The 56,664-nt window shown below is 62.6% G+C and carries 52 protein-coding genes and 2 pseudogenes (2 of these 54 cut by a window edge); 23 read left to right on the top strand and 31 right to left on the bottom strand.

Translation table 11 applies throughout. The features are described from left to right. Window positions 1-247 carry the end of an SDR family oxidoreductase gene (locus tag NMG70_RS18525; protein ID WP_254025889.1) on the top strand. It extends 533 nt beyond the left edge of the window, so only the last 247 of its 780 coding nucleotides appear in the window; the start codon falls outside the window, past its left edge; its stop codon occupies window positions 245-247. A gap of 119 nt (window positions 248-366) precedes the next feature. On the opposite strand, the gene NMG70_RS18520 is transcribed toward NMG70_RS18525, so the two are convergent. Beyond that, window positions 367-1,143 carry an MBL fold metallo-hydrolase gene (locus NMG70_RS18520; RefSeq protein WP_254025888.1) on the bottom strand — a complete coding sequence of 259 codons (777 nt, stop codon included), beginning with the start codon at window positions 1,141-1,143 and terminating at the stop codon, window positions 367-369. 333 nt (window positions 1,144-1,476) lie between these two features. On the opposite strand from NMG70_RS18520, the gene NMG70_RS18515 reads away from it, so the two are divergent. Then, window positions 1,477-2,493, top strand: a complete 1,017-nt coding sequence (locus NMG70_RS18515; RefSeq protein WP_254025887.1) for a LysR family transcriptional regulator — start codon at window positions 1,477-1,479, stop codon at window positions 2,491-2,493. A 124-nt stretch (window positions 2,494-2,617) separates the two neighbouring features. On the opposite strand, the gene NMG70_RS18510 is transcribed toward NMG70_RS18515, so the two are convergent. Continuing rightward, complete coding sequence (locus tag NMG70_RS18510) at window positions 2,618-3,691, bottom strand: alpha/beta fold hydrolase (protein ID WP_254025886.1); 1,074 nt, start codon at window positions 3,689-3,691, stop codon at window positions 2,618-2,620. A gap of 96 nt (window positions 3,692-3,787) precedes the next feature. On the opposite strand from NMG70_RS18510, the gene NMG70_RS18505 reads away from it, so the two are divergent. From NMG70_RS18505 to NMG70_RS18495, 3 genes are all read left to right on the top strand, one after another. Further along, window positions 3,788-4,672 carry a LysR family transcriptional regulator gene (locus tag NMG70_RS18505; protein ID WP_436798420.1) on the top strand — a complete coding sequence of 295 codons (885 nt, stop codon included), beginning with the start codon at window positions 3,788-3,790 and terminating at the stop codon, window positions 4,670-4,672. Between the two features lie 212 nt (window positions 4,673-4,884). Further along, window positions 4,885-7,227: an NADP-dependent malic enzyme gene (locus tag NMG70_RS18500; RefSeq protein ID WP_254025884.1), complete on the top strand. Its 2,343-nt coding sequence runs from the start codon at window positions 4,885-4,887 to the stop codon at window positions 7,225-7,227. 65 nt (window positions 7,228-7,292) lie between these two features. After that, a complete protein-coding gene (locus tag NMG70_RS18495; protein ID WP_254025883.1) occupies window positions 7,293-8,672 on the top strand; it encodes a DUF2865 domain-containing protein in 1,380 nt (459 codons plus the stop codon). Here NMG70_RS18495 and gltX read toward each other — a convergent pair. The 4 genes and pseudogenes from gltX to NMG70_RS18475 all read right to left on the bottom strand — a co-directional run bounded on the left by gltX (window position 8,590) and on the right by NMG70_RS18475 (window position 13,189). Continuing rightward, window positions 8,590-9,963 carry a glutamate--tRNA ligase gene (gene gltX, locus NMG70_RS18490; RefSeq protein WP_254025882.1) on the bottom strand — a complete coding sequence of 458 codons (1,374 nt, stop codon included), beginning with the start codon at window positions 9,961-9,963 and terminating at the stop codon, window positions 8,590-8,592. The two genes, NMG70_RS18495 and gltX, sit on opposite strands and share 83 nt — an antisense overlap. Before the next feature lie 240 nt (window positions 9,964-10,203). Beyond that, window positions 10,204-10,605, bottom strand: a pseudogene (locus NMG70_RS18485) (ATP-binding cassette domain-containing protein); the annotation flags it as partial. A gap of 46 nt (window positions 10,606-10,651) precedes the next feature. Then, a complete protein-coding gene (locus NMG70_RS18480) occupies window positions 10,652-12,367 on the bottom strand; it encodes an NAD+ synthase (protein ID WP_254025881.1) in 1,716 nt (571 codons plus the stop codon). Between the two features lie 108 nt (window positions 12,368-12,475). Further along, window positions 12,476-13,189 (bottom strand): DNA-3-methyladenine glycosylase I, encoded by a 714-nt coding sequence (locus tag NMG70_RS18475; RefSeq protein ID WP_254025880.1) that lies wholly within the window; start codon window positions 13,187-13,189, stop codon window positions 12,476-12,478. Between the two features lie 84 nt (window positions 13,190-13,273). Between NMG70_RS18475 and NMG70_RS18470 the strand changes: the two genes are divergently transcribed. Together NMG70_RS18470 and NMG70_RS18465 are read left to right on the top strand one after the other, a co-directional pair. After that, window positions 13,274-13,837 (top strand): DUF1003 domain-containing protein, encoded by a 564-nt coding sequence (locus NMG70_RS18470; protein ID WP_254025879.1) that lies wholly within the window; start codon window positions 13,274-13,276, stop codon window positions 13,835-13,837. Next, the gene (locus tag NMG70_RS18465; RefSeq protein WP_254025878.1) at window positions 13,834-14,430 is read left to right on the top strand and encodes a DedA family protein; all 597 of its coding nucleotides are present in this window, start codon (window positions 13,834-13,836) and stop codon (window positions 14,428-14,430) included. The genes NMG70_RS18470 and NMG70_RS18465 overlap by 4 nt, the downstream gene beginning before the upstream one ends. A gap of 3 nt (window positions 14,431-14,433) precedes the next feature. Here NMG70_RS18465 and NMG70_RS18460 read toward each other — a convergent pair whose 3' ends face one another. The 3 genes from NMG70_RS18460 to NMG70_RS18450 all read right to left on the bottom strand — a co-directional run bounded on the left by NMG70_RS18460 (window position 14,434) and on the right by NMG70_RS18450 (window position 15,986). Continuing rightward, entirely contained in the window at window positions 14,434-15,012 is a 579-nt protein-coding gene (locus NMG70_RS18460; RefSeq protein WP_254025877.1) for a hemerythrin domain-containing protein, read from the bottom strand. 98 nt (window positions 15,013-15,110) lie between these two features. Further along, window positions 15,111-15,470: a diacylglycerol kinase gene (locus tag NMG70_RS18455; protein WP_254025876.1), complete on the bottom strand. Its 360-nt coding sequence runs from the start codon at window positions 15,468-15,470 to the stop codon at window positions 15,111-15,113. A 96-nt stretch (window positions 15,471-15,566) separates the two neighbouring features. Next, window positions 15,567-15,986: a GFA family protein gene (locus tag NMG70_RS18450; RefSeq protein WP_254026230.1), complete on the bottom strand. Its 420-nt coding sequence runs from the start codon at window positions 15,984-15,986 to the stop codon at window positions 15,567-15,569. Between the two features lie 229 nt (window positions 15,987-16,215). Here NMG70_RS18450 and NMG70_RS18445 point away from each other — a divergent pair, with 229 nt between their 5' ends. From NMG70_RS18445 to NMG70_RS18435, 3 genes are all read left to right on the top strand, one after another. Further along, window positions 16,216-16,599 carry an antitoxin Xre/MbcA/ParS toxin-binding domain-containing protein gene (locus NMG70_RS18445; RefSeq protein WP_436798427.1) on the top strand — a complete coding sequence of 128 codons (384 nt, stop codon included), beginning with the start codon at window positions 16,216-16,218 and terminating at the stop codon, window positions 16,597-16,599. Then, entirely contained in the window at window positions 16,559-17,347 is a 789-nt protein-coding gene (locus NMG70_RS18440) for an RES family NAD+ phosphorylase (protein ID WP_254025874.1), read from the top strand. The genes NMG70_RS18445 and NMG70_RS18440 overlap by 41 nt, the downstream gene beginning before the upstream one ends. Before the next feature lie 268 nt (window positions 17,348-17,615). Next, on the top strand, window positions 17,616-18,263 hold the full coding sequence (locus tag NMG70_RS18435; protein WP_254025873.1) for a class I SAM-dependent methyltransferase: 648 nt from the start codon (window positions 17,616-17,618) through the stop codon (window positions 18,261-18,263). A 532-nt stretch (window positions 18,264-18,795) separates the two neighbouring features. On the opposite strand, the gene NMG70_RS18430 is transcribed toward NMG70_RS18435, so the two are convergent. From NMG70_RS18430 to NMG70_RS18380, 12 genes and pseudogenes are all read right to left on the bottom strand, one after another. Next, window positions 18,796-19,083 (bottom strand): hypothetical protein, encoded by a 288-nt coding sequence (locus NMG70_RS18430; protein ID WP_254025872.1) that lies wholly within the window; start codon window positions 19,081-19,083, stop codon window positions 18,796-18,798. 372 nt (window positions 19,084-19,455) lie between these two features. Further along, a complete protein-coding gene (locus NMG70_RS18425) occupies window positions 19,456-19,833 on the bottom strand; it encodes a hypothetical protein (RefSeq protein WP_254025871.1) in 378 nt (125 codons plus the stop codon). 18 nt (window positions 19,834-19,851) lie between these two features. Further along, the gene (locus NMG70_RS18420; protein ID WP_254025870.1) at window positions 19,852-20,940 is read right to left on the bottom strand and encodes a hypothetical protein; all 1,089 of its coding nucleotides are present in this window, start codon (window positions 20,938-20,940) and stop codon (window positions 19,852-19,854) included. 395 nt (window positions 20,941-21,335) lie between these two features. Continuing rightward, window positions 21,336-21,977, bottom strand: a complete 642-nt coding sequence (locus NMG70_RS18415; protein WP_254025869.1) for an Isoquinoline 1-oxidoreductase subunit — start codon at window positions 21,975-21,977, stop codon at window positions 21,336-21,338. 2 nt (window positions 21,978-21,979) lie between these two features. After that, window positions 21,980-22,696 carry a molybdopterin cofactor-binding domain-containing protein gene (locus NMG70_RS32995; protein ID WP_367185551.1) on the bottom strand — a complete coding sequence of 239 codons (717 nt, stop codon included), beginning with the start codon at window positions 22,694-22,696 and terminating at the stop codon, window positions 21,980-21,982. A gap of 11 nt (window positions 22,697-22,707) precedes the next feature. Then, window positions 22,708-24,132, bottom strand: a complete 1,425-nt coding sequence (locus NMG70_RS18410) for a xanthine dehydrogenase family protein molybdopterin-binding subunit (RefSeq protein ID WP_367185550.1) — start codon at window positions 24,130-24,132, stop codon at window positions 22,708-22,710. Between the two features lie 4 nt (window positions 24,133-24,136). Then, the gene (locus NMG70_RS18405; RefSeq protein ID WP_254025868.1) at window positions 24,137-24,592 is read right to left on the bottom strand and encodes a (2Fe-2S)-binding protein; all 456 of its coding nucleotides are present in this window, start codon (window positions 24,590-24,592) and stop codon (window positions 24,137-24,139) included. Window positions 24,593-25,368: 776 nt separating this feature from the next. Next, window positions 25,369-25,617: a dihydrofolate reductase family protein gene (locus tag NMG70_RS18400; RefSeq protein WP_254025867.1), complete on the bottom strand. Its 249-nt coding sequence runs from the start codon at window positions 25,615-25,617 to the stop codon at window positions 25,369-25,371. 34 nt (window positions 25,618-25,651) lie between these two features. Then, window positions 25,652-25,897, bottom strand: a pseudogene (locus NMG70_RS18395) (dihydrofolate reductase family protein); the annotation flags it as partial. A 177-nt stretch (window positions 25,898-26,074) separates the two neighbouring features. After that, on the bottom strand, window positions 26,075-27,448 hold the full coding sequence (locus NMG70_RS18390) for a class II 3-deoxy-7-phosphoheptulonate synthase (protein WP_254025866.1): 1,374 nt from the start codon (window positions 27,446-27,448) through the stop codon (window positions 26,075-26,077). Window positions 27,449-27,889: 441 nt separating this feature from the next. Next, entirely contained in the window at window positions 27,890-31,387 is a 3,498-nt protein-coding gene (mfd, locus tag NMG70_RS18385) for a transcription-repair coupling factor (RefSeq protein ID WP_254025865.1), read from the bottom strand. Between the two features lie 13 nt (window positions 31,388-31,400). After that, window positions 31,401-31,688: an FAD assembly factor SdhE gene (locus NMG70_RS18380; protein WP_254025864.1), complete on the bottom strand. Its 288-nt coding sequence runs from the start codon at window positions 31,686-31,688 to the stop codon at window positions 31,401-31,403. A gap of 310 nt (window positions 31,689-31,998) precedes the next feature. Between NMG70_RS18380 and recG the strand changes: the two genes are divergently transcribed. After that, on the top strand, window positions 31,999-34,107 hold the full coding sequence (recG, locus tag NMG70_RS18375) for an ATP-dependent DNA helicase RecG (RefSeq protein WP_254025863.1): 2,109 nt from the start codon (window positions 31,999-32,001) through the stop codon (window positions 34,105-34,107). On the opposite strand, the gene NMG70_RS18370 is transcribed toward recG, so the two are convergent. The 6 genes from NMG70_RS18370 to NMG70_RS18345 form a co-directional block, all read right to left on the bottom strand. Continuing rightward, window positions 34,059-34,817: a DUF502 domain-containing protein gene (locus NMG70_RS18370; RefSeq protein WP_254025862.1), complete on the bottom strand. Its 759-nt coding sequence runs from the start codon at window positions 34,815-34,817 to the stop codon at window positions 34,059-34,061. The genes recG and NMG70_RS18370 overlap by 49 nt on opposite strands. Window positions 34,818-34,897: 80 nt before the next feature. After that, window positions 34,898-35,197, bottom strand: coding sequence for a HigA family addiction module antitoxin (locus tag NMG70_RS18365; RefSeq protein ID WP_254025861.1), 300 nt, complete (start codon window positions 35,195-35,197; stop codon window positions 34,898-34,900). Between the two features lie 38 nt (window positions 35,198-35,235). Beyond that, window positions 35,236-35,517, bottom strand: coding sequence for a type II toxin-antitoxin system RelE/ParE family toxin (locus NMG70_RS18360; protein WP_254025860.1), 282 nt, complete (start codon window positions 35,515-35,517; stop codon window positions 35,236-35,238). Between the two features lie 120 nt (window positions 35,518-35,637). Further along, window positions 35,638-37,461, bottom strand: coding sequence for a glutamine--fructose-6-phosphate transaminase (isomerizing) (gene glmS / locus NMG70_RS18355; RefSeq protein WP_254025859.1), 1,824 nt, complete (start codon window positions 37,459-37,461; stop codon window positions 35,638-35,640). A 157-nt stretch (window positions 37,462-37,618) separates the two neighbouring features. Continuing rightward, entirely contained in the window at window positions 37,619-38,977 is a 1,359-nt protein-coding gene (glmU, locus tag NMG70_RS18350; RefSeq protein WP_254025858.1) for a bifunctional UDP-N-acetylglucosamine diphosphorylase/glucosamine-1-phosphate N-acetyltransferase GlmU, read from the bottom strand. 348 nt (window positions 38,978-39,325) lie between these two features. Continuing rightward, a complete protein-coding gene (locus tag NMG70_RS18345; protein WP_254026229.1) occupies window positions 39,326-40,072 on the bottom strand; it encodes a cytochrome c biogenesis CcdA family protein in 747 nt (248 codons plus the stop codon). A gap of 174 nt (window positions 40,073-40,246) precedes the next feature. Here NMG70_RS18345 and NMG70_RS18340 point away from each other — a divergent pair, with 174 nt between their 5' ends. From NMG70_RS18340 to rpmG, 8 genes are all read left to right on the top strand, one after another. Further along, window positions 40,247-40,624: a COG4315 family predicted lipoprotein gene (locus tag NMG70_RS18340; RefSeq protein ID WP_254020229.1), complete on the top strand. Its 378-nt coding sequence runs from the start codon at window positions 40,247-40,249 to the stop codon at window positions 40,622-40,624. A gap of 453 nt (window positions 40,625-41,077) precedes the next feature. Further along, window positions 41,078-43,732: a type I DNA topoisomerase gene (gene topA, locus NMG70_RS18335; RefSeq protein WP_254025857.1), complete on the top strand. Its 2,655-nt coding sequence runs from the start codon at window positions 41,078-41,080 to the stop codon at window positions 43,730-43,732. Window positions 43,733-43,739: 7 nt separating this feature from the next. Beyond that, the gene (rnr, locus tag NMG70_RS18330; protein WP_436798419.1) at window positions 43,740-46,046 is read left to right on the top strand and encodes a ribonuclease R; all 2,307 of its coding nucleotides are present in this window, start codon (window positions 43,740-43,742) and stop codon (window positions 46,044-46,046) included. Continuing rightward, window positions 46,046-46,498: a DUF983 domain-containing protein gene (locus tag NMG70_RS18325; protein WP_254025856.1), complete on the top strand. Its 453-nt coding sequence runs from the start codon at window positions 46,046-46,048 to the stop codon at window positions 46,496-46,498. The genes rnr and NMG70_RS18325 overlap by 1 nt, the downstream gene beginning before the upstream one ends. A gap of 73 nt (window positions 46,499-46,571) precedes the next feature. After that, the gene (locus tag NMG70_RS18320; protein WP_254025855.1) at window positions 46,572-47,306 is read left to right on the top strand and encodes an NUDIX hydrolase; all 735 of its coding nucleotides are present in this window, start codon (window positions 46,572-46,574) and stop codon (window positions 47,304-47,306) included. A gap of 21 nt (window positions 47,307-47,327) precedes the next feature. Next, on the top strand, window positions 47,328-48,503 hold the full coding sequence (locus NMG70_RS18315) for an MFS transporter (RefSeq protein WP_254025854.1): 1,176 nt from the start codon (window positions 47,328-47,330) through the stop codon (window positions 48,501-48,503). Between the two features lie 105 nt (window positions 48,504-48,608). Next, window positions 48,609-49,064, top strand: coding sequence for a YqfO family protein (locus NMG70_RS18310; protein ID WP_254025853.1), 456 nt, complete (start codon window positions 48,609-48,611; stop codon window positions 49,062-49,064). A 254-nt stretch (window positions 49,065-49,318) separates the two neighbouring features. Beyond that, on the top strand, window positions 49,319-49,486 hold the full coding sequence (rpmG, locus tag NMG70_RS18305) for a 50S ribosomal protein L33 (RefSeq protein WP_006201775.1): 168 nt from the start codon (window positions 49,319-49,321) through the stop codon (window positions 49,484-49,486). Between the two features lie 389 nt (window positions 49,487-49,875). Here the strand turns inward: rpmG and NMG70_RS18300 are convergent, their stop codons facing one another. Continuing rightward, complete coding sequence (locus tag NMG70_RS18300) at window positions 49,876-51,249, bottom strand: PleD family two-component system response regulator (protein WP_254025852.1); 1,374 nt, start codon at window positions 51,247-51,249, stop codon at window positions 49,876-49,878. 33 nt (window positions 51,250-51,282) lie between these two features. After that, the gene (locus NMG70_RS18295; protein WP_281035461.1) at window positions 51,283-51,639 is read right to left on the bottom strand and encodes a response regulator; all 357 of its coding nucleotides are present in this window, start codon (window positions 51,637-51,639) and stop codon (window positions 51,283-51,285) included. A 248-nt stretch (window positions 51,640-51,887) separates the two neighbouring features. On the opposite strand from NMG70_RS18295, the gene NMG70_RS18290 reads away from it, so the two are divergent. Beyond that, entirely contained in the window at window positions 51,888-52,187 is a 300-nt protein-coding gene (locus NMG70_RS18290) for a DUF3572 domain-containing protein (RefSeq protein ID WP_128168995.1), read from the top strand. 24 nt (window positions 52,188-52,211) lie between these two features. Here the strand turns inward: NMG70_RS18290 and NMG70_RS18285 are convergent, their stop codons facing one another. Further along, on the bottom strand, window positions 52,212-53,705 hold the full coding sequence (locus NMG70_RS18285; protein ID WP_254025851.1) for a hypothetical protein: 1,494 nt from the start codon (window positions 53,703-53,705) through the stop codon (window positions 52,212-52,214). 149 nt (window positions 53,706-53,854) lie between these two features. Then, entirely contained in the window at window positions 53,855-54,934 is a 1,080-nt protein-coding gene (locus NMG70_RS18280; RefSeq protein ID WP_254025850.1) for a S8 family serine peptidase, read from the bottom strand. Between the two features lie 165 nt (window positions 54,935-55,099). On the opposite strand from NMG70_RS18280, the gene NMG70_RS18275 reads away from it, so the two are divergent. The 3 genes in view from NMG70_RS18275 to NMG70_RS18265 are tightly spaced (at most 55 nt apart) and all read left to right on the top strand, a layout consistent with a single transcriptional unit that may run on beyond the window. Continuing rightward, window positions 55,100-55,360: a hypothetical protein gene (locus tag NMG70_RS18275; RefSeq protein ID WP_254025849.1), complete on the top strand. Its 261-nt coding sequence runs from the start codon at window positions 55,100-55,102 to the stop codon at window positions 55,358-55,360. Window positions 55,361-55,415: 55 nt separating this feature from the next. Continuing rightward, window positions 55,416-55,958: an RNA polymerase sigma factor gene (locus NMG70_RS18270; RefSeq protein WP_254025848.1), complete on the top strand. Its 543-nt coding sequence runs from the start codon at window positions 55,416-55,418 to the stop codon at window positions 55,956-55,958. After that, on the top strand, window positions 55,955-56,664 hold the 5' portion of the coding sequence (locus tag NMG70_RS18265; protein ID WP_254025847.1) for an anti-sigma factor family protein. It continues 82 nt past the right edge of the window; the window shows 710 of its 792 coding nt (coding positions 1-710); the start codon lies at window positions 55,955-55,957; the stop codon falls past the right edge of the window. Before NMG70_RS18270 ends, NMG70_RS18265 begins: the two co-directional genes overlap by 4 nt.

The raw sequence follows: 56,664 nt of genomic DNA, 5'->3' as shown, positions 1-56,664 counted from the left end.
CAACAACATGCTGCCGGGCAAGCTCGACACCGACCGGCTGCGTCCCCCGCATGAAGCTGGCACCCCCGAAGCTCCGGCTGCCGCCGCCGCACGCAAGACCCAGGCAGCAGCCAACGTTCCGGCCAAGCGGCTCGGCACGCCGGAGGAATTCGGCCAGATCTGCGCTTTCCTGTGCTCGGTTCATGCCGGCTACCTGACCGGGCAGAACATACCGGTCGACGGCGGCGCCTATGTCAGCGCGTTCTAGTCCCTAACGCTTGGTACCCGCTGGGAACGCCGGGAGACGATCCATCTCGGCCGTTCTTGGTCAGGAAGCGACGGCCCTGAAAGCAGGGCTATGATGGCCCCTTCCCGCGCTGGCCGCCGCTACAGTGAATAGGGCCATTCGTCCGGCACGAAGCGATAGGCGTCGCCATCGCGCGCCACATGGCCGATGCCGGGGAACGGCAAATGCATGCCGGCGATCAGCATCCGGTCAGCAGCGACCCGGTCGAGCGTCCGCTTGCGAGTTTCGGCAGCCAGCTTGGAATCGACATCGAAGGCGATGCTCCAGTCCGGGCGCGCGAACTGGTAGGTCGCCATGTGCACGACATCGCCCCAGATGAACAGCGCGTCGCCGTCCGATTCCGCGATGAAGCCGGCATGGCCCGGCGTGTGGCCGGGCAATGGCACGGTGCGGATCGAGCCGACCGCCTCGCGCTCGCCGTCCACTTGCCGCAGGCGGTCCGCATAAGCGGCGGCAGCCCGGCGTGCCCCGATAAAGAACGGCTTTGCCTCGTCCGGCGCTTGGTTCATGTTCGCGTCGTCATGCCAGAAGGCGTAATCGGCGGCGGTGACGATGAACTCGGCATTGGGAAACAGCGCCTGGCCGGCGGGAGTCAGCACGCCGTTGATATGGTCGGGATGCATGTGGGTAATCAGCAATGTGTCGATCTGGTCCGGAGAGACGCCGGCCGCCTCGATAGCGGCCGGAAGTCGGCCGAGTGACGGGCCCATGCTGTTCGACGTACCGGCGTCGACGAGCACCAGACGGTCGCCCAGATTGATGAGATAGGCATTGACCGGTGCGCGGCGCGGTCCGGGCTTCTGGAAGCTGGCCTCAGCCAGCCGCTCCGCATCGGCCTCAGCGAGCCCGATGACCACTCGGAACCAATGTCGATATAGCCGTCCAGCAGCGCCGTGACCTCGATCGAACCCACCTTGCGGCGCAGCGCGCCAAGGGTCGGGGCGTGAGCCAGCGGCGCACGGGCCAAGGCCGGAACGGAGGTGCCGGCTAGAAGGGCGCCGCCGGCTAGACCGGCACTGGCGAGAAAATGACGGCGGGAAAGCGTCATGGCATCATCTCCGGTTGGGGGATCGTGGAGGCTCCGGGTCAGAGCAAGACGGGTCTACTTCATAGGTTCAGCTTTTTGCACTTGCCTGTATCTTATATAGGCTATTACCCTTGCTTATTAATCACGACGGGGAGTTGCTATCATGGATCGCCTGACCGAGCTGACCAGCTTCATACGCGCCTCCGAGACCGGCAGCTTCTCGGCGGCAGCGCGTGAACTGGGCTTGAGCCAGCCGGCCGTCAGCCAGCAGATCCGTGCACTGGAAAAGCGCCTCGGCGTTCGGCTTTTTGACCGTACGACCCGCCATGTTTCGCCGACGGAAGCCGGCCGGCGTTATCTGGAGCGCGCCCGCGACATCATTGAGCGCATCGAGGAGGCGGACCGCAGCGTCGGCTGCCTCGAATCGAAGATGTGCGGACGTCTTGCCGTCGGCGCGCCGGCCAGCTTCGGTGCCGGTGTGCTCGGCAATTATCTAATCGAGTTCAAGCGCACCTACCCGGACCTGATACTCGACGTGGCGCTGACCGACAGCTTCGTCGACGTGATCGCAGAAAGGCTCGACGTCGTGATCCGCATGGGGACCATCAACGACGATCGGCTGATCGTGCGCAAGCTCGGGATGATGGAGCGACGCCTTGCGGCAACGCCGGACTATCTCGACCGGATGGGACGGCCGCGGCGGCCCGAGGATCTTGCCAAGCATGACTACCTGCTTTACGCCCACATCACGACGCGCGATATCGTGCCGCTCACCGGCCCAGGCGGCGAAAAGGCCGAGGTGCGGATCCGGCCGACCATGTGCTCCAACAATTCGCTCCTTAACCAGCAGGCACTGCTGTCTGGCATCGGCATCGGTCTCGGGCACAAAGTGATACTCGACCCGCTCGTCGCCCAAGAGCGGCTCGAATATGTACTGCCGGACTGGCACTACGCACCGCACCACGTGCATGCGGTCTATCCGTCGAACCGCTTCATACCATTGAAGGTCAGGCGGTTCGTTGACGGCTTCACCGAGCACCTCGCCGCGATGGGGGCGCTCATCGATGACAAAAAAAGCATGTACATCCAACGAAACGGCGCCGGCCTAGTGAAGTCTGACGTTTGTACGCCAGGGAAATGGCGGAGACGGGAGAGTCGAGATGTGGCGCGGCGGAGATAGGCGTAGCCCCGCAACCGCGCGGTGAGTGGCTGTCGGGTGGACGGTAGCCGCAAAGCCGGGAGGCGGTCGACCTGACACCGTTGCGGCTGCTGCTCCCGCAGGACACATGAACTACCCTTCATGGTCATTCCTCCTGCCGATCGAGAAACCGCTTCACGGAGTCAAGGAACACACCGCGCCCTGCGGCCTCGCGGTCGAGATGCACGAAGTGCGTAGCGTCCGGGATGTCCAGGCGTTCCGCTTTTGGTGCTTCGTCCACGATTGTCTTCGCATCCTCCGGTCGGCTCCAGAAATCCCGTCCGGAGCGGATGACGAGCACCGGCATGGTGAGCGCCGCCGCCGACCATTGCCGGCGATCGAAGGCGAGTTCGAAACTGTCGGCCATGGCGCCGCTCGGTGACCGGAAACTCGGCGGCTGGCGCGTCGACGCCGTCTCGTCGGAGGCGAGTGCCGCATCACCATAGGCCGCGGCCACCGCGGGATCGCGCCACTGAGCCTTGTCCGCGACCGGGATGCTATCGTCCCAGGCGGTGAACAGGCTCGGACGTGTATTCAGCCGATAACCGCCGAACGCATGGACATTGAACGTCTCGGGCCGGTCAGGATTTTCAAGCGGCGAGCCGGTGCCAAGGGTGGGGTGCTGGTCTGAGCCTCCATATAGAGTGTTGTAGAGGATGAGCCGATCAACCGTCTGCGGAAACCGGCTGGCATAGGCGCCGGCCCAATGCCCGCCGGTGGCCCAGCCGACGAGGTTGACCCTTGAGACGTCGCTCCATTTCGCGATGGCGTCGACCGCTGCGGAAATATCCGCCACGACGTCTTCGGTGCGCATCAGGGGAGCGGACTTGTCCGGCGGCCTGTCCATGGCCGCAGGGCGGCTCGATGCGCCGTAGCCGCGAAGATCCAGGACATAGACAAGGTGCCCGTCCGCCGCGAGGTCGGCGGCAAGCGATCCGCCCGCAATAGGCAGATCGAAGGACGCAACGCCGGGCACGCGTGCGCCATGGATAAGGAGGACGGAGGACTTGGCTTCGGACGCTGCGCCAGGACGGCGCACCTGCCGGACGAAGAGGCGCTCGCCCGTCGGTAGTTCGACGAACCTGTCGGCCCGGACAAGATCCGGCTCTCCTGCCGGAACTGGAGCCGCGGCCATCATGGCTGCTGCAAGCACAAGGGGAAAGGCGGTGAAATGGGACATGATGATATCTCCGATCGCAATCGCGTTTCGCACAGACTGTCAGCTATTCGATATCTTTTCGATGACGTATTTGAGCGCGTTTGATATCGTCAAGATATGGAACTTCGGCACTTGCGACATTTCCTCGCCGTTGCGGAGGAATTGCATATGGGGCGTGCCGCTCTGCGGCTGGCCATGGCGCAGCCTCCGCTCAGTCAATCGATCGCTCGACTGGAGAAAGAACTCGGCGTCAAGCTGTTCGAGCGGGCCAACCGCCGCCTGACCTTGACGCGCGCCGGCGCGGGGTTCGTGGAGGAGGCGCGGGCATCGGTACTGCACGCCGATGCGGCGCTTCACGTCGCCCGCGCAGCGCATGACGGCGAAGCTGGCGAGATCAGGATCGGCTTCGTGTCGGCGGCTCTCTACGAACATCTCCCGCATCTCCTGTCCCGGCTTCGCGAGAAATATCCGGACATCCATCCAAAGCTCATCGAGATGTCCACCAATGAGCAGATTGCGGCGCTGTCGAGGAGTGAGATCGACATCGGTTTCGTGCATACACCGCTCGGGACTGACCAACGTCTCGACGTCCATGACTATCCTGCTGAAGATCTTATTGCAGTTCTGCCTGAAGACCGGCGGACGCATGGGGTGACGCTGACGGACATCGCCCGCCACGGGCTCATCATGTTTCCGGCTGCACAAGGCCCGTCGCTCCATGCCCGCATCATGGACACGTTCACCAGGGCTGGTCTCGAGGTGCGGATCGTCCAGGAGGCAACGCGGGCACTGACCATGCTCTCGCTCGTAGCCGCCGGCTTGGGCGCGGCGCTGCTGCCACGATCGACGCAGCACCTTGTGTTTCAGGGCGTCCGCTATGCAGCGATCGCCGACGTATCGCTGCCCGCCTGGCCACTTGCCGTGATCGCCAAACGGCGGCCACGGCCGGCGATTGTCGATAGCGTCTGGAAACTGCTTGAGGCTCGTCCAGACGTGAGTTGACCGCCCGCGACTGGACACGCCCGGCCGCGCGACGCGCTCGATGACATCCGCACCGGCCGCGACAAGGCAGGTGAGGATTTCAGCGCAACGATCTGACATGGTATGGTTTTCCACGATCCTTCCCCCTATTTGGCGGTTGCGTCATTTGGCATCGTGAAAAACCAACGCTGCATGCTAAAAGGGCTTCAAGGCAGGATCGCAGGGAGGCCCGTATGCAAGGCGAAAACAAAAAAGCAGCCCGGTCGGACCTCGATGAAGCCGCCCTCTATTTCCACAAGCATCCACGGCCTGGAAAGCTTGAAATCCAAGCGACAAAGCCGCTCGGCAACCAGCGCGACCTGGCGCTTGCCTATTCGCCCGGCGTCGCGGCGCCCTGTCTGGAAATCCGCGACAATCCGGCCGCCGCCGCCGACTACACGGCGCGCGCCAATCTGGTTGGGGTCGTCTCCAACGGTACGGCGGTGCTCGGCTTGGGCAATATCGGCCCGCTGGCCTCCAAGCCGGTGATGGAAGGCAAGGCCGTGCTGTTCAAGAAATTCGCCGGCATCGACGTCTTCGACATCGAGATCGACGCGCCTGACATCGAGCGGATGGTCGAGACGATCTCGGCGCTGGAGCCGACCTTCGGCGGTATCAACCTCGAGGACATCAAGGCGCCCGAATGTTTTGAGGTCGAGGAACGGCTGAAGGCCCGCATGGCGATACCGGTCTTCCACGACGACCAGCACGGCACCGCGATCATCGTCGCCGCCGCCGTGCTCAACGGGCTGGAATTCTCCGGCAAGACGATCTCCGACATCAAGATCGTCACCTCCGGCGCCGGGGCAGCTGCCCTCGCCTGCCTCAACTTGCTGGTTTTGCTTGGCGCGCGCATCGAAAACATCTGGGTCACAGACCGTTTCGGCGTCGCCTACAAGGGCCGCGTCGACGAGATGGACCGCTGGAAGGACCCCTATGTGAAGGACACCGAGGCGCGCACGCTGGCCGATGTGCTGCCGGGCGCCGACGTGTTCCTGGGGCTTTCGGCCGCCGGCGTGCTGAAGCCGGAATTGCTCCAGCACATGGCGCCAAAACCGCTGATCCTGGCGCTGGCCAACCCCAACCCCGAGATCATGCCGGAAGCGGCGCGGGCGGCGCGACCCGACGCGATGATCTGCACCGGCCGCTCCGATTTTCCCAACCAGGTCAACAACGTACTTTGTTTTCCTTACATTTTCCGTGGTGCGCTAGACTGCGGCGCCAGCGCCATCAACGAAGAGATGAAAATGGCTGCGGTGCGGGCGATCGCAGCCCTGGCCCGCGAGGAACCGTCGGATGTCGCCGCCCGCGCCTATTCCGGCGAAACGCCGATCTTCGGGCCCGACTTCCTGATCCCGTCGCCCTTCGACCCGCGGCTGATCCTGCGCATCGCGCCGGCGGTGGCCAAGGCCGCCTGCGACACCGGCGTCGCGACACGGCCGATCACCGACTTTGCCGCTTATATCGACACGCTCAACCGCTTCGTCTTCCGCTCCGGCCTGGTCATGAAGCCGGTGTTCACGATGGCCAAGACGTCGAGCGCCAAGCGCGTCATCTATGCCGACGGCGAGGACGAGCGCGTGCTGCGCGCCGCCCAAGTGGTGCTGGAGGAAGGCATCGCCGAGCCGATCCTGATCGGCCGCCCGCATGTCATCGAAGTCCGGCTGAAGCGCTATGGGCTGCGCATCAAGCCGGGCGTCGATTTCGGCCTGATCAATCCCGAGGACGATCCGCGTTATCGCCATTATGTCGACCTTTTGATCGAACTCGCCGGCCGGCGTGGCGTCACGACGGAGGCCGCGCGCACCATGGTGCGCACCGACAACACGGTAATCGCCGCACTTGCCCTCAAGCGTGGCGACGCCGACGCCATGGTTTGCGGCCTGGAAGGACGTTTCGAGCGGCATTTGCGCAATGTCACCCTGATCATCGGCCCGCGCGCCGGCATCAAGGATCACGACCTGTCGACGCTTTCGATGCTGATCTCGCAGCGCGGCATCATTTTCCTCACCGACACCCATGTCACCGTCGATCCGACCGCCGAGGAAATCGCCGAGATGACGGTGCTGGCAGCCGAAGAAATCCAGCGCTTCGGCATCGAGCCCAAGGCCGCCCTGCTGTCGCATTCGGATTTCGGCTCACGCGACTCGCCAAGCGCGCTCAAGATGCGGCAGGCAGCGGCGATCCTGGCGCGCATCGCGCCAGACCTGCAATGCGACGGCGAGATGCATGCCGACTCGGCTCTGTCGGAGCCGCTGCGCCAGCGGGTCTATCCGCATTCGCGGCTAAAAGGCGAAGCCAATCTGCTGGTCTTTCCCAATCTCGATTCGGCGAACATCACGCTCACCGCGCTGCGCGCGATGATGGACGCGCTCCATGTCGGCCCGATCCTGCTCGGCACCGACAGACCGGCGCATATATTGACGCCGTCGGTGACATCGCGCGGCGTCGTCAACATGACGGCGCTCGCCGTGGTCGAAGCGGCCCACAAGGCGCAGGCGGTTGTAACTCTGGGCGAAACCGGCCTTTCGCGATAAGCTAAATGAACAGTTAGCCGCAGACGCGGTAACCTTCGCAACGGACGAGGCGAGCGGAGTTCCGGATGGGCGGGAGGTGGAAGCTGACGCATGCCGCCGCATCAACTGTCGAGGTTGGCGCTGCCCCTCATCGCCCTGCCGGGCACTTCTCCCCGTATAGTGACGGGGAGAAGGGGGCAGGCCGCAGCCTCGGCGCCCTGCCTGCGACGCTGGTGATTGGCGAAACCGTCGATGACAGCGCCCCTCTCCCCGTCCCTATAGGGGGAGAGGATGCCGGCAGGCAGGTGAGGGGCAGCGCCAACGCCCGGGGCTTGAAGCCGCTGAAGCTGACGCGTGCCGCAGCACTGCTCGGTGCCCTGGCATTGTCAGGCTTTGCCATCACCCAGCCGCAGGCCGCCTCCGGTGTTTGCCGGCAACTGGAAGCCGATCTCGCGGCCGCTTCGCGCGGCGGCGGCACCAAGCCGGCCCTGCTCAGGAAATATGATGCTGCAATCGTGCGGCAGCGCCAGCAGATTTCAAAGGCCGTCAGCCAATCCAGCCGCGCCGGCTGCGGCTTTTCGCTGTCGCGCCGCAACGCCAACGCATGCGCCACACTCGACGCCACCATCGATCGCATGGCAGTCAATCTCGACGGCTTGCAAGCCAAGCGCGCTGAACTCGCCGGGGGCGGCTCGCGCCGCAATCGCGCACGCATATTGGCTTCGCTCGACGCCAATGGCTGCCGCGATGATGCGGCGCCGCCAAAGCCGGCACCGGGCCGCGACGCCAGCCTTGGAACCGGCGACCGAAACTTGCTCGACCAGCTTTTGGGCAGCGACGCAATTGGACCCGGCGCGCCCGACCGACCTGAAGAGCCCAATCAAGCTGTGGGCCCGCGCGACATCCGTACCATGCTCGACAATGCCGACGACATGGGCCAGCCGCACGGCGAATTCCGCACAATGTGCGTGCGCACCTGCGACGGCTATTTCTTCCCGATGTCGAATGCTGCCTCGCTGGGCGATTTCGAACGCGACCAGAAGAACTGCGATTCGAGTTGCCCCGGCACCGAGATGCAGGTGTTTTATACGCGCGGCTTTGGCGAGGACTCGGGCGGCATGACGTCTTCGGTAACCGGCCGGCCCTACAGCGAACTGCCGACCGCCTATCTCTACAAGCAGCCCGCGCGCCCGCCGGCCTGCGGCTGCAACGCTGCACAGAATTTCGAAATCATTGCCGGCAACCCGCCAGGCCCGAAACAGGCTGACCCCGCCGACCCCGAGAGTTTGGCCAATGTCGAAGGCCGGCTCGATCGCGAAGCCATCGAGCGCCTCGGCGTAAAACCCTCGCCGACGACCTTGCCGCCGCCGGAACAGCGCAAGGTCAGGGTCGTCGGGCCAACGTTCCTTCCCGACCCAGCAGCGGCAACAGATCTGCAAGCTCCGGCCCCGAGGGCTGGCCCGTAAGCGCCAGCCTGAGCGGCGTGAACAGCGCCTTGCCCTTGCGGCCGGTCGCTTCCCTGATCCTGCCGGTCCACTCCTTCCAGACCGACCCGTCCCAGGGGTCTTCCGGCAAAAGATCGAACGCCTGGTGAAGGAAATCGCGGTCGACGTCGGAAAAGTCCGGCTGCTCCTGCGGGCCGTGGCGAAGCGTGCGCCACCAGATTGCGGCGTCGGCCAGCCTGTCGAGATTGCCGCGCACCGCCAGCCAGAAGGGCTCAGCCTGTTCGCCGGAAATGCCGAGCACGATCAGCCGGTCGCGCGCCTCGGAAAACGGCATATGGTGCAGCAGCGTGCGATTGAGCACGAAGAGCTCGTCCGGATCGAATTTGGCGGCGGATTTCGATGTCGCCGCCGGATCGAAGCGCTCGGCAAGCTCAGTCATCGTCTGCACCGCGACGACGTTTTCCGAGGTGCCGACAAGCACCGCCAGCGAGGCGACGGCCATCGGTTCGATGCCGTTCTCGCGCAAGCTCTCGATGGACAGCGCGCCGCTCCGCTTCGACAGGCCCTCGCCCGATGCGGTGGTCAACAGATTGTGGTGACCGAACACCGGCGGCTCGGCACCCAGCGCCTGGAACAAGGCTAGCTGCACGCCGGTGTTGGTGACGTGGTCGTCGCCGCGGATGACATGGCTGATCCCCATTTCGATGTCGTCGACCACCGAAGGCAGCGTGTAAAGATAAGTGCCGTCCTCGCGCATGAGAACCGGGTCGGAAAGCGAGGCAAGATCGACGGTTTCCTCGCCGCGCACCAGATCGTTCCAGTGGATTTCGGTGCGCTCCAGCTGCAACGGGTCGCTGGTGAAATTGGGCAGGAGAAAGCGCCAGTGCGGCCGGCGGCCATCTGACTGGTATTCGGCGATCTGCTCAGCCGTCAGCGTCAATGCCTCCCGGCCGTAGACCGGCGGCAGGCCGCGCGTGCGGCGCACCTTGCGCCTGAGATCGAGTTCTTCCGGTGTTTCGTAGCAAGCATAGAGAAGGCCCGCCGCCTTCAATTTCTCCACCGCCGCATCGTAGATCTCGAAGCGCCGCGACTGGTATTCCGTGGCGTCGGGAAAGATGCCCAGCCAATGCAGGTCGTAGAGGATGGCGTCGGAGAATTCCTGCGTCGAGCGCGCGACGTCGGTGTCGTCGAAGCGCTGGATGAAGCGGCCTTTGTTGTTCATGGCGAACAGCCAGTTGAACAGCGCAGTGCGCGCATTGCCGATATGAATGCGGCCGGTGGGTGATGGGGCGAAACGGACGGTAACTGTCATGAACGGGGCGTAACGGATGGTTTTGCTGTTGACAAGAGACGCCCCCGCGCTTGGCCGCAGACATAGAACATGACGACGGCGATGAAAAGGCGGCAGCGCCGCGCGTCCTAGCGCATCGGCCCGAAAATCGGAACCGATTTTCGGAAAGCACGATGCGCAGATTCAAAAGCGTTAGAGCGTACTTTGTGCGTCCAAGTGGACGCACGTTGCTCTAATAGATGCGCGCGGCTCTATAAGTCGTCAGATCGCCAGCCCCTTGGTCAATCCGAGCGCCTGGCGCTCGAACAGCCGGCGGTAGATGCCGCCTTGCAGCCGGATCAGCTGATCATGCGAGTCCTCCTCGACGATGCGGCCGCGATCGAACACCAAAAGCCTGTCCAGCGCCCGTACCGTCGAAAGCCGGTGCGCGATGACCAGGGTCGTGCGGCCGACCATCAACCGCTCCATCGCCAGCTGGATCAGCACCTCCGATTCTGAATCCAGGCTCGATGTTGCCTCGTCCAGAATGAGGATCCGCGCATCGGCAAGGAAAGCCCGCGCGATCGCCACCCGCTGGCGCTCGCCGCCCGATAGTTTCACGCCGCGCTCGCCGACCAGCGTGGCATAGCCTTTCGGCAGATCGACGATGAAGTCGTGCGCGCTCGGGTTGTGCACTTCCTCGCGGCAGCCATTTCCGGGAAACGGCGATCTATCCGCCATCCCTGAACCGGTTGGTGATGGGATAACGGCGGTCGCGGCCGAAATTCTTTTTGGTGATCTTCACGCCCGGCGCCGCCTGCCGACGCTTGTATTCGGCGATGTAGAGCAGATGCTCGACGCGCGTCACCGTCGCCCGGTCGTGGCCGCGGGCAACGATCTCGTCGACACCCATCTCGTTCTCGACCAGACACTCCAATATGTCGTCCAGCACCGGGTAGGGCGGCAGCGAATCCTGATCCGTCTGGTTCTCGCGCAGTTCCGCCGACGGCGCCTTGTCGATGATGTTGTTCGGGATCACCTCGCCGGAAGGGCCCAGCGCACCCGGCGGCACATGGGTGTTGCGCCAGCGCGCCAGCGCATAAACCTGCATCTTATAGAGGTCCTTGATCGGGTTGAAGCCGCCATTCATATCGCCGTAGAGCGTGGCGTAGCCGACCGACATCTCGCTCTTGTTGCCGGTGGTGACCACCATCGAGCCGAACTTGTTGGAGATTGCCATCAAAATGGTGCCGCGCGCGCGGCTCTGCAGGTTTTCTTCAGTGATGCCTTCCTTGGTGCCCTCGAAAAGCTGCGTCAGCGTATGCAGGAATCCCTCGACCGGCTCGAAGATCGGCACGATGTCGTAGCGGCAGCCGAGCGCGCGGGCGCAGTCCTCGGCATCTGCAAGCGAGTCCTTCGAGGTGTAGCGGTAGGGCATCATCACGGCGCGCAGCCGCTCCTCGCCGAGTGCATCGACGGCAAGCGCTGCGCAGATCGCCGAATCGATGCCGCCGGAGAGGCCGAGCACAACGTTCCTGAAGCCATTCTTGTTGACGTAGTCGCGCAGGCCCAGCATGCAGGCGCGGTAATCGGCCTCCTCCTTTTCCGGGATTTTCGACATTGGTCCTTCGGAGCAGACCCAGCCCTCGGAATTATTTCCATTTTGCGCGCCTGCGGCGGCGCGGTTGCGCTTCCAGGTGGTGACGTTGACCGCTTCCTCGAACTGGCTCATCTGGAAGGCCAGCGTCTTGTCCGAACCTATGGCGAACGACGCGCCGTCGAAGATCAGTTCGTCCTGGCCGCCAAGCTGATTGGCGTAGATGATCGGCAGTCCACATTCGATGACCTGGCGAATGACAACCTGCTGGCGGATATCGACCTTGCCGCGATAATAGGGCGAGCCGTTCGGCACCAGCAGGATTTCAGCGCCGCTTTCGGCCAGCGTCTCGCAGACGCCGACATCGCCCCAGATGTCTTCGCAGATCGGAATTCCCAGGCGTACGCCGCGGAAATTGACCGGCCCCTGGATTTCAGGGCCGGCCTGGAAGACGCGCTTCTCGTCGAATTCGCCGTAGTTCGGCAAATCGAGCTTGTAGCGCTCGGCAAGGATCTTGCCGCCATCGGCAAAGATGATCGAATTGTGCGTGCCGCTCTTGCGCTTCAGCGGCGTGCCGATGATGACGCCCGGCCCGCCATCGGCAGTGTCGCCAGCGAAGTCCTGCGCCGCCCGCTCGCAGGCCTTCAAGAACGCCGGCTTCAGCACCAGATCTTCGGGGGGATAACCGGCGAGGAAAAGCTCGGTGAACAGCACGAGGTCGGCGCCTTGTCGGGCGGCATCCGCCCTCGCCTCGCGCGCCTTGACGAGATTGCCGGCGACATCGCCAACCGTTGGATTGAGCTGGGCGACGGCGATGCGCAATATGTCGGAAGCGGTCTTGTCGGTCATGCCTGCTGACTTAGCGCGACAGAATTCGCCGGGCAATGGCGTTTGCTTGGACCATCCCAGAACGAATGACCTATGTCATTCGTGTCTGACCGATCGGACCATCGCGTCCTATTCGCCCATATATTCGCGCAGTGCCTCCGGCGAGTGGTTTTCGCCGATCGACATCGCCAGGATGCGTGAAATATTCCGGCGCGGCAGCCCGGTATCCGCCGCCCAGGCATTGATCTGGTTCTGGATCTTGTCGAGATCCCGCTTCGATGTCGGGTGTTCGGCGATGTCCAGGCCAGCGTCGCGAAGTGCGGCCGCCATGTCGCCTGAGACGATGAAGGCGTCCCACTCCAGCCACCTCAAAAAATACTGGCCGGTATTGCCGCCAAGCCGGCTGCCATGCTTGGCGAGATAGGCCATCAGCCCAACCTGGTCGTCTTCTGGCCAGTCGGCGAGGAACCTGCCAAAGCCGCCATGCTCCTTCGACACAAGCTCGACGAAGGCCGCGTTTTCGCGAACCGACTTGATCTTCTGCGGATTGCGCACGATGCGCTCGTCGGCCGTCAAATCGTGCCAGAAATCGTCAGGCTGGAACAACAGCCGTTTCGGCTCAAAGCCGAGAAACGCTTGTTCGAAACCCGGCCATTTCTGCTCGATGACCCGCCAGACGAAGCCTGCGGCAAAAACACGCTCGGCCATGGTCGACAGGATGCGGTCATCGGTAATGTCAGCCACTGCGGCGTTGTCGGGCATCGGCCCCAGCAGCGACGCCAGCACCGCTTCCCCGCCCTTGCGTTTGGCCGCGCGGGCGCGGATTTTCTGAAAATTCATCATTGTTTCCTCACCCTGTCGCGGCAATCTACCACTTCCCGTGCGAACCGGCAGCCTCTACGTCTATCGCTGACGACGGAGGCGACAATGAACAAGACGATCGAAGATTTGGCAAAGCGCTGGCTGAGGCGAAGGCCAGATGGCCTAAGCCAGGTCGAGAACCAGGTGCTGCAAAGCACGCTCGAACGCACCACGATCGCGAAGGACACCAACAAGGCCGTCGCATTTCACCAGACGTTTGGCGACCGCCTCGCCGACACCATCGCCCGGATCGGCGGCTCGTGGTCCTTCATCCTTGGCTTCCTCGCCTTCCTGATCCTGTGGACGTCAGGCAATGCCTGGCTGTTGTCGCGCGATGCCTTCGATCCCTATCCCTTCATCTTCCTCAACCTTATCCTCTCGATGGTCGCTGCGCTGCAGGCGCCGGTGATCATGATGGCGCAGAACCGCCAGGCCGAGCGCGACCGCATCGACGCCGCCCACGACTACGAGGTCAATCTCAAGGCCGAGATCGAGATCATGGCGCTGCATGAGAAGCTGGACGAACTGCGCCACAGCCAGGTCGTTGGCATGCGCGACGAGATCGCGCAGTTGGCCGAGCAGGTGAAGCGGATCGACGAGATTCTGTCGAAGCAGCGGACGCCTTCATGACGGATGCCATTCATAATCTCATCGAGCAATATGGGCTGATTGCCGTCTTTCTGGGCTGTGTCGCCGAGGGCGAAAGTGCCGCCCTCCTCGGCGGGTTTTTCGCGCATCAGCATGTTTTCGTGCTGTGGCAGGCGTTTCTGGCGGCAGCCATCGGCGCCTTTCTCGGCGACAGCTTTTTCTTTATCCTCGGACGAAGCTTCGCCGACCATCCGTTCGTGGTCAAACTGAAGGGCCGGCCGGGTTTCAGCCACGCCTATCGTCTTGTCTCCACCCATCCCGACATTTTCGTGCTGTCGAACCGTTTCATTTACGGCCTGCGCCTGGTCGGCGGCATCGCGGCCGGATTGTCCGGCATTGCCGTGACGCGCTTTGTCATTCTCAACGCCATTTCATCGATGATCTGGGCCGGACTGTTCACCACCATCGGCTATGTGTTCGGGCTGGGCGCGGAGCGCATCGTCGGCGAGGCGTTGGTCCGTCACGAGCGATTGCTGATCGCCCTGGCGATTGGCCTGGGCGTAGCCGTCCTTGCCTGGTTCGTCGCCAACCATGTCGCTAAGAAAGAACGTGCCAAGGACGCTAAGGAGACGTGAGGATCAGCCGACACCGAGCGCGCGGCCACGATCGAGTATCAGCGGGATGATCAGGTCTTCCTCGTCGGCAAGGTGCCGGGTCAGCATGGCGATCAGCCGGCTGTTCTCGTCGGCATAGGCATCGGCGGCAAAGCGCTGCTTGTCCTCGCTCTCCTGAAGCGTGCGGATGAAAGCGTATGCGGCCTCGGCATTGCGCTCCAGCCCTTCATGGATCGTATGATGATCGGCATCGAGAATCTCGAAGCCGCGCCTCAGCCGGGTCTCGGCCTTGGCGAAGACCGGAAAATAATGGATATCCTCGACATTGTGGTGGCCGTCGAGATGCCCAAGAAAATGGTTGAGCCGCGGCGCGAACCAGCGCGCGAATTCCGTCACCGTCAGCCTGCCCTCGCGATAGTCGCCAATGCCGTTGGTCAGCATGCCGCCGAGCTCGCGAAACATGTCGTGCCGCTGCAGCCACATAGTGGCGATGCCGTGGATGTTGGCGTGGCCCTGCCAGACCTCGCGCGGGTATTTATCGGCCAGCCAGCGCAAATCGGCCGGCAGGCCCGCGCGTTCGAGCAGCAGGGAATCGACGGTCATGTCGGTCTCCTCAGACCATGATCCCGGAAAGTGGATACCGGTTTTCGGAACAGATCATAGGATCAGATCGTGGTGACCGGCATGTAGGGATTCGATGGCTAGATCGGTAGCCCCAGGATTCGCTCGATGATGGCGATGCCCCAGACGCCGGCAACGATCACCACTGAAATCAGCACCGCCAGGGAACCGCAGTCCTTGGCGAGCTGGATATCGACGTTGAATTCCCGGCTGAATGCATCGCATGCGGCCTCGATGCCGGTGTTCAGCACTTCGACCAGGATCAGCAGCAGCACCGCGCCGATCAGCAGCGCATAGCCGCGCCACGACACCGAAACAAACCAGCCGAGCGGCAGCGCCAGCACGAGCAGCATCAGTTCCTGCTGGAAGGCTTTTTCGCTGGAAGCCAATTTGCGAAATGCCCGCACTGAATTGTAGAAAGCATCGATCAGCCGCTGCATGCCAAACCTTTTCCGAATCACCGGCAGGGGATAGCGCAATGGCCGGATCAAGGGAATAAGGCGATCGCTGCAAAAAATCAGTCGCCGGCGAGCTTGTCACTCATCCGGCGACCTTGATGACGGCGTCGACTTCTCGAACTGCGGCAGCCCATCGTCGATCGTGTAGTAGTCGCCCTTGTCGCCGACGAAGATGTGGCATTGGCCCTGAAGTCCGGTGGGCTTGTCGAACAGTCCGGCGAGAATCGAGACATATTCATCATCCTGCGGCTTCCAGAACAGCAGCGAGCCGCATGTCTTACAGAAACCGCGCCTGGCAAACGAAGATGCTTCGTACCAGGTGATGCTTTCCGCGCCCGCTATTGTGATGTCTGCGTTGGGAACATTGGTTGCAGCGTAGAAATGCCCGCTCTGCTTCCGGCACTGCGAGCAGTGGCAGTAGACGACGCCGCGCAAGACCCCTCGTGTCTTGAACCGCACAGTCCCGCACAGGCATGATCCGCTATGCGTGTCGTCCATCTCGCCTCCAAACGCAGTCGTCATCCTCGGCGTCCTTTGCCAGGATTCCAGTTTTGCAGCGGCTGCGCCCAAGCAAATGCGACATTCGACGGGCGTGTTCCGCATAGCACGTTTGGACAACGCGCGATGGGAGCCGCGCGAGCAGCCTCTCGGCAGTGCACAAATTGTTTAAGGCCAGCGTCTTTCCATATGAATTTTTATGGTCTACATTTTCATCAGAAAGGAGAAGATGCCGGCGATGCAACCCCATCCCGCCGCCAACGCGGCCGAAAATGCAGTCCTGACCAAGGCCACGCTGCGCGCCGCCGACCTGCTGGACATTACCGCCAGGATTCTGGCCTCCATCATCGGGGTTTCGGAAGCCACGGTTTCTCGCATGCGCAGGCAAGAGTTCCTGCTGGAGCGTGGAACCAAGCCGTTCGAGCTTGCCGTGCTGTTCGTCCGCCTGTTTCGCTCGCTCGACGCCATTGTCGGCGGCGACGAGACCGTCGCCCGGGCATGGCTGAAGAACGCCAACACGGCCTTCGATGGCACCCCGCTCGAAAAAATCGTGACGATAGCAGGACTAGTCGATGTCATCGCCTATTTGGACTCCCGACGCGCTCTCGTCTGAGGCCGCCAAACTTAATGGCAAATATCGGCTCGACGGCAAATACTGGCGCATGGTCGAGGCGCAGCACCGCGTCTCGACATTGAAAGTCGTTGACACGCTCGACGAGCAGGCCCTCCTCGAAGACCTGATCGAGGAAACCAAGCCGCAAATCCCCTTGGAATGCCGGCATCTGCATTATCTCTTGGCAACGCCCTTCCGCTACGGCTCGATCTATCCGCACGGTTCGCGCTTCCGCCGCGCCGGCAGGACCAAGGGCGTCTACTACGCGGCGGAAACCATGATGACCGCAGTTTCCGAAATGGCTTTCTACCGCCTGCTGTTCTTCGCGGAATCGCCGGCTACGCCGTGGCCGCGCGACGCCGCCGAATACACCGCCTTCGCCGCCGCGATACGCAGCACAAAAATGATCGACCTGACGCGTCCGCCGCTCGACCGCGACGCGGCGGCGTGGACGCACCCGACCGACTACGCTGCCTGCCAAAATATTGCCGACGTCGCGCGCGAAGCCGGGCTCGAGGCGATCCGCTATCGCTCCGTGCGCGACCCGAAAGGCGCCAATGTGGCGCTGCTGGCATGTAGCGGCTTTGCCAAGCCGAAACCGCTGGAACCCCATACCTGGCGCATCAGGCTGGGCACCTTCGGCGTGCAGGCGATCTGTGAGTTCCCGGAAAAGCGGATCGAGTTTTCCAGGACGGCCTTTGCCGCCGATCCCCGGCTCAACGCACTGCGCTGGGAGCGCGGCCGCTGACCAGATACCAGTGAAAATCCGACGCTAAACTACCGCTTGGGGTGCGATGCGCCTATAGTCAAATGGAAAGATGCGCCAGGAGCGGACGCTTGGCGCCAATGTGCCAAACGTCGTGATTGGTGACGTAACCTGACCGTCCGTGATTGGGAGCCATATGGCTAAAGCGGCCGATCCGCTACCGCCCGAATACCGGAACCGCTCAGTTGTCCGGTTACGTCGCGTTTAGCTCTGCCATGTAAGGAATTCGGAAGCCGGAGGCCGCGCGCTAATGTTGGACAACTACGAGGTCGACGGGTTTGGTGTGATCCACCAGATCGACTTCACACCGATCAAGTACGACAAGCAATACATTTCCTATTACGAGGACCTGAGTGACCGGACCATCAAGCTCGGATATCAGCGACTTGGCTGGGTGCTGGGAATCACCGGCCAAATTCCTCGTTCCGTGCTGGAGATTGGATATGGCACGGGGACATTCGTCGAAGCCGCGAAAATAACCGGGGTCGCCGACTGCGCCGGCTGCGACGTCGCCAGGTTTCCGCTGCCCAAGGGCGTCCGCTTTGTCGGTTGGGACGAGGCTCTCGCCAGCTCGTGGGATCTCGTCGCCATGTTCGACGTGCTTGAGCACATCCCGGACCTGGGTTTCCTCGCCCGCCTTCAGGCCCGCTACCTGGCCGTCGCCGTCCCTTATTGCCGCTGGCGCGAGCTCGGCACCGCCGGCGACGCGTGGTTCCGAACGTGGCGTATGCGTCTCCCCAACGAGCACCTGCACCATTTCGACCGTGACTCGCTGGTGGCACTCCTCGCACACAGCGGCTTCCAGTGCGTGACGCTGAACTGCTTCGAGGACGGGATTAGACTGCGGCCCGGCGAAGTGGGTCCGAATATTCTGTCCGGCTTCTTTAGAAAGCCATAGGCCAGTTTCCCCGCGGGCTCGACCAAGCGATAACGCTCGCGCTGTTTTCCCGCCCCAAAGCCGACTTGGTCCTTTCTCGTCCGGATTTGATCCTGACTGTGGGAAACGGCGAGTCAGGTAAGGTTTTGACGGATCGCTTTTCACTAAACTGCCGACGCTCAGCGCCAAACAATGAGCGTCCTGGTTGGGGCCGGAAGCGGAACGTCCGCTTTCGGGATGATGAGGCTAGAAAGCCGACCTTTCATCCAGGGTAGTGCCGACCGCTTTGCGCCAGAAGCTGGCCTCCGTGATATCATCTCCAAATATCGCGTTTCAGATCGGATACCTGAAGAACGCCGTTGGCGAGGGTAGCGACGGCATCGACAACGATGGACACAGCGAAGTCGACATCGACACAGGGCGGCTTCGGCCGCCCCTGCCCCACGTTTGATGGCAACGGATGACGTTCAGGGCTCTGTAGCACGGCGGCGACGAGCCCGACACGATGTCGCAGGCGAATCCACGCGACGGGCACCAAGGGCCGTCCCCCACTCTATGTTCCCTTCACGATTCTCGGCTTAATTGGTCGGCGGGGTTGAGCCGCACTCTCAAGGACCAAGGCCAGCCGCTTCTCGTCTTCGATGGCGCGATCGACTGCCTCGATTTCCTCTTGGAGCTCCTTTAGCTCGGCTCCGTAGCTGGAGCCGTCGCTGTCCCCGATCTGAAAGCCGCTTGCCCGCATTGCGTCGCGGGTATGGTGCACGTTACGGACTCTTTCGCGTCGAGTCGCGACCAGGATTTCCCTGAACTCTTCAAGACGTTCAACGTGATTGCGAGTCATGCGTTCTCCTATTTCGTCGTCATCGGCGCTGACGGCGATTCAGCACGGCTAAAACTTACGGCGCAGAAAGTTTAAGCGACTCTAAGAGATACGCTCGACAAAACATGAATGCGAAAGCTCAAATTTGACCGTCTTGCAATAAAGTGGAGCGCGGGAGGAGGAAATTGGTTTGGGACCCGACTGATCACCGACCAGGTGCTAGACTCTTCGGCCGAGCGCGTCTGCTGCTCGGCGCGCTTGCTGGTCCATCCAGCTGCCGATTCTGGATCGAGAGGGTCCGTTTCTGAGCGCACAGCGACGCTGGTCTCAATGTCCGATAAGCGGCGCATTGCTGCTCGAGAGCATAGTGGGCCGTAAGCAGTCCGGCAGCTATCAGGAAGCGGCGCAACAAAGCGGCCGTTCTGTTGACGGCCCCTTTGCGGACTCAAAGCAGGGTTCACAGACGAAGTGAGAACGATAGCGTGGATCCTCTAACAGCGTGCCAAAGCCGAGAAGAAATGCTCCCTGTGCGAGCACAACTGCCACAGCCATGATGCCAACTCCTGAAGCCAGTTTGCAAGCCAAGCCGACCGATGAAGAAAAGCGCCAAGGGCGTATCAATGCAACGATTGCGCCTGATGCCAGCAGAATAAGCGCTGGAACGCCTAAGACCACGGCGTGCATCTCCAGCATAAGGGCGAACGGAGTATCCGCTTTTATCATCGGCTTAATGACTGAAGGGCTAGCATTCCACCATTTATAACCTGCCATTGGCGCTGTGCGCGGGATTTAGGCTGCCGCGGATCGGACACCGCCGGCACCGGCGAGTCGTCCAACGATCTTGCTCAACGTCCGCAGCGTCCAGGCCAGCGGCGCCAGAACCATCCTCAGCAGAAAAGCCAGGACAAGACAGAGTATAAGGTAGGCCGCAAAGGCGCCGAGCCAGGCCGGGAGACCTGCTTGTTCGGCTATCCAACCGGCCGCGTTTGTCAGAAGGTGAGGTCGCGTGATCGCCACATAGGGAAGTGCGACGACGGCGGCGACACCGGCTGCGGTACCGACGGCGGAAAGCGATTGGAACGCACCTTTGCCTGCAGCCCTCAGATGTGCTATCCGCACAGTTCCGCGACCAGCTGCGGCCACCGGTGCCCTCGCAACGCGCAATGCCTTGGCTGCGGCGCCCATGCCCCCGACGACGATTGCCGCATTGAAGGCCGCCCAACCCATCTCGCCCCAGGTCGGAAGCCGCTCGCCGCGGGTGATCACCCCTTCCAGATCGGAAACGCCGCCCAGGACTATGTTCTTCGCACCAAGCAACGTACGGGTGAACTGTCTGCGGACTGCTGTTCCGTCAACGATCTCGAACTCCGACAGCATCTCATGCCCGCGATCCTTGAGCTCGTGAATGGCAATAAGCCCATATTGCTCCGGCGAAATCTCGGCGAGGCCGAATCCCATCTGCCGGCCGTCCCACAGGCTCGAGAGGCCCTGACCGACGGTTTCCTGCAACAAGTACTGCGACGATCCATTCTTCACGAAGTAAGCAATCACCGGCACGACCGGATGGCCGAGACGGTCGAAAACCTCCACGAAATCCGCATCCTCGCCATAGACGAGGAACACTCTGGCTGCATCGTCGGCATATTTCGCCGCTGCCTCATGCCAGCCGAGCCCGCCTGCCGCGCAGGCTGCAAGAACCCATGGCCGAGCCTGCTCCACAGCTTTGCTGCTGAGCGGGCAACGGGTGTCGTCCCGGCGAACTTCCTCTGCCAGCGCGGCTCGCATGACCTCATCCTCGAAGTGATGGGGCTCCCGCCATTCCCATCTGAGCGTCAGGACGATCGCCACAACGAGTGAGGCTGCTAGCAGATATCTCATTCTCAAGGGGGCATCCTCCCGCAGTCATGTCATGCCAAGACGTGCCGAAGCTATCAGCCTATCCCGATGAAGCGATCGTTAGTTCTGGGATGTGGTGGAAATTTGCTGGAGGGTGCGCGACAGCGGACGTTCCGTTTTCCACCAACCTCGCTGTTCATGGTCATTCTATTTTGGGCCGAGATCGGTCCGGCAGCTTCTGGACTCCAGAAATCGATAGCAGACATCCGATCAGTTTGGATTGAAGTCTCCAACTGACCCAAGGCGACCTATGTCTCGGGTGATGCGAATGGCCACTTCACGCCAGCATGGCGGTCATTCCTGCGGTCCTGTACATTCACCAAAAGCGGACATCAGAAGCGGTCGTTGGTGTGCCCGAGCGAGAAACACCCTGGCGATCAATCGGGACATTCGGCACCGGTACCGACCCAAGCAGCGATCAGGGCGGCAAAGGTCTCCTGCGATCCCGGAGGGGCACTGCGCCCATCGCCCGGGTGCCAGGCCCAGCCAACCAGATGGTCTTCGCCCATGTGCCGTACAAGATCGGCATGGGAACGATTGCCGTTACGGCTCGTGTCTTTCACCTGCTGGCAAATCTCACCCACGGTCAAACCCTGCCAAGCCATGCTGGCTGGTGCCAACGACCAGTGCGCGTTGCCCGGAATGGATTTCATGCGGCTGCCGACGATCGGACGATTCTCGGCACCGTGGCAGGTGCTGCAGACAAGCCCCGCCGGACCCAGCGAGCTTTGGCTAGCAATTATCAACGGCACATGCGGATGCATGTCCTCACCCTGGGTCGGGCTGCGCGTCGCTGGATGGCAGTTGATGCAACGCGGATGCGTCAGGACACGGCTGGCCTCCTCGAAGATGGCCTTTGAACGCGCGCTGGTTTCCGCAATCGCATCAAAGTCAGAGGCGGCCTTGAGAGAACCGCTATCCAATGTTTCAGCATAGCCCCGCAAGAGCCCCATACTGGTAACGATTGCGGTCGCAGCCAGCAAGGTGGTGAGCGGGATAGCGAGAAGCCGCTTGGCCATGGTCACACCCTTCGCAATTCGTTGTGGTCGATCGGCAGCGAGCGCAGCCGCTTGCCGGTCACCACGAAGATCGCGTTGAAGAGCGAGGGTGCGACACCAGGGGTGCCGAGCTCTCCGATGCCGCCCGGAGCCTCCGAACTCGGCACGATGTGCACCTCGATCCTTGGCGTTTCGTTCATTCTCAGGACGGGAGAATCATCGAAGTTGCTCTCTACGACGGCACCGTTGTGAACCGTAATGCGACCGTAGAGAGCCGCACTGAGACCATAGATGATGCCGCTCTGTATCTGGGCTTCCACCGTGTCTGGATTGATGACCTGGCCGCAGTCGACAGCGCAGATGATGCGGTCAATCTTCAGCATACCGTTGATCACGACAGTCACTTCGGAGATCATTGCAGCAAAACTGCCGAAATCCTCCGTAAGGGCGATGCCTCTGCCCTGGCCTTGCGGAAGCGCGGTTGTCCAACCGGCTTTCTCGGCCGCAACATGGAGTGCGCCGAGGAGACGCGGTTTGTGCTGAAGCAGGCGCCTGCGGTAGTCGAGCGGATCGACGCCCGCAGCATGCGCCAATTCGTCAATGCCACCTTCAATTACCGGGATGTTCCGCGTGGCGCCGACGCCGCGCCAGTTGCCTGTCAACATGCCGTCTGGAGCCTCATGGCGCACGAAGTCCGTATATTTGTTTGGAATCGCGTACGGCGTTTCCGCGCCAGCCATGATGTCGAGGTCTATGCCATCGCGGTAAAAGCGGGCAGCCAGCGCGCCATGACGGACGGACCGATGACGCGATGCCGCCAGGAAACGGGCATGCCGTCGGCACCTAGCGTTGCCGTCACCTTGCTGTAGTTGAGATAGCGATAACAGTCATGACGGATGTCCTCCTCGCGGCTCCAGGTAACCTTGACAGGGCCATCCACTTGCTTTGCGATCTTCGCTGCCAGAATGACGCCGTCGACATCGAGTCTGCGGCCGAACCCGCCGCCCAGCAGGTGGTTATGCACGACGACCTTCAGCAGAGGCAGGCCGGTCACATCGGCGACGGCTTGTCTCGCGCGGCCCATGATCTGCGTGCCCACCCATACGTCACAGCCGTCACTTCGGACGTGGAGCGTGCAGTTCATCGGCTCCATCGCCGAATGGGTGAGGATCGGCTGGCGATAGACGAATTCATGGACAGGCCCGTGCTCGATTTCGGCTTTCGCGACGTCGCCTTCCTGGATATGCGGCAGCGCGCTGCCGTTGATCGCATCTTCTGCGAGCTTTTCCAGATCGGCCTGTGAAAGAGCCGCATTCGGACCCGGATCCCACTCGATGGAAAGCGCGGCAAGGCCCTTGCGCGCAGCACCGGTGTTGTCAGCCACGACTGCGACCGCATCCTCGATCCGGACGACCTGTTTGACGCCCTTGACCGCCATTGCTGGCCCATCCTCGACCGAGCGCAGTTTCCCGCCGAAGTGAGGACAGATAGCGATCGCCGCGTAAGACACGCCGTCCGGGCGGGCGTCGATGCCGAATTTCGCCGTACCGTTGACCTTCTCAGGACTATCGAGACGCCGGACGGGCTGACCGATCAGGCTAAAGCTGGACGCAGGTTTCAGCGGCACGTCCTGCGGAACTGTCTCTGATACAGCAGCATGTATCAGGCTGCCGTAAGAGGCGCGGCGGCCGCTTGCGGCGTGGACGACATGCCCGGCCTCGGCCTTGCACGTATCCGGCGCAACCTCCCAGCCACGCGCTGCAGCGTTCACCAGTATCATGCGGGCGGTGGCGCCTGCCTTGCGCATCTGCTCATAAACAGCGCGAATGGCGAGGGAGCCGCCAGTGATCTGGTCGCCCAGCAAGGGGTTTGCATAGCGCGCGGGATCAGCAGGCGCATGCTCCAGCGTTACTTGATCGAGCGTGACTTCCAACTCTTCGGCGAGCAACATGGCTACCGCAGTATAAATACCCTGCCCCATCTCAACGGACGGCATGACGAACACGATCTTGCCTTCGACAGGGATGCGAATGAAGGCGCTTGGCTCGAACGCCTCTGCGGCAGCGGATGACGGCGAAGGCTGTAGGCCAATGACGAGTCCAGCTCCAGTCAGCGATGCTCCGATCAGAAACTGCCGGCGCGAGACGGCGACGTTGGTTTTATCGAAAATGGACATCGCATCACCCCTGGGCAGCCAGCTTAATGGCAGCGCGAATGCGTGGATACGTACCGCATCGACAGATATTTCCGGCCATTACGGCATCGATATCATCGTCGGTCGGCGACGGATTGCCCACCAGCAGTGCGACCGCGGACATGATCTGCCCTGACTGACAGTAACCGCACTGCACGACATCAATATCGAGCCAGGCTTTCTGTAGTCGTGCGCCCTCCGCAGTCTCGCCAATTGCCTCGATCGTGGTGATCGGCTTGGACGCCGCGTCGGCGACCGGCATCACACACGACCTCACGGGCACTCCATCGACATGCACCGTGCAGGCGCCGCACATGGCTATGCCACAGCCGAACTTAGTTCCAGTGAGGCCTATGGTGTCGCGCAGAACCCATAGAAGCGGAATATCGCCATCGACGTCGACGGCATGGTTCTTACCATTGACTGAAAGATCATAAGACATGTGAATTTCGGCCGAAAGCCGCCCCCCAAAAAGCTTATGCTGCACTGCCACAATAATCGCAAAAACGGCGGATCATCCAGTAAATTCTTTGTTCAAGTCCGGATTCGAGGTCCTGAGCACTATGGACGGCCTTGCGCGCCGTCTCAGCCATCGCGCAGACGATGAAGGTGTGCCATCGTCCGACACCTAAGACGTTGGATGTCGATTTCACCCTCGACAAGTTTTAGCTCAAGTATTCCAATGCATCGACCCCGCCCGAAAGAAGTCTGCTTCGGTGAAGGTTTTTCGATGCGTGCCGCGGCACGAGGGGTGGGCTAGGATCGACATCGGCCCGCGTTGGAAAATCTTCACCTAGGCTGCTGAACAGCTTTGCGCCTTATGTCGGCCGTTGAGGTGATCTTTGCTGTTGCCCGATAGCAGACGTTGCCGGCGATCACCCTGGACATCGTAGTCGCGCCAATTCACGTCGATGCACGCAGCCCGCCTGAAGGTCCGCTTCTGACATTCCGAGCCTCTAAGCCGCAAGTCCGCCACGGCCCCCTTCGAGACCTTCAAGACCTCAATGCTAATCGTCGGCTCCTGGCGCAACCGCGACCACTCGAATCGTTCTAGCAATGTCCGCTTTCAGGAAGTGACAATGCTGACGTCAACGTCCGAGATGCGGCGCAGAGCTGCCATTCGGAATCTGACGTGTGGGCGTCGCCTTCGGGTCATCTGTGCGATTCGTCCTTGGCTGACGAACTTCCGCTCTCGTCAAAACAACGTTGAGCCACGCCTCAACCGGCGGGTGCGTAGCGCAGCAGCGTCACGCCCTGGGTAAGGCTTTCCTTACCAAGCGGCTTCAAGGTCAGCGACAGGCCGGACTGGAAGTACGGCTTGCCGCCGCCAAGCACAACCGGGTGGATGTAGAGCCGGTACTCGTCGATCAGACCGGAACGTGCGAGATGCGCGGCAAGATCGGCGCCCGGCAACCGTGATCTGGCCCTCCGCTTCCGACTTGAGAGATCCCACCACGTTCTCGACATCGCCGTTCGCCAGACGGGCATTGGGTCCGACCTCTCGAAGCGTCGTCGAAAACACGATCTTCGGGGTCCCGCGCCAGGCGCGGGCAAAATCCAGCTCGATTTCGGCGCCTGTCTCTCGGTCCGGACTGTCCCAGAAGCGCATCGCCTCGTACATCCGGCGTCCACAGAGCGCGATCGAGGTCTGCCTCACCATGTCATTAAAATGCCGGTGCAGCTCCCCTTCGGGTACCGGAAGGGCAATGTCTCCGTCCGGCCAGGCGATGTAGCCGTCCAGGGACATCAGCATGGCATAGACGATCCTGGCCATCGGCGCCTCCGTTTCTCCTCGCACCAAAGCGCATAACTGATTGCATATTGCAATCAGTCTATCGCAAGGCGCGTGGAATGCAATGCGTAATAAAGAAGCACCGGATTTCTCCGGTGCTTCTTTATCGTGAAATTCCGATGGTGACTGAAATCAGCCGTTGACGGCCTGCTTGTGCTGGACCGGGTGGCTTTTCTTCAGCAGGTCCGAGACCAGGAACGCCAGTTCGATCGCCTGGTCGGCGTTGAGGCGCGGGTCGCAATGGGTGTGGTAGCGGTCCTGCAATTCCTCGGCGGTGATGGCGCGGGCGCCACCGGTGCATTCGGTGACGTTCTTGCCGGTCATCTCGATATGGATGCCGCCCGGATGCGTGCCTTCGGCGCGATGCACCTCGAAGAAGCTCTGCACTTCCTTCAGGATGCGGTCGAACGGCCGCGTCTTGTAGCCGGCGGCCTCGATCGTGTTGCCATGCATCGGATCCGACGACCACACCACGCTGCGGCCTTCCTTCTTCACTGCGCGGACCAGCTTCGGCAGATAGTCGGCAACCTTGTCGGAACCGAAACGCGCGATCAGCGTCAGCCGGCCGGGCTCGTTTTCCGGATTGAGCAGGTCGATGAGTTGCAGCAAGCCATCCGGCGTCAGCGACGGGCCGCATTTCAGGCCCAGCGGGTTCTTGATGCCACGGCAGTATTCGACATGGGCATGGTCGGGCTGGCGGGTGCGATCGCCGATCCAGATCATGTGGCCGGAGGTTGCGTACCAGTCGCCTGAGGTCGAATCAATGCGGGTCAGCGCCTCCTCGTAGCCGAGCAGCAGCGCCTCGTGGCTGGTGTAGAAATCGGTCTCGCGCAGCGCGTAATTGGTCTCCGAGGTGATGCCGACAGCCTTCATGAAGTCCATCGTCTCAGTGATGCGGTTGGCGAGCGACTCGTATTTCTCGCCCTGCGGGCTGTCGGACACGAAGCCCAGCATCCATTGATGCACGTTCTCCAGGCTGGCGTAGCCGCCCTGCGCAAAAGCGCGCAACAGGTTGAGCGTCGCCGCCGACTGGCGGTAGGCCATCTCCTGGCGTGCGGGATCGGGAATGCGCGACTTGGCGTCGAACTCAATGCCGTTGATGATGTCGCCGCGATAGCTGGGCAACGTCACGCCGCCCTTGGTCTCGTTGTCGGACGAGCGCGGCTTGGCGAACTGGCCGGCAACGCGGCCGACCTTCACCACCGGCTGCGCGCCGGCGAAGGTCAGCACCACTGACATCTGCAGAAAGACGCGGAAGAAGTCGCGGATGTTGTCCGCGCCATGCTCGGCAAAACTCTCGGCGCAATCACCGCCCTGCAGAAGGAATGCGTCACCGGCAGCGACGGTCGCAAGCTGCTTCTTCAGCTTGCGTGCCTCACCTGCAAAAACCAGCGGTGGAAAAGTGGCGAGCTGGGCTTCCGTATTCTCCAGCGCGGCAAGATCCGGATAGGCAGGAACCTGCTGGATCGGCTTTGCTCTCCACGAATTCGGCGACCATTTCGTCATCGTTGTACCCAAAATTCTTTCCAGCGGGTGCTATCGCCCGCCATTTCGCCCCAATATGGGGATCGCGGCTCCATACACGAAGCCGATTTCCTATTCTAGACCGGAATTTCAGTGGTGGCGAATGGCGCAAGCTCGCGTTCACGGCAATCGATTCAGACCAGAGCCGGCACTCGACCGGCCGATCGTCAACGTTGGCGCCGCCCCTCATTGCCCTGCCGGGCATTTCTCCCCCTTTTAACGGGGAGAAGGAAGCTGGCCGCAACCTTGGCATCCTTCTGCAACGCTGGTGATTGGCGAAACCCTTGCAACGGCGTCCTTCTCCCCGTCACTGTACGGGAGAAGTGCCCGGCAGGGCGATGAGGGGCAGCGCAAACCGGAAGCGATTGCCCTGCACGGCAAAACGTCGGAGTGGTTCTTGCCAAAGGCTCAGGCCGAACCGGGCTAAGCCGCCTTCTCCACCAGCCGAGCCAATTGCGTCATGACGACGGCGGCCCCGGCCAGCCGCTTTTCAGGTGTCGGCCAGTCGCGGACGAAAACGACGCTGTGGTCCGGCCTGATCTTGGCCAGCGAGCCCTGCTCGCCGATGAACGTGACCAGTCCGACGGGGTTAGAGAACTCCCGCTTGCGGAAGTGGATGACGACGCCCTTTGGCCCGGCATCGAGCTTTTCGACATTGGCCTTGCGGCACAGCGCCTTGATGAAGACGATCTTCAACAGATGCTTCACTTCCTCCGGCAAAGGTCCGAAGCGGTCGATCAGCTCGGCGCCGAAAGCGTCGATCTCCTCGGTGTTTTCGAGATCGCCGAGGCGGCGATAGAGCGCCAGCCGCAGCTGCAGGTCCGGAACATAGCTTTCGGGGATCATCACCGCGGTGCCGACGGCGATCTGCGGCGACCAGCCGCCATCCTGCACCTCGCCGGAATCCTTCACCTCGGCGACGGCCTCCTCCAGCATCTGCTGGTAGAGCTCGAAGCCGACCTCCTTGATGTGGCCGGACTGCTCCTCGCCGAGAAGATTGCCGGCGCCGCGGATGTCGAGATCGTGGCTGGCGAGCTGGAAACCGGCGCCCAGCGTGTCGAGCGACTGCAGCACCTTCAGCCGGCGCTCAGCTGTATCGGTCAACTTGCGGTTGGCCGGCAGCGTGAACAGCGCATAGGCACGCACTTTCGAGCGGCCGACGCGGCCGCGCAGCTGGTAGAGCTGCGACAGACCGAACATGTCGGCGCGATGCACGATCAGCGTGTTGGCGGTCGGAATATCGAGGCCGGATTCGACGATGGTGGTCGACAACAGCACATCGTACTGGCCGTCGTAGAAGGCGTTCATGATGTCGTCGAGCTCGCCGGGCGGCATCTGGCCGTGAGCGACCGCAACTTTCAGTTCAGGTACGGATTCCCGAAGGAAATCATGGATTTCCGCCAGATCGCTGATGCGTGGCACGACATAGAAGGAATGACCGCCGCGGTAGCGTTCCCGTAGCAGGGTCTCGCGGATGACCAGCGGGTCGAAGGGCGAGATGAAGGTGCGCACCGCCAGGCGGTCGACCGGCGGCGTGGCGATCAGCGACAGTTCGCGCACGCCGGTCAATGCCAGCTGCAGCGTGCGCGGTATCGGCGTTGCCGACAGCGTCAGCACATGCACGTCGCTCTTCAGGTCCTTCAGCCGTTCCTTGTGCTTGACGCCAAAATGCTGCTCCTCATCAATGATCAGGAGGCCGAGATTCTTGAAGGAGATCGACGAGCCGAGCAGCGCATGAGTGCCGACGACGATGTCGACAGTACCTTCGGCGATGCCCTTTTTCGTCTCAGCCAGATCCTTGGCGCCGACCAGCCGCGAGGCTTGGGCGACGCGGATCGGCAGGCCGGAGAAACGCTGCGAGAAGGTCTTGAAATGCTGGCGCGACAGAAGCGTCGTCGGCACCACCACCGCGACTTGAGACCCTTCCATCGCCGCGATGAAGGCGGCGCGAAGTGCAACTTCGGTCTTGCCGAAGCCGACATCGCCGCAGATCAGCCGGTCCATCGGCTTTCCGGCGCCCAGGTCGCCCATGACTGAATCGATCGCCGTCTGCTGGTCGTCGGTCTCCTCATAGGGAAACCGCGCGGCGAATTCGTCATAGAGACCGTCGGCCGGCACCAGCGAAGGGGCGGCGCGCATCTGCCGCTCGGCGGCGATGCGGATCAACTGCCCGGCCATGTCGAGCAGGCGTTTCTTCAGCCGCGCTTTTCTGGACTGCCAGGCGCCGCCCCCAAGCTTGTCCAATGTCGCTTCGGCCGAATCCGAGCCATAGCGCGACAGCAGCTCGATGTTCTCCACCGGCAGGAACAGCCGGTCGTCGCCGGCATAATGGATTTCGAGGCAATCATGCGGCGCGCCGACCGCCTCGATGGTGCGCAGCCCGATGAAGCGGCCAATACCGTGGTCGCTATGGACGACGATGTCGCCGGAGGACAACGCCGAGGCTTCGGCGATAAAATCGGAAGGACGCTTCTTGCGCTTCGAGCGACGGATGAGCCGGTCGCCCAGGATGTCCTGCTCGGCGACGACGACCAGTTTCTCGGTCTCGAATCCGGATTCGAGCGGCAGCACGGCAAGTCCCGCCTGCCCCGGTTCGAGCTTTTCCGCCTCGGCCAGCGTGGCGACCGTCTTGAGATTGCCGAGATGATGCTCGGTCAGGATCTGACCGAGCCGGTCTAGCGAACCTTCGGTCCAGCCGGCGACGACGACGCGGCGGCGGGCGGCGCGCTCGTCGGCAATGTGTTTTACGACGACGTCGAAGACGTTGATGTGGGGGTCGGCGCGTTCCTCGACGAAGCTGCGGCCATGCCGCGAGCCGGCATGGAAGATTTTCTTCGCGCCCGCGTCGGGCGCGTCGAACGGCGTGAAGTCGATCGCTTCGCGCGGCCCAAGCGAGGCGATGAGGTTTTCCGGCGACAGATAAAGCAGGTCGGGCGGCACCGGTTTGTAAGGGACGGCGTCCTTCAGCGCACCGTCGGCCTGCTTCCTGCGCGCCTCGTAATGGTCGAGGATCAGCGCATGGCGCTCAGTCAGCGCCTCATGCGCCAGATGGTCGAACACGACAGGTGTGTCCGGCAGATAGTCGAACACCGTCTCCAGCCGCTCATAGAAGAACGGCAGCCAATGTTCCATGCCGGCGAAACGCCGTCCCTCGCTGACCGCCGCATAGAGCCCATCGTCGCGCGAGGGTGCGCCAAAGGCTTCGATGTAGCTGCGGCGGAAGCGGCTGATGGTCTCCGGCGTCAGCGCCACTTCGCTCATCGCCTGCAGCGCCATTGACTTGCGCTGGCCGGTGGTGCGCTGCGTGGCGGCGTCAAAGACGCGGATCGATTCCAGCGTATCGCCGAAGAAATCGAGCCGCAGCGCTTCCGTCCAGCCCGGCGCGAACAGGTCCAGAATGCCGCCGCGCACGGCGAACTCGCCGACGCCGCGCACGGTAGGCACCCGTTCGAAGCCTGATATCTCCAGCCACGACGCCAATGCGTTCATGTCGATCTGGTTGCCGGGTTTGGCGTGAAATGTCTGCGCCTCGACAAGCCCTGACGGCGGAATGCGCTGCAGCAGCGCGTTGGCGGTGGTCAGGATGACGGCGCGGTGTGGGTTTTTTGCCAGCGTGATCATCGCCGTGAGCGCGTCGAGCCGCCGCGCGGCGGCATCCGCCCCGGGCGAAACGCGGTCATAGGGCAGACAATCCCAGGCCGGCAGTTCGAGCACCGGCAAGCCAGGCGCGGCGAATGAAAGCGCCTCGACGATCGAAGGCAGGCGCTGGCCGTCGCGTGCCACGAACAGCACCGGCTTGTCGGGCGCGATCTCGTGCGCGGCCTGCACCAGCGCGAAGGCTTCGTAACCGTCGGCGACGCCGTCGACGGTGAACTGGCCGGCGCGGCCTTTCGGCAGGCCGATTGTGGGGATCAGGCTCATGGAATCACGTATTTCAGAATGTCATCGCCTGGCGCGACGCCAGGATTTTTTGCAGGACGGCACAGTCGATGTCAGCCGCAATCGGCCGCTCGCCGGTGATCACGGGCAGGAACTCGGTGTCGGCAATGTCGAGGAGCCTCTCATATTGGTCGAGTTCGTCGCCGGTCAAGGCGCCGATCTCGGCATCTGCGAAACTGCCGAGAATGAGGTCCATTTCGCGCATGCCGCGATGCCAGGACCGAAACAGAAGCTTGCGGCGGCGGGCATCGAGCCCCTCGCTTGATCGTCTCGTTCCCGTCATCGTCCAGCATCCTTGCCTGAAGCGGCGCATATAGCGTGGATAGAGCGCGGTGTCAGCCTTGCAACGGTGCGGAGGGTGTCTAACATCCCGGTGTGACGTACACTCCTGACAACATCAGCCCAGGCACCCCCCTCTGTCCTGCCGGACATCTCCCCCTCAAGGGGGGAGATTTGCTGTCGCGCCGGGTTTCGTCAATCTCCACCGCTGCAAGATGGGCGATGAGGCCAAAGCTGCCAATCTCCCCCCTTGAGGGGGAGATGGCCGGCAGGCCAGAGGGGGGTAAGCGCCGACATCCGGTGATCTCTCACCAATGAGACCTTCCCTCCTCGATCCGCTGTTTGTCCCGATCACCTCGCTTGCCGGCGTCGGGCCGAAGGTCGGCGCACTGATCGAGAAAGTCGTTCCGGCCGATCTCGGCGACCGAGCGGCGCGTGCCGGCGATCTTCTGTTCGTGCTGCCGCATTCGGTGATCGACCGCCGCAACCGGCCGGGCATCGCCGGTTCGGCCGAAGGCGCGATCGTCACCCTCGAAGTGCGCATCGATCGCCACCAGCCGCCGCCGCGCGGCAACCGATCGGTGCCGTACCGGGTCTACGCCCATGACGACACCGGCGAGATCGCGCTGACCTTTTTCCATGCCCACGTCGCCTATCTCGAAAAAGCGATGCCCGTGGGCGAGCACGTCGTGGTCTCCGGGCGCATGGAATGGTTCAACGGCCGCCCGACAATGGTTCATCCCGACCACATCGCGCTGGCCAGCGAAGCGGAAAACCTGCCGCTGGTCGAGCCGGTCTATCCGCTCACCGCCGGGCTGTCGGGAAAAGTGCTGCGCCGGGCAATCGGCCAGGCGCTCGCTCGCTTGCCGGTGCTGCCGGAATGGCGGGAGGATGAGTTTCTGCGCCGCCGCACCTTTCCCGCCTTCGGCGACGCGCTCGCCCGCATTCACAATCCCGCCGACCCGATCGACGTGTCGGTCGACGGCGCAGCCTGGCGGCGTCTGGCCTATGACGAGTTTCTGGCAGGCCAAGTGTCTCTGGCGCTGGTGCGCGCAAGAGTCCGCCGCCTGTCCGGACGACCGTTGGTCGGCGACGGCCGCTTCGTCGAAAAGCTGCGCGCCGCTCTTCCCTATTCGCTGACCAATTCGCAGGAAATGGCGCTTGCCGAAATCAATGCCGATCTCGGTGACGCCGAACGCATGCTGCGCCTGCTGCAGGGTGATGTCGGCTCCGGCAAGACGGTTGTCGCGCTGCTCGCCATGGCGCGCGCTGTCGAGGCCGGCGGCCAGGCGGCATTGATGGCGCCGACCGAAATCCTGGCGCGCCAGCATCTTGCGACGATTGCACCGTTAGCGGAACAAGCCGGCCTGCGCATCGCCATCCTCGCCGGCCGCGAAAAGCGCCGCGAGCGCACCGAGACGCTGGCCGCTCTGGCCAGTGGCGAGATCGACATCGTCGTCGGCACCCACGCCCTGTTCCAGGAAACGGTGATGTTCCACGACCTCGTCCTCGCCGTCATCGACGAGCAGCACCGGTTTGGCGTCCACCAGCGGCTCGCCATCACCGCCAAGGGCGACGCACCCGACATGCTGGTGATGACGGCGACGCCGATCCCGCGCACACTGGTGCTGACCGCCTTCGGCGACATGGATGTGTCAAAGCTGACGGAAAAGCCGGCCGGTCGCCAGCCGATCCGAACCGTCACCCTGCCGCTCGAGCGGCTCGACGAACTGGTCGGCCGCATGCGCGACGCCGTCGCCGACGGCCAGAAGATCTATTGGATCTGTCCGCTGGTCGAGGAGTCCGAAGAGATCAAGCTGATGTCGGCGGAGGACCGTTTTGCCTCCTTGAAGCCCCTGTTCGGCGACCGGATCGGCCTAGTGCACGGCCGCATGAAGGGCGCCGAAAAAGACGAGGCGATGCGCGCCTTCAAGGCCGGCGAGACACGCATCCTGATCGCCACCACGGTCATCGAGGTCGGCGTCGATGTGCCGGATGCGACGATCATGGTCATAGAGCATGCCGAGCGTTTCGGCCTCGCTCAGTTGCACCAGTTGCGCGGCCGGGTCGGTCGCGGCGAAAAACCGTCCTCCTGCGTGCTGCTCTACAAAAATCCGCTCGGCGAGACGGCAACGCGCCGGCTCTCGGTAATGCGCGAGACCGAGGACGGCTTTCACATCGCCGAGGAAGATATGAAACTGCGTGGCGAAGGCGAGTTGCTCGGCACCCGCCAGTCCGGCACACCTGGCTTCCAGGTGGCGCGCATTGAGGCGCATGCCGACCTGCTCGAAGCCGCTCGCGACGACGCGCGGTTAATCCTGTCGCGCGATCCGGAATTGCAATCCGAACGCGGGGTCGCCCTTCGCATGCTGCTTTATTTGTTCGGCCGCGACGAGGCGGTGCGGCTCTTGCGCGCCGGCTGAGGCCCGGCATCCACCGGCGGATTGCCGATCTGGCCGCCGATCGGCTTGCCGTTCAACGTTACCATTTTCGTCTTGACCTCCGGCGCCACCAGCCCGGCAGAAACGATCAGCTTGGCACCGTCCTCGATCGTCATGTCGAGCGGCACGATATCGGATTTCGGCACATACATCAGGAAGCCGGTGGTCGGGTTGGGCGTGCACGGCATGAAAACCGCGATCAGCGGATCACCCTCCTGGTCGAGCTTCTGGTTGATCTCGGTTTCCTTCTCGCTGGCAACGAAGACCAGCGACCAGACGCCCTTGCGCGGGTATTCGACCAGCCCGACCTGGCGGAACATGTCGCCCTTGTTCGACAGCACGGTCTCGAAGATCTGCTTCAGAGACCCATAGATGCCGCGCACCAGCGGCATGCGGCCGAGCAGCCGTTCGCCGAACAAGACGATAGCGCGGCCGACGATATTGGCGGTCAGGAAACCGATCAGAGTGATCAGGATCAAAGCGACAATCAGGCCGAAACCCGGAACCGGCGCCGGCAGATAGCTATCGGGGTTGTAGCGCGCCGGAATATAGGGTTTTACCCAGGAATCGACCCAGCCGATGAACGACCAGGCGATGTAGGCGGTGATCGCCAGCGGCGCGCAGACGACAAAGCCTGTCAGGAAGTAATTCCGCAGCCGGGTCATGCCTGAGGTCTTGGAAGCATCGGACATGGTTCACCGCAGCGCTGGTTGCGGCGCGACATTAATGAACCGCATTCGGCTTTGGAACTGCGAATTTTTTAAAAGATCAACTATGCCGCGACTTCCAGCGGCTCGATCTTCTCGAGCTCCGGCGCGAGTTTCCGTGCCTCGGTTTCGAGCTCATAGGCTTGCTGAAAATTCATCCAGAATTCGGGCGTGGTGTTGAAGAACCTGGCGAGGCGAAGCGCGGTATCGGGAGTCAAGCCGATCTCTTGCTTGGCAATGCGTTCGATACGGGTGCGCGGAAGATTGAGCTTCTTCGCCAGCGCGCCAGCGCTCATGCCAAGCGGGAGGAGATATTCCTCGCGCAGGAATTCTCCGGGGTGAATGGGACGTGCGAACTTGAGCATAGTTCGGATACCTTTTGTAGTTGTGGGCAAATGCCCGCTCAATGGTAGTCGACGATCTCCACATCCTCGGCGCCAGCATCAGTCCATTTGAAGCAGATGCGCCATTGGTCGTTGATACGGATAGAATACTGCCCAGCTCTGCTCCCTTTCAGGGCTTCAAGGTGGTTTCCGGGTGGCGACCGAAGGTCATTCAGTTGGGCGGCATTGGCGATGGCACGAAGACGACGTTCGTCACGGGTAACCAAATCGGGTGGAAAACCTTTCGGCGCCTTCCCCTCGGCAACCGCTTCCACCGCCTTGCCTTTGTACGAAACGATCAATTTCTGCCCCTCGTCACGTATCATACATTGATACACGAGGGCGCGCAAGAAATACGTATCAATAACTGATACTAACTGCCGCCGGGAACCTATCGGTAGCTGGTCGAAACTTGCCAGTCCTTACTCCACAGTCACAGATTTCGCCAGGTTGCGTGGCTGGTCGACGTCGGTGCCCATGAACACCGCGGTGAAATAGGCCAGCATCTGGATCGGCAGCGCGTAGATGATCGGCGAGATGATTTCCGGCACGTCCGGCAGCACGATCGTCTTCATCGTCTTCACCGTGGCGTGCGCGGCACCCTTGCTGTCGGTGATCAGGATGATCTTGCCGCCGCGCGCCGCCACTTCCTGCATATTCGACACGGTTTTCTCAAAAATGCGGTCATGCGGGGCAATGACGATCACCGGCATGTTCTCGTCGATCAGCGCGATCGGCCCGTGCTTCAGCTCGCCGGCAGCATAGCCCTCGGCATGGATATAGGAGATTTCCTTGAGCTTCAGCGCGCCTTCCATGGCCAGCGGGAAATTGGTGTCACGGCCAAGATAGAGCACGTTCTTGTAGTGCGAGAGGTCGCGCGCAACCTTCTCGATCTGGCCGTCGAGTTTCAGGACTTGGTTGGCGTAGCGTGGCGCTTCCGACAGTTGGCGGACCAGCGTCGTTTCCTGTTCCGGCGAAATCGTTCCGCGCGCCACCCCGGCCCGCACGGCAAGTGAGGCCAGCACCGACAATTGACAGGTGAAGGCCTTGGTCGAGGCGACACCGATCTCCGGCCCGGCCAGCGTCGGCAGGATGACGTCGGATTCGCGCGCCATCGTCGATTCGCGGACATTGACGACCGCGCCGATTTTCATGCCCGCCTTGCGGCAATAGCGCAGCGAGGCCAGCGTGTCGGCGGTTTCGCCCGATTGCGAGATGAAGAATGCGGCGTCTGTCTTCGACAGCGGCATTTCACGGTAGCGGAATTCCGAAGCGACATCGATGTCGACCGGCAGCCGCGCATAGCGCTCGAACCAGTATTTGCTGATCAGGCCGGCCAGATAGGCGGTGCCGCAGGCTGAAATCGCCAGCCTGTCGATTTTGGCGAAATCGAACGGCAGGTCGATCGGCTTCGAGAGGCCGCCAACGAAATCCACATAATGCGCCAGCGTGTGCGAGATCACTTCGGGCTGTTCATGGATTTCCTTCTCCATGAAATGGCGCCGGTTGCCCTTGTCGACCATGAAGCTGGTGCTAAGCGACTGCTGCCGCTTACGGTCGACTTTGTTGCCGTCCATGTCGAAGATGCCGACGTCGTTGCGGCGTACCACCGCCCAGTCGCCATCCTCCAGATAGGTGATCGAATTTGTGAAGGGGGCAAGCGCGATGGCGTCGGAGCCCAGGAACATCTCGCCATCGCCATGGCCGACGGCCAGCGGCGGGCCGTTGCGCGCGCCGACGATGAGATCCTCGTCTCCCCTGAACATGATGGCCAGCGCAAAGGCGCCTTCCAGCCGCTTCAGCGCCTGGTGCGCGGCCTCGACCGGCTGCAGGCCCCTGGCCAGTTCGCGCCCCACCAGGTGTGCGACGACCTCGGTGTCGGTCTGCGATGAAAATGTGTAGCCGTCGCGCATCAGCTCGTCGCGCAATTCGGCGAAATTCTCGATGATGCCGTTGTGCACGATGGCGACGCCGTCGGAAAAATGCGGATGCGCATTGGTCTCGTTGGGCACGCCGTGCGTCGCCCAGCGCGTGTGGCCGATGCCGATCATGCCGTCGAGCGGTTCGTCCTTCAGCCGGCGTTCGAGATTGATCAGCTTGCCCTCGGCGCGGCGACGCGCCAGCTGGCCGTGCTCAACGGTGGCGACGCCGGCCGAATCATAGCCGCGATATTCGAGCCTTTTCAGCGCATCGACGATCAGTGGCGCGACCGGCGAGTGACTTACAATTCCGACGATACCGCACATAGACGTTGCCCCCGATTCCGGCATGAAGCCCGGCGCCATTTAGGGTTGGACGGGCTGCCGCGAAAATCACATTGCGTTTCGTTCCGTATCAGCCGGAACGGTTCTGCACAGATGCACCATGACCGAGCGCGCTTGCAATCCGGTTACCGCAATCAGGCTAGCCTTTTTTCCGGGCCGCGGCCGAAGCAAAACGCTCGCGCAATTCCTTGCCCTTGCCGGGCAGCGTCCTCTGGCGGGCGCGGCCGAAGGCCAACCCATCGTCGGGCACGCTTTCGGTGATCACACTGCCCGAAGCGACGTAGCCGCCCTTGCCGATTGTGACAGGCGCCACGAGAGAGGAATTCGAGCCGACGAAGGCGCCCTCGCCGATATCGGTGAAGAACTTCGAGTACCCGTCATAGTTGCAGGTGATGGTTCCAGCGCCGATATTGGCGCCGGCGCCGACGCGGGCATCGCCGATATAGGTCAGGTGATTGACCTTTGCCCCCTCCTCGATAACAGCCTGCTTGACCTCGCAGAAATTGCCAACCTTGGCTTTTTGCCGGAGATCGGAACCCGGCCGCAGCCGCGCGTATGGGCCGACATCACAGTTGGAGGCGATAGTAGCGCCTTCAATATGGCTGAAGGCATGGATTTTGGCGCCGGTGGCGATTGTCACGCCCGGCCCGAACCAGACATTGGGCTCGACGATCGTATCGGCGCCGATCTCGGTATCGTATGAAAAGAACACGGTTTCGGGCGCGATCAATGTGACGCCGGAGAGCATGGCCTCGCGCCGCCGGCGCGTCTGCCAGATGCCTTCCGCCTCGGCGAGTTCGGCGCGGTTGTTGATGCCGAGCACATTCTCGAAGCCGGCTTCTGCCGCAACGACATCAAGACCCTGCCCGCCGGCGATCTCAACGATGTCGGTGAGATAATATTCGCCCTTGGCGTTGTTGTTGCCGACTTGATCGAGCAGCTGCAGCGCATGCTTGCCGGCAATCGCCATCAGCCCGCCATTGCAGAAAGTGATTTTCTTCTCCTCGTCGGTGCAGTCCTTTTCCTCGCGGATGGCGATGAGCTTGCCGCCTTTTTCGATCAGCCGGCCATAGCCGGACGGATTTGAGGTGCGGAAGCCGACCACAACGACGGCAGCGCCTTCAGCCAGCTTCAGGCGCGCAGCAACCAGCACCTCCGGATCGATCAGCGGCGTATCGCCGAACATCACCAGGATGTCGTCGTAACCCTTTGAGATCGCATCGCGAGCCGCCAGAACGGCATGCGCCGTGCCGAGCCGCTTGTCCTGGACGAAAAGCTCCGCCTTCAGCGCGAACTTTTGCGTAGCCTTGCGCATCTCGTCCGCGCCATGGCCGATTACCAGCGCCAGGTCACCGCTGCCTGCGGCTTCCGCAGCTTTGATGACATGGGCGACCATCGGCAGGCCGGCGATCGGGTGCAGCACTTTTGCCACAGCGCTTTTCATGCGCGTGCCCTCGCCGGCGGCGAGGATGACGGACAGGCAGGTTCTCTGGCTCATGGAATGCGACCATATGAAAAGGGTTGGGAATCAAGGCATGTCTAGCCCGGAGTCTCACTAGCATTGGCGCCATGCTGCACCAATGCGGTTAAATTCCGGTGAGACGGTTGTTCTGTATCTCGAATTCGATTTCTAATCCGGCCAATGATCTAAGCTGGCGCTGCCTCTCATCTGCCTGCCGGTTCTGCACCGTTGCAGATTGGCGAAATCCTTTGAGAAGGCGTCCTTCTCCCCGTCGCTATACGGGGAGAAGTGCCCGGCAGGGCGATGAGGGGCAGCGCGGACCTGAGGCGATTGCAGGCCGCAACATCAGTTTGCGACAGTATCAAGCCATCGCCTTGACCTAACTTACCCCAACTGCCCTAGCACCGGGAAATTCTCCAGCAGCCAGTAGGACGCGGCCTGCACGCCACCGGTCAGGAAAAACACGCCGGCGACGACCAGCAGCGCGCCCATCGCCTTTTCGACACGGCCGAGATGGACGCGGAATTTTGCGAGAAAGCGCATGAAGGCGCCGGAAAACAGCGCCGCGATTAGGAACGGTATGCCGAGGCCGAGCGAATAGGCGGCGAGCAGAGCCGCGCCCTCGCCCACCGTCTCGCGGCCGCCGGCCAGCGTCAGGATCGGTCCCAGCACCGGTCCGATGCAGGGTGTCCAGCCGAAGGCGAAGGCCAGTCCCATGACGTATGCGGCAACGATGCTGGCCGGCTTGCCCTGCGATTGGAAGCGCGCCTCGCGCGACAGCAGCGGGATGCGCAATATGCCGAGGAAATTCAGGCCCATCAGGATGATGAGCACGCCGGCCGCCATCGCCAGCGGCTCCTGCCAGACGCGCAGCAGCCGTCCGATGGTCGAGGCGCCGGCGCCCAGCGCCACGAAGACGGTCGAGAAGCCGAGAACGAAGGCGATCGAGGCATAGAGCAGCGCGCTGCGTGCGTCGGCCTTGGCCGCGACGCCGGCATTGCCGCGGAAATCCTCGACCGACACGCCGGCCATGTAGCAGAGATAGGGCGGCACCAGCGGCAGCACGCAAGGCGACAGGAACGAGATCGCCCCCGCCCCGACCGCGCTGACATAGCCGATATCCAATGCCATTTCCCGAACCCCAACTGTATCGGCGCCGATATAGCGGCGCGCGGGCTTGTCCGCCAATCACCATTGCGTGGCAGGTTGCCGCCTCGCATCGAGGAAGAAACGACACGCCAAGCGCGTTGATGCAAGGAGGCCGCGGCTTTCCGCGCGCTTCTCGATCATATCAGGGAGAGCGTCATGAAATCGATCACAGTTGGGCTGGCGGTGCTTTTGCTCGGCACCGCCACCTCCTATGCCGCCGAAGCGTGGAAAGAAGCCGATGTCGGCGGCACCAAGATATACACCGATGCCAACGGCATGACCCTTTACACCTACGACAAGGACGAGATGGGCAAGTCGAACTGCTACGACAAATGCGCCGCCAATTGGCCGCCGCTGAAGGCTGAGGCCGACGCCAAGCCCGAGGGCGAATGGACAATCGTCGACCGCACCGACGGCACCAAGATGTGGGCCTATGAAGGCAAGCCGCTCTACACATTCATCAAGGACAAGAAGGCCGGCGATGTGACCGGCGACGGCGTTGGCGGCGTCTGGCACATAGCCAAGGCCGACTAGCCCCGAACCTGCATCCCCGCCTTGACCGGCGGGAAATCCTTGGCTGCCGCGTAGCCCTGCAGGCCTCCCGGCGGCCAGCTTCTGGTGCTGTCCCGCTGGACACACGAGCCCCACTCGCCACGCCAGTCTCGCCCGCCAGCGTCGTCTCATCATGCCGGGCGTCCCTCAGCTGGGGCTGGCGCGTGATCGATGTTTCTCTTATATCCGCAGAAGATTTTGTCCCGTTTTCCCGGAATCATGCCGGCTTGTCCAACGATAGGGCAGCCGCCCCCCTTATCTGGGATTGCGGATATCACATGATGCGCCCTTGGGTTGTGCGCTCAATGCAGGACTGCATTTTGGGCGCTTCCCCTTGACCGGACGCAAAAGCGCGGCCATGTGAGCGACAATTGTACGAGATTTCGTCGCGCGCAGCGGAATTCTTCTGCCGCACCACAGCTGATATGAGACCTCATGGACGTCGTCGTCGTCGAATCGCCGGCCAAAGCGAAGACAATCAACAAGTACCTCGGAAAGAACTACAAGGTCCTGGCCTCGTTCGGTCACGTCCGTGATCTGCCGGCCAAGGATGGCTCGGTGCGTCCGGACGAGGATTTTGCCATGTCCTGGGCCGTCGACACCGCCTCGAGCAAACGTCTTGCCGACATCGCCAAGGCGGTCAAGGACGCCGACGGCCTGATCCTCGCCACCGATCCGGATCGCGAAGGCGAAGCCATTTCCTGGCATGTCCTGGAAGTGCTGAAGCAGAAGCGAGCGCTGAAGGACAAGCCGGTCAGCCGCGTCGTCTTCAACGCCATCACCAAATCGTCGGTGCTGGAAGCGATGGCCAATCCGCGCCAGATCGATGCGCCGCTGGTCGATGCCTATCTCGCCCGCCGCGCGCTCGACTATCTCGTCGGCTTCACGCTGTCGCCCGTCCTGTGGCGCAAGCTGCCGGGCGCCCGCTCCGCCGGCCGCGTCCAGTCGGTGGCGCTGCGCCTTGTCTGCGACCGCGAATTGGAGATAGAGCGCTTCATCCGCGAGGAATACTGGCAGATCGTTGCAATTCTCGGCACGCCGCGCAAGGAAAATTTCGAGGCGCGGCTGACCGCCTTCGACCGCAAGAAACTGCAAAAACTCGACATTTCCAACAAGGCGCAGGCCGACGGCATCAAGGCGATGCTGGACGGCGCGACCTTCAAGGCGCTGTCGGTCGAAGCCAAGCCGACCAGGCGCAATCCAGGCCCGCCCTTCACCACCTCGACGCTGCAGCAGGCCGCCTCCTCGCGCCTCGGCTTTTCGGCCACTCGCACCATGCAGGTGGCGCAGCGGCTCTATGAAGGCATGGACATCGGCGGCGAGACCACCGGCCTGATCACCTATATGCGAACCGACGGCGTGCAGATGGCGCCCGAGGCGATATCGGCCGCGCGCGATGCGATCGCCAAGGAGTTCGGCCCAAAATACCTGCCAGAAAAACCGCGCCAATACACCACCAAGGCCAAAAACGCCCAGGAAGCGCACGAAGCGATCCGCCCGACCGATTTCATGCGCACGCCGGCCTCGGTCCGGCAATATCTCGATGCCGACCAGGCGCGTCTTTACGAGGTAGTGTGGAAACGCGCCATCGCCAGCCAGATGCAGCCGGCCGAGATCGAGCGCACCACGGTCGAGATCGAGGCAATCAACGGGGCCCGCACGGCGGAACTCCGCGCCGTCGGTTCGGTCGTTCGCTTTGACGGTTTCATTGCCGCCTACACCGACCAGAAGGACGAGGATGCGGAAGACGAGGAAGACCGCCGTCTGCCCGAGATCCGTGCCGGCGAACAACTCGACCGTGAGGCGATCAACGCCACCCAGCACACCACCGAACCGCCGCCGCGCTATTCGGAAGCCTCGCTGATCAAGAAGCTGGAAGAGCTCGGCATCGGCCGGCCGTCGACCTACACGGCGATCCTGAAGACGCTCGAGGATCGCGACTACGTCACCCTGGACAAGCGCAAGCTGTTGCCGCAGGCCAAGGGCCGGCTGTTGTCGGCCTTCCTCGAAAGCTTCTTCGAGCGCTATGTTGAATACGATTTTACCGCCTCGCTCGAGGAAAAGCTCGACGAAATTTCCGACGGCAAGCTCGCCTGGAAGGATGTGCTGCGCGATTTCTGGAAGGATTTTTCCGGTGCCGTCGCCGACATCAAGGAATTGCGCGTCACCGACGTGCTCGACGCCCTCAACGAGGAACTGGCGCCGCTGGTGTTTCCCGCGCGCGAGGACGGTTCGAACCCCAGGATCTGCCCGAAATGCGGCACCGGCAACCTGTCGCTGAAGCTAGGCAAATTCGGCGCCTTTGTCGGCTGCTCGAACTATCCCGAATGCTCCTTCACCCGCCAACTCGGCGACGCCGCCAACCCCAATGCCGAAAACGGCAATGGCGAGGACGGCACCAAGGTGCTGGGCAAGGACCCCTACACGGCGGAGGAAATCACGCTGCGCAGCGGTCGTTTCGGCCCCTATATCCAGCGCGGCGACGGCAAGGAAGCCAAGCGTTCCAGCCTGCCCAAGGGCTGGACAGTCGATTCGATCGACCACGAAAAAGCCCTCGCCCTCCTGTCGCTGCCGCGCGACGTCGGCAAGCATCCGGAATCCGGCAAGATGATCTCGGCCGGGCTGGGGCGCTACGGCCCGTTCGTGCTGCATGACGGCACCTACGCCAATCTCGACAACATCGAGGACGTCTTCTCGATCGGTCTCAACCGCGCCGTGTCGGTGATCGCCGAGAAGCAGTTGAAAGGCCCCGGCGGTCGCAATGGCGGCACGCCCGCCGCCTTGAAGGAACTTGGCGAGCATCCGGCGGGCGGCGGCAAGATCGTCGTGCGCGACGGCAAATACGGGCCCTATGTCAATTTCGGCAAGGTCAATGCGACGCTGCCGAAGGGCAAGGACCCTCAGTCGGTGACGATCGAGGACGCGGTGGCGCTGATTGCCGAGAAGGAAGCCAAGGGCGGCAATGGCGGCAGAAAGCCCTTCCGCAAAGCGGCCGCACCTGCCAAAAAGCCTGCGGCCAAAAAGCCTGCGGCCAAAAAACCGGCGGCCCAGAAAGTGGCGGCCAAGAAAGTGGCCAACAAAGAGGGATAGTTGCATCGTGGCGCGCAGGGTATCCGGAAGAAGTCATGGCGATCTGCGCACCGCCGACACCAGGGCCAAGGTTAAGGATGATTACCGGCCGTCCCGCGACGAGATCCTGCGCTACATCGCCGAAAATCCGGATCGCTCGGGCAAACGCGACATCGCCAAGGCGTTTGCGCTGCGCGGCGACGACCGTATCTGGCTGAAGGACGTTTTGCGCGACTTGCAGGATGAGGGCCTGCTGACCAAGGAGCGCAAGCGGCTCGCCCGCGTCGGCGCCCTCGCCCATGTCGCCGTGCTCGACATCTTTGGCCGCGACGCCGACGGCGTGCTGCTGGCGCACCCCACCGAAGCGGTGGGCAACGGTGAGCCTCCTGTCATAGCGATCCGCGTGTCGCGCGGCGGCGGCGGCCCGACACCGGGCATTGGCGACCGTGTGCTGGCCAAGACCTTTCCAACCGATGACCCGACCGGCCCTGCCTATACCGGGCGGGTGATGAAGATATTCGAGAAGCGCACCGATGCATTCCTCGGCGTTTTTCGCGTGCTGCGGGACGGTACCTTCCGCATCGAGCCTGTCGAAAGACGCCAGCCGGAGCTGGTCGTCGACAAGGAATTCCAGAACGGCGCCAAGAACGGCGATCTGGTCGAGGTCGAGCCGGCGCGGGCCTCCCGCTACGGGCTGCCCAGGGCCAAGGTGCTGGCGGTGCTGGGTTCGCTGACCAGCGAAAAGGCGGTCTCGATGATCGCTATCCACGCGCACGACATTCCGCATATTTTCCCGGCAGACGTCATCGCCGAGGCGGAAGCGGTCAAACCGGCGACGCTGGCCGGCCGCGAGGATTGCCGCGAGCTGCCGCTGGTCACCATCGATCCGGCCGACGCCAAGGACCATGACGACGCCGTGTTCGCGATAGCAGATCCGGACGAGAAGAACCCCGGCGGCGTGGTCGTTACCGTGGCGATTGCCGATGTCGCCGCCTATGTGCGCTATGGCACCGCGCTCGACCGCGAGGCGCTGAAGCGGGGTAATTCGGTCTATTTCCCGGATCGCGTCGTGCCGATGCTGCCGGAGCGCATCTCCAACGACCTTTGTTCGTTGCGCGAAGGCCAGGATCGCCCGGCGCTGGCGGTCCGCATGACCTTCTCGGCCGATGGCCGCAAGCTCAGGCATTCGTTCCACCGCATCATGATGAAATCGGCGGCAAAGCTAGCCTATCCCCAAGCGCAGGCCGCGATCGATGGCGCGCCGGACGACAAGACCGGCCCGATCCTCCATACGGTGCTGAAGCCGTTATGGGATGCCTACGCCGTCGTGAAGCGCGGTCGTGAGACGCGCCAACCGCTCGAGCTCGAACTGCCGGAGCGGAAAATCCTGCTCAAGGAGGACGGCACCGTCGACCGGGTCGTCGTGCCGGAGCGGCTCGACGCGCACAAGCTGATCGAAGAATTCATGATCCAGGCCAATGTCGCGGCCGCCGAGACGCTGGAGGCGAAACGACAGGCGCTGGTCTACCGCATCCATGACGCACCTTCGCTCGCCAAGCAGGAATCGCTGCGTGAATTCCTGCAGACGCTTGGCCTCTCGCTGGCGCGGGGCGCGCAGATGCGGCCGAACCAGTTCAACGGCATTCTGGATCGCGTCCGCGGCGCCGACCATGAGGGTCTAGTCAACGAGGTCGTGCTGCGCACGCAGATGCAAGCCGAATATTCGCCCAGCAATATCGGCCATTTCGGCCTCAATCTGAAGCGCTATGCGCACTTCACCTCGCCGATCCGCAGATATGCCGACCTGATCGTGCATCGCGGGCTGATTGCCGCGCTCGGCTTCGGTGCAGGCGGACTGACGCAGGATGAAGCGGAGCGGCTGGAAGAAGTTTCTGCGCTGATCTCAGCCACCGAGCGCCGCGCCATGGCCGCCGAGCGCGACACGGTCGACCGGCTGATCGCCGCCTATCTGGCAGAGCGTGTCGACGAGCGTTTCGATGCACGCATTTCGGGCGTCACCAAATCGGGACTATTTGTCCAATTGCCGCAGTATGGCGCAGATGGTTTCATCCCGGTGTCAAGTCTCGAGGGCGATTACTATATATACGACGAAACTGCCCGATCGCTTTTCGGAGAACGCACCGGCAAGGGCTATCAGCTTGCCGACCGCGTCGAGGTTCGCCTGATCGAGGTGGCGCCTATGGCCGGCGCGATGCGTTTCGAGATGTTGACCGACCCAAAGCCGCTGCCCGGCTCCAAACGGTCGTTTCACAAGGCCAAGGGCCGTGCCCGTGCGTCGCAATCGCGTCCAGGCTCGCGCGGCAGGAGACGGTAATGCCAAGCGATTTGAAAATGAACCAACAAGTTTTCGGCGGCGAACATCAGTCGGGCCGGATCGCCCGCCCGCTGTGGACGGCGATGAAGCGTGGCGCGCTTGGCCGCTGCCCGCATTGCGGCGAGGGAAAGCTGTTTCGTGCCTTCGTCAAGACCGTCGATATATGCGATCATTGCGGCGAGGCGCTTCATCACCACCGCGCCGACGACCTGCCGGCCTACCTGGTGGTGGTCATCGTCGGCCACATCGTGCTCGGCGCCTTCATGGGCGTCGAAGCGACCTCCACTCTGTCCACCTGGCAGCACATCGCCATCTGGGTGCCGCTGACCATCCTCATGGCGATCGTCTTGCTGCAGCCGGTCAAGGGCGCCGTCATCGGCCTGCAATGGGCGTTCTATATGCACGGCTTCGGCGGGGAAGAAGATCTGATCGAGTCGCATCCCGAGGCTTGAAACCGAGGCTGGCGCAAATCGGCATGGCTGGACGCCACTTTCGCATCGGAGAAGATTCCGCTAGGTCGTGCGCATGGACGTTATGACCAAGGCGGAAGTCGACAAGGTTGAGCCGATCGCGCTTGACGCCAAGCCTATACGCCCGCGCGACGCCGCGACGCTGATCCTGCTCGACCGCAAGGGCGCCGAGTTCCTGGTGCTGATGGGCAGGCGCCACGCCCGTCACGCCTTCATGCCGGGGAAATTCGTCTTTCCCGGTGGCCGTACCGATCCGGCCGACAGCCGAATTCCCATTGCCACAGCGTTGCACCCTGAGGAACAGGCGAGGCTGACCGCCGGGGTCGGCCGCACCAGCCCGGCCCGCGCCCGCGCCATCGCCCTGTCGGCGATTCGCGAGACCTATGAAGAAGCCGGCCTGCTGATCGGCCAAAAGGGCGCCTTCGCCACGACCAGGCGCGATTGGCGGGGTTTTGCCGAGCACGGCGTAAGACCCTCGCTGGAAGCGCTGCGCTTCATCGCGCGCGCCATCACGCCGCCAAACCGGGTGCGGCGCTTCGACACGCGCTTCTTCAGCGCCTGGCGCGAAGACGTTGCCGTGGAGCTGCCGGACGGCGGTCCGACCAACGAACTGGAGGAACTGGTCTGGCTGCCGCTCGCCAAAGCCAGAGAAGCTGATATTCCCGACATCACCAGGGCTATCCTCGAGGAGCTGGAAAAGCGGCTCGTCGACGATCCGCTGCTGCGCCCCGGTGGTTCCGTGCCGTTCTACCGGCTTGTCCGCAATCGCCTCGTTCGCGAAATTCTGTAGAGCATAGAGCATTCACATCCCATGACCGTCGATACCCAGCAAGAGATCGAGGAACGCGTCCATTGGCTGCCGATGATCGCGGCGATCTCGTCGATCAGCGTCGTCGGCATCGCCATCGGCCTCGGCATGCCGCTGCTCAGCGTCATTCTCGAAACGCGCGGCCATTCGGCGTCGATGATCGGCTTCAACACCGCTGTCGCCGGCCTCGCCTCGATCGCCGGCGCACCGCTCGCCACCCCGCTCGCGATGCGGTTCGGCGTCGCCAGGACGATGCTCGCCATGATCGCCACGGGAGTGCTGGCCTTTGTCGGCTTCCATTTCGCACCGGACTTCTGGATGTGGTTTCCGCTGCGCGTCCTGCTGCACATCGCGCTGACGGTGCTTTTCATCCTTTCGGAATTCTGGATCAGCACATCAGCGCCGCCGCGCCGGCGCGGTCTCGTTCTGGGCATCTACGCCACCGTGCTGTCGCTCGGCTTTGCCGCCGGGCCGTGGCTGTTCGCCCAGCTCGGCAGCGCCGGCTTCCTGCCCTTCGGCGTCATCATGGCGCTGGTGACGCTGGCCGCCATTCCAGTTCTGGCGGCACGCAACGAGAGCCCGACGATCCTCTCCAACGGCGAAACCAGCAACTTCCTGCGCTACATCTGGTTGGTGCCGACGGCGACCGCCGCGGTGCTGGTGTTCGGCGCGGTCGAGACCGGCGGCTTTGCGCTGTTTCCCGTCTATGGCAACCGCATCGGCTACTCCGAGGCCGATGCCGCCCTTCTGCTCACCATGATCGGCCTCGGCAACGTGCTGTTGCAGATCCCGCTCGGCATGATCAGCGACCGTGTCAGCGACCGTCGTTATCTGCTTCTGGCATGTGCGACCATCGGGCTTGCCGGCACCATCTTCATGCCGCACTTCGCGCAGGACTGGCATCTGATGGCGGCGCTTCTGTTCGTCTGGGGCGGCGTTGTCGCAGCCATGTACACGATCGGCCTGGCCCATCTCGGCTCGAAGCTTTCCGGCCACGACCTGGCCTCTGCCAACGCTGCCTTCGTGCTCTGCTACGGTGTCGGCATGGTGCTCGGCCCGCAGGCGATCGGCATCGGCATGGACCTTTTCGGCCCCTCCGGCTTTGGCTGGGCGCTCGGCATGTTCTTCGCGTTCTATATCGCGCTGGTCGGCGCCAGGCTCGTCCGAAAAATCCTGTAGAAAGACCCGATCGATGCCTCATGTGGCGCAAGGCTGCTGACATAACCGTGTCAGCAGCACCTGGGTAGATTGTCAGCAACACGCCACGAATGTGAGGATGCCGCGATGATCGACTCCGGGTTTGAAACGAAATCGGTGCGAATGGAATTGCTGCTGCTTGTGACCTTCCAGGCGCCGGCTTCCGATGTCGACCGTATCATGGAAGCGGTGGTCGCGATCGCCCCGCTGACCATGGGCAAATACGACAGCAATGCCTACCAGTCGGCGCACGGCATCGAGCGCTACCGGGCGCTCGATGGTGCGGCTGCAGGCGCCGAGACGGAATTGCGCCGACGGCCGGGCACGGTGGAAGTGTCGTTCGAGCTGCCCGACGACCAGGCGTTGGCCGCCCGCATCGTCGAGGCGATCTTCCAGGTCCACAGCTATCAGGAGCCGGTGATCCGCATTCAGCCGATCCTCGCCAGCCGCTCCAAGGGATTGGACGACCGCTCCAACCCGAACCGCTGGTGGAACACCACGGGCGACTGGAAGAAGGCGGCGACAATTAAGGAAGATGCATAGAATCGCCCTGCCTTTCGGCGTTGGTGCTTGGCGAAAGCCGCCATGACGGCCGATCTCCCCCGCAAGGGGGAGATCGACAGCTTCGCCGGCGGCACCACGATCGGCAGCGGGTCTGAAGCGATTGCCCTGACAACGAACCTTCACAGGGTTGACTTTCCGGGCGCGTTCTTTATGTGTCGCGCCAAGTTTCCCGCGTCCGGGTGTTTTCCCGTGCTCCAGCGGCCAAGACTCCACGAACATAATGGACTGATACAATGGCCAAAGCCGCAAACATCAAGATCAAGCTTCTGTCGACTGCCGACACCGGTTTCTTCTACGTCACCAGCAAGAACAGCCGCACCAAGACCGACAAGCTGTCGTTCCGCAAATACGATCCAGTCGCCAAGAAGCACGTCGAATTCAAGGAAACCAAGATCAAGTAATCTGCTTTCCTGCCCTAGACAGACAACAACGCCGCCCTGTGGGCGGCGTTTTTGTTTTCAAGCTCGAAAGCCCAGAATTTCCAACGCTTGGCGCAGAGTCTTGATGTCATTTCGAGAATCGGGGCCGGTCGGCGTTTGGCAGCGGTACGAGGAGGCCACTATGTGCCAGCGCCGGCCGGCCGACCCCAGGGACCCAGGAGATGCGGCGGACCTGAATCATGGGGTATTCTTCGGATCGACCCGGCGATCAACCCTCGCGCCGGTTCCGCCATTGGCCTGCACATTTGCGCAACGGCCTGTGAAAATCAACAATTTCTTAACCAAGCCAGGCGAATCGCTTGCGTTAAGGTAAATTCGTAACCCTGTCGCATTGACTGGATAATCGGACCTTACGCCGCCTTGGCGACGACCCGGTTGCGGCCGCCGCTCTTGGCTTCGTAGAGCGCGAGGTCGGCCCGCTTCATCAGCCCGGCAACCGAGTCGACACCCTTCAGCACCGACGACACGCCGACGCTGACGGTAACCTCGATCGTCTTGCCGTCATCGCCGACGGCAAACGGCATCTGGGCGATCTCGGCGCGAACACGCTCCGCGACCTTTTCGGCGACCGTGCCGTCCGTGTCCGGCATCACCACGACGAACTCCTCGCCACCGAAGCGGCAGGCGAGATCGATGCCGCGCACATTCTTGCGCAGCCGTCGCGCAAATTCGCGCAGCACCTCGTCGCCGCCGTCATGGCCATGCGCGTCGTTGATGGTCTTGAAGCGGTCGAGATCGGTGATCATCACCGACAGCGGCCGCCGCCGCGCCACGGCGCGGTCGAACAGTGTCTGCAGATGGCTGTCGAGGTAACGGCGATTGTGTAGTCCCGTCAGCGCGTCTGTGACCGCCATCTCGATGGTCTGGGTGACGCTGGCGCGCAGCTGGTCGTTGTAACGCTTGCGACGCACCTGCGTGCGCAGCCGAGCGGTTAGCTCCTGCTGGTCGATCGGCCGCATCAGGAAATCGTTGATGCCGAGCTCGAGGCCGCGGACGATGCGCCCCTCCTCACCCTGCTCCGCCAGAAGGATGATCGGCACGAAACGGGTGCGATCGAGCGAACGCAGTTGCGAGCAGAGCCTGAGCGGATCGAAATCGGCAAAACCCGTCGAGATCATCACGCATTCATATGGCGTCTCGGCGGCCTGGAAGAAGCCGGCATGCGGATCGGTGGCGATGTCGAGGTCGGCGCTGCCGCGCAGCATTTTCTGGACGCGCTCAAAGGAGGATTTGCGCTCGTCGATCAGCAGAACCTTCGGCGTCGTGTCCGCGGATGCGAAGTTGCGGCTCAACAGCTCCTCGATGCCGATATTGCGCGTGGTCGAGGCGCGCAGGCGCAGCTCATCAGTCAAAGTCTTCAGCCTGACCAGGCTTTTGACGCGCGTCATCAATTGCAGATCGTTGACTGGCTTGGTCAGAAAATCGTCCGCACCGGCCTCAAGGCCGCGCACCCGGTCCGAAACCTGGTCGAGCGCGGTGATCATGACGACAGGGATGTGCGACGTCGCCGGATCGCTCTTCAGCCGGCGGCAGACCTCGAGCCCGTCCATATCAGGCATCATCACGTCGAGCAGCACGACATCGACCTTGCCGTTTTCGCAGGTCTCGATCGCGTCAGGCCCGTTGGTGGCGGTCAGCACCTCGAAATATTCGGCAAGCAGCCGGACCTCGAGCAGCCTGACATTGGCAGGGATGTCGTCGACGACGAGGATCCGTGCGGTCATCTCATAAAGCTCCGGCTCGGCTAGAAGGGCGCATCAGGCGTCGCCCAGGTAGGATTTGATGGTTTCGATGAAACGCGGCACCGAGATCGGCTTGGAAATATAGGCTTCGCAGCCACCCTGGCGGATGCGCTCCTCATCGCCCTTCATCGCGAATGCGGTGACGGCAATGACCGGGATGACATGGAGGTCGTCGTCCTCCTTCAGCCATTTGGTCACTTCCAACCCCGACACTTCGGGCAGTTGGATGTCCATCAAAATGAGGTCCGGCCTGTGCAGTCGCGCCAGATCCAGCGCTTCCAGACCGTTGCGCGTGCGTACCGTCTCGTAACCGCTCGCTTCGATGAGGTCCCGAAAGAGCTTCATGTTGAGCTCATTGTCCTCGACGATCATGACCTTCTTAGGCATCAAATTCCCGTCCCGGCCTGCCTTCCGCTCGAAGGTTGCCGTCATGCGCCCTCGCCGGTACGCACCAAACCCTGCTCGACTCTACCGCGAGATAATTGACGAAACGGAAACCGGCTGCCGGAAAAGCTTCGGATTTCACCGCGAACTCCGCATTGCAGAGACAGATGGCTTGCCGCAGGCGACGCTTGCGATTACTGCCAAAAGAGACTCATTCCACCCACAAGAAGGTAGTGATGGCAAACCCAGGGTCAATGCGCGAGGAAGCGGAAACCATTGCCGTGAAGGCATTGGGCTTCGTCGCCGCCGATCCGGAACTTCTGCCCCGCTTCCTGGCGATCACCGGCATCGAGGCGCATTCGATCCGCCAGGCGGCTGGCGAGCCGGGATTCCTGGCCGGCGTGCTGCAGTTCATCCTCGCCCACGAGCCGACGCTCATGCGGTTCGCCGCGGAAACCGGCACGCCGCCGGCTTCCGTCGGCAGGGCGCTGCGGGCGCTGCCGCTTGGCGACGACGATCATGAGCATTCGATATGAGCGACGATCGGATCGCCAAAGCGCCTACGGCGTCGTTTCTTCTTCGCTGTCGTCGCCGTCATCATTCGCAACCGGATCGGCCGGCTTCACCATGACACCGTTGACGGTGACCGAACCGTCCGGCTTGCCGTTGACGACCCATTCGATGCGGCCGTCCGGCAGCGTCTTGCCGAATCCCTTGATCGCAAGCGCCACCGGCACATATTGCGCGGCTTCCGGCTCCGACTTCGCTGCCGCCTGCAGGCTTTCCACAATCTTATCATAGCCTGCGATATCGATGGTCACATTGGCCTCGGGCTTCATGCCGGCGAACGTCATCTCGCCTTCCATCGCGATTTCCATGTCGCCGTTTTTCACCGTGCTGTGGCCGATGACAAATTTCGGCATTTTGGCCATGAAATCGGCGGTCAAGGTGTCGCCGAAGTCGGCCGGCAGCGGTGGATTCTTGTTCAGATCAAAGGCTTCGATCGCCTTCTTCGCCATGCTGTCGAGATCGATATTGGCGCCGCCGAAATTCAGACTGACATCGGTGGGCAGCAGTGGCGTGCCCCAGGCGGGCACAAGATTGTGAGGGATCTTCAGTCCAGCGGCCTTGATCGAATAGTTGATTGCTCCGTTCTGGGCGATGCCGTCGGTCCCGAAGCCTGTGTCCAGCTCAGTCGCACCGAAATGCCCGACCGGGCTTTCGACGGTGAGATCCTTGAACCCGTAGGTTCCGTCGATCCGCTCCCACAGCGGCAGCGCGGCGAGCAAGAGCGATTTGAGCTGCGCCTGGTTGGCCTTCAGCCTGGCCTCGTCTTCATTGGCCACGGCAAATGCCAGCAGATCGAGAAGCGGCTTGGTCCGCACGCCTTTGCCGGTCGCGTTCACCGACAGCTTTGGCGATTTGATCGTGAGCGGGAATTTCAGCCCGCTCTTGGGATCGTCAAAGTCGAGCGCTTCGCTGAAATCGGCGAGCGTCTGCGTCGCGGTGAAATCCACGCCGCCATTCGCAGCTTTGCTTGCGTTCATGGTGGCCGTACCGGCGCCGGTGCTCACCTTGGCGCGCTGCGCGGTGTCCCTGGAATTCATCGTCATCCCGGCTATCGACTGTGTGGCGCTGGTGAAAGCCGCCTGTTCGGGATCGTAGACGCCGGAAAACTTGCCGTCTGTAATCGAGAACTGCATGCTCTGCGGGCCCTCCGGCCCCTTGAACTCGAAGGACCCGCTTTGCGACATATCCGCCGAGACGCTCCATGTCCCGTTGCTGCTTGGCTTGACGAGCAATGCGTAGGGACTGAAGTCGAACTTGAAGGAATGCTGCGCCGCCAGCAGGTCCACGACAGGTTTGAAATCGACGGCGAGTTTGTAGGCGTCGCCTTCCACCGAAACCTTCAGGAACCCGCTGTCGATCGCCTTGCTGCCGATATAGCGGGACAGATTTTCGGAGAGCTGCTTGGCACCCTCACCGTCGACGGTCTGGCCGAAGGCAGGGGCGCTGAGCGCGAGGACAAAGACGGCCGGCAGAACACGATTCACGCAGAATCTCCGTTGCTATTTCTGTGGTAAAAACTCCAGCCGCAACCGTAAGCGGAAACCGGCGGGGTGCAATCCCCTCGTTGGGGCTTGGGAGCCGATCCATAACGAGCCTTCGCCCCCCGCTATCCTCCGGCATCGACTGTGGAGCTTCACGTCGCCTTCTTCGACGTGACGACGCAAGCGGCGCGGACGTTGAGCAGGCCCCAGCCGAAGACGGCGTCCTTGCCCGGAGCGCCGAGATCTTCTGCCGACTTGCCGAGCGCGTCTTGAATGTCGACTGCGGTGGCGTTGCTGTTTGCCGATTTCATCAAGGCAGCGGCCGCGGTGACGAAGGGCGCCGCGAAGGAGGTGCCGGTCTTCGGCCGTGCGCCGCTGACCGACGCGGCCGTCCACACTTGGACGCCGGGAGCGGCCAGGTCGATGTGCTCGCCACGGCCGGCACGCCTGTAGGGGCGCTTCATGCGGTCAACCGCCGTTACCGCGATCACTTCAGCGTAGGCCGCCGGATAGGCAGGCCCGGCTTTCGGGCCGCCATTGCCGGCGGCGGCGACGATCACCATGCCGCGTTCGGAGAGTCTTCGGACAACCTGCTCGAGAAGCGCATTCGCAGGTCCCGACAGGCTCATATTCGTCACCTGCACGCCGCGCGCCGAAAGAAGATCGAGCGCGCGAAGCAGATCGTAGGCGTCCGAGCGGTCGTCCTGGCGATCGCCCCGATGAAACGCATCGACCGCGATGAGCCTGGCGTGCGGCAGCAGGCCGGGAGTACGGCTGTCGGCGCCGCCGACAAGCAGGGCCGCAACGGCGGTGCCGTGCTGGCGGCCGGACTCGGGAACGCCGTCGTCCGACAGGCGAAGAACTTCGACCCGGCCTTTCGCGAAGGCGGCATGCGCAGGATTGATCGCCGTGTCGATAAGGCCGATCGTGACATTGCCACCGCAGCCGGCTGGCAGTCCGGTACCGGCCGGCCAGCCGATCAGGCCCGCGGCAGCGCAGTGCGGCCCGGCACATTCGGCTTCCTGTCCGGGCCGGTAGTAATGCACGAAATCTGCCGTCGACTGCGGAGCGGCATCGATGACAAGATCGCGCGCAGCCTCCAGCGGCATATTGGCTGGAATGCGCAGCCGAATCAGCTCCGATCCAAGAAGCTGAATGTCGGCACGGTCCAGTACGGTGAAGCCGGTTGCCTGAAGCCGACCGATCTCAGCCGAACTCAGCCCGGTTGCCACGATCTGGTCCGGTGCCCGAGACGGCAAAGGGACGGCTGGCCGTTGCGCACGCCTGCCGCTGCGCCTTGGCGGGCGCGGAAGAAACCGATCCGTCAGCGTGCGAAACAGGTTCGGACCGGTCGATCGGCGGGATGTCGTTCGCGACCCACCAGACGAAGCGCCGGATTGACCCCTGTCATCACCACCGTCATCACCACCGCCATCGTCACCGCCACCGTCGTCGTCGGCGAACGCCGAGCTTGGTCCGAACTCGCCGAGCCCCAGTTGGCCGCTCGGCGCCTGAGGATCGACGAGCAATGCGACGGCGACCCAAAAAAGCAGCAGGGCTTTTCGTCTCAACCAGGAGGTGGCGCGCATAGTCTCCCTCACATTCCGGCCGTCGCCGATTTTCAACATCGCGAGGCTAGCGGAGCTGTCCGGCAATAAGCTAGCGTTGCGAGGAACGGGCGCGGGGCCGCCTTATTCCAGAACTTGGAGCAACATGCCGGAAAAAGCCGACCGCGTCCAAGATCAGCTTGTCGCTTTTCTCCCGAATCTGCGCCGGTTCGCGATTGCGCTGTGCCGGTCCCGCGACATCGCGGACGATCTTGTCCAGCGCGCCTGCGAACGGGCGCTCGCCAACGAGCGGCGTTTCGAGCCAGGGACGCGCTTCGACGCGTGGATGTTCAAGATTCTGAGAAATCTGTGGATCGACGACATCCGCAAGCGCAAGGTCGCCGGCCCGCAGGACGATATCGACGAGCGCCATGACATCGCCGGCATTTCCGGTGAGCGCGAGGTGGAGGCGCGGCTGGCGCTGAACAGCGTGGCGCAAGCCATAGGCGAACTCGCCGCCGACCAGCGCGACGTGCTGCTTCTGGTCTGTGTCGAAGAGCTTTCCTACAGGCAAGCCGCGGAAGTCCTCGCCGTGCCGATCGGGACGGTGATGAGCAGGCTGGCTCGAGCGAGGAAGAATCTGGCGGAGGCGACTGGAATATCTTCGGCGCCGACCCGTTATCCGGTCACAAAAGGGGCTGCAAAATGACCGAAGAGACTTTTTCGGATGAGATCCTGATGCGGTTCGCCGATGGTGAGCTTGATCCGGACATGGTCGCCAGGATCGAGCAGGCGATGGAAACGGACGACCGTCTGGTTGCCAGGATTGCTGTGTTCATCGAAACCAGAGCGCAGGCGCAGGCCGCGCTGAAGCCGCTGCACGACGAGCCGGTTCCCGAAAAACTTGTCGCGGCCGTCGAGCAGATGATCGAGGCCAAGCGTGCCGGCGAGAAAGCGGCGGCGGCATCGATATTGCCCTTCGGCAGCGGGCGCGTAGCAGGGCCTGCTTCGAGGTCTCGATGGATGCTGCCAATTGCCGCCTCACTCGCGGCGGCCGTTGTCGGCGGGCTCGCCGGGTATTGGGCAGCAGCCACCAACGAACGCACGCAGGGCGGCTTGTGGGTTGCCAGCGTCATCAGGCCGGCCCTGGCCCAAGCCCTTGAAACGGTCGAGTCCGGCAAGGAAATCAAGCTCGCCGGGATCAGCGACCGGTTCCGGGCTATCGCTACGTTCCGTAACGATGCGCAGGATTTATGCCGCGAATTCGAGGTCGACTCGCAGGACCGCTCCACGGTGGTGTCGGTCGCCTGCCGTTCCGGCGACGAATGGCGCGTCAGCTTCGCGGTCGTGGCGCCGGGCGACGCCGGAGGCTATGCCCCGGCCTCGTCGACCGAAGCCCTCGACGCCTATCTTTC

It is taken from the genome of Mesorhizobium ventifaucium, from assembly GCF_935822925.1.
GTDB lineage: Bacteria > Pseudomonadota > Alphaproteobacteria > Rhizobiales > Rhizobiaceae > Mesorhizobium > Mesorhizobium ventifaucium.
Note: the sequence above shows the minus strand (reverse complement) of the source record. Positions and strands in the feature narration are given on the sequence as shown.

Bases quoted from the DNA above. Each gene is read 5' to 3' on its own strand.
- NMG70_RS18295 (WP_281035461.1), bottom strand. From the start codon at position 51,639: ATGATCGTCGAGGACAATGAGCTCAACATGAAGCTCTTTCGGGACCTC.
- NMG70_RS18415 (WP_254025869.1), bottom strand. From the start codon at position 21,977: ATGGCCAAGCGGCTTCTCGCTATCCCGCTCACCACCTTGCTGGCTGCG.
- NMG70_RS32995 (WP_367185551.1), bottom strand. From the start codon at position 22,696: ATGGCTGGCGCGGAAACGCCGTACGCGATTCCAAACAAATATACGGAC.
- NMG70_RS18290 (WP_128168995.1), top strand. From the start codon at position 51,888: ATGGCAAACCCAGGGTCAATGCGCGAGGAAGCGGAAACCATTGCCGTG.
- NMG70_RS18270 (WP_254025848.1), top strand. From the start codon at position 55,416: ATGCCGGAAAAAGCCGACCGCGTCCAAGATCAGCTTGTCGCTTTTCTC.
- NMG70_RS18365 (WP_254025861.1), bottom strand. From the start codon at position 35,197: ATGCTCAAGTTCGCACGTCCCATTCACCCCGGAGAATTCCTGCGCGAG.
- NMG70_RS18410 (WP_367185550.1), bottom strand. From the start codon at position 24,132: ATGTCCATTTTCGATAAAACCAACGTCGCCGTCTCGCGCCGGCAGTTT.
- NMG70_RS18500 (WP_254025884.1), top strand. From the start codon at position 4,885: ATGCAAGGCGAAAACAAAAAAGCAGCCCGGTCGGACCTCGATGAAGCC.
- glmU (WP_254025858.1), bottom strand. From the start codon at position 38,977: ATGAGCCAGAGAACCTGCCTGTCCGTCATCCTCGCCGCCGGCGAGGGC.
- NMG70_RS18380 (WP_254025864.1), bottom strand. From the start codon at position 31,688: ATGACGGGAACGAGACGATCAAGCGAGGGGCTCGATGCCCGCCGCCGC.
- NMG70_RS18300 (WP_254025852.1), bottom strand. From the start codon at position 51,249: ATGACCGCACGGATCCTCGTCGTCGACGACATCCCTGCCAATGTCAGG.
- NMG70_RS18370 (WP_254025862.1), bottom strand. From the start codon at position 34,817: ATGTCCGATGCTTCCAAGACCTCAGGCATGACCCGGCTGCGGAATTAC.
- NMG70_RS18495 (WP_254025883.1), top strand. From the start codon at position 7,293: ATGGGCGGGAGGTGGAAGCTGACGCATGCCGCCGCATCAACTGTCGAG.
- NMG70_RS18325 (WP_254025856.1), top strand. From the start codon at position 46,046: ATGCCAAGCGATTTGAAAATGAACCAACAAGTTTTCGGCGGCGAACAT.
- NMG70_RS18480 (WP_254025881.1), bottom strand. From the start codon at position 12,367: ATGACCGACAAGACCGCTTCCGACATATTGCGCATCGCCGTCGCCCAG.
- gltX (WP_254025882.1), bottom strand. From the start codon at position 9,963: ATGACAGTTACCGTCCGTTTCGCCCCATCACCCACCGGCCGCATTCAT.
- NMG70_RS18320 (WP_254025855.1), top strand. From the start codon at position 46,572: ATGGACGTTATGACCAAGGCGGAAGTCGACAAGGTTGAGCCGATCGCG.
- NMG70_RS18505 (WP_436798420.1), top strand. From the start codon at position 3,788: ATGGAACTTCGGCACTTGCGACATTTCCTCGCCGTTGCGGAGGAATTG.
- mfd (WP_254025865.1), bottom strand. From the start codon at position 31,387: ATGAGCCTGATCCCCACAATCGGCCTGCCGAAAGGCCGCGCCGGCCAG.
- NMG70_RS18455 (WP_254025876.1), bottom strand. From the start codon at position 15,470: ATGCAGCGGCTGATCGATGCTTTCTACAATTCAGTGCGGGCATTTCGC.
- rpmG (WP_006201775.1), top strand. From the start codon at position 49,319: ATGGCCAAAGCCGCAAACATCAAGATCAAGCTTCTGTCGACTGCCGAC.
- NMG70_RS18425 (WP_254025871.1), bottom strand. From the start codon at position 19,833: ATGGCAGGTTATAAATGGTGGAATGCTAGCCCTTCAGTCATTAAGCCG.
- NMG70_RS18515 (WP_254025887.1), top strand. From the start codon at position 1,477: ATGGATCGCCTGACCGAGCTGACCAGCTTCATACGCGCCTCCGAGACC.
- NMG70_RS18345 (WP_254026229.1), bottom strand. From the start codon at position 40,072: ATGGCATTGGATATCGGCTATGTCAGCGCGGTCGGGGCGGGGGCGATC.
- NMG70_RS18310 (WP_254025853.1), top strand. From the start codon at position 48,609: ATGATCGACTCCGGGTTTGAAACGAAATCGGTGCGAATGGAATTGCTG.
- NMG70_RS18400 (WP_254025867.1), bottom strand. From the start codon at position 25,617: ATGTCGAGAACGTGGTGGGATCTCTCAAGTCGGAAGCGGAGGGCCAGA.
- NMG70_RS18440 (WP_254025874.1), top strand. From the start codon at position 16,559: ATGTCATCGCCTATTTGGACTCCCGACGCGCTCTCGTCTGAGGCCGCC.
- recG (WP_254025863.1), top strand. From the start codon at position 31,999: ATGAGACCTTCCCTCCTCGATCCGCTGTTTGTCCCGATCACCTCGCTT.
- NMG70_RS18470 (WP_254025879.1), top strand. From the start codon at position 13,274: ATGAACAAGACGATCGAAGATTTGGCAAAGCGCTGGCTGAGGCGAAGG.
- NMG70_RS18475 (WP_254025880.1), bottom strand. From the start codon at position 13,189: ATGATGAATTTTCAGAAAATCCGCGCCCGCGCGGCCAAACGCAAGGGC.
- NMG70_RS18420 (WP_254025870.1), bottom strand. From the start codon at position 20,940: ATGAGATATCTGCTAGCAGCCTCACTCGTTGTGGCGATCGTCCTGACG.
- NMG70_RS18450 (WP_254026230.1), bottom strand. From the start codon at position 15,986: ATGGACGACACGCATAGCGGATCATGCCTGTGCGGGACTGTGCGGTTC.
- NMG70_RS18445 (WP_436798427.1), top strand. From the start codon at position 16,216: ATGCCGGCGATGCAACCCCATCCCGCCGCCAACGCGGCCGAAAATGCA.
- NMG70_RS18460 (WP_254025877.1), bottom strand. From the start codon at position 15,012: ATGACCGTCGATTCCCTGCTGCTCGAACGCGCGGGCCTGCCGGCCGAT.
- NMG70_RS18510 (WP_254025886.1), bottom strand. From the start codon at position 3,691: ATGTCCCATTTCACCGCCTTTCCCCTTGTGCTTGCAGCAGCCATGATG.
- NMG70_RS18435 (WP_254025873.1), top strand. From the start codon at position 17,616: ATGTTGGACAACTACGAGGTCGACGGGTTTGGTGTGATCCACCAGATC.
- NMG70_RS18315 (WP_254025854.1), top strand. From the start codon at position 47,328: ATGACCGTCGATACCCAGCAAGAGATCGAGGAACGCGTCCATTGGCTG.
- NMG70_RS18465 (WP_254025878.1), top strand. From the start codon at position 13,834: ATGACGGATGCCATTCATAATCTCATCGAGCAATATGGGCTGATTGCC.
- NMG70_RS18340 (WP_254020229.1), top strand. From the start codon at position 40,247: ATGAAATCGATCACAGTTGGGCTGGCGGTGCTTTTGCTCGGCACCGCC.
- NMG70_RS18405 (WP_254025868.1), bottom strand. From the start codon at position 24,592: ATGTCTTATGATCTTTCAGTCAATGGTAAGAACCATGCCGTCGACGTC.
- NMG70_RS18390 (WP_254025866.1), bottom strand. From the start codon at position 27,448: ATGACGAAATGGTCGCCGAATTCGTGGAGAGCAAAGCCGATCCAGCAG.
- glmS (WP_254025859.1), bottom strand. From the start codon at position 37,461: ATGTGCGGTATCGTCGGAATTGTAAGTCACTCGCCGGTCGCGCCACTG.
- topA (WP_254025857.1), top strand. From the start codon at position 41,078: ATGGACGTCGTCGTCGTCGAATCGCCGGCCAAAGCGAAGACAATCAAC.
- NMG70_RS18430 (WP_254025872.1), bottom strand. From the start codon at position 19,083: ATGACTCGCAATCACGTTGAACGTCTTGAAGAGTTCAGGGAAATCCTG.